Source organism: Pseudonocardia sp. GCM10023141, assembly GCF_042653605.1.
Window position 1 is genome coordinate 113,698 of record NZ_JBHSIR010000050.1, and the last position, 48,533, is coordinate 162,230.

Consider the following 48,533-nt stretch of genomic DNA (forward strand, 5'->3'; position numbering starts at 1 on the left):
CGTCCGGGCCGTCCGCCACGCGCCGTACCCACAACGCGCCGTCCCTGGTGAACAGCTCATAGCCCGGGTGGGCCACGGCGAAGCCGATGACGTCCTTCTCGGGAATCGGCCGCGAGCCGGCTTGCGCGGCGACGACGCTCACCGGCGCCTCGGTGAACGTCCCCGGAACCCAGCTGCCGTGCGACGCCGCCGGCTCACCGACGAACGGATCGGCGTTGGCCCAGTCGTTGGTGAAGAACTCGCCGAACGCATCGGCGAGCGCGCGCCCGCCCAGGTCGGATCGCGCGTTCCGGTAGGCCTGGTCCAACGCCGTGAAATCGGCGGGGAGCTTCGCACCCGCCACGAGGTCGGCGCCACCGCGCTGCGTCCAGCTCGACCGGTAGGCCGCATCCAGCGACTCGGGGGTGAGTGTCTGGACCGCTCCCCACGTCGGCTTCTCGAGCCCGAGGCTCCGGTAGGACCGCGCCGTGTTCAACGCACCCAGCCCGGATGTCCCGACCTCGCCGCTCAGCGACGCCAGGCCGCCCAGCTTCCCGGTGGTGAGGTCCAGCCCGCGGCTGACGGCGTTCCAGCGCTGCGCCGCCCCGCTCTGCTCGGACACCGCCGCGGTGGAGGCCCGGGACGCAGCATTGAGGGAGCCACGGTTGGTCCGCTCGGCCAGCGCGCCCAGCCCGTCACCGGCGACCGTCGCCGCACCCCGCCCGAGCAGGCCCGCGGCCTTGCCGGGGAGCGCCATCACCGTCATGGGGGCGCCGACGACCTTCGCCAGCGTCTTCTGGACGCGCACCCCGTCCAGGAGGCCGCGGCCCAGGCTGATCGCCCCCGACTGCGCCGCGGTCAGTCCTGCGGGCTTCACCATCTCGCCGGAGTGGATCCGCTCGATCGTGCCCAACTTGAGCCCGGAGGCGAGTTCCAGGTTCGAGACCTTCGCCAGGCCCTCCGCAGCCCCGGCCCGGAGCCCCCCGGCCAGCGGCCCCGTCACGAGTGCGAGGTTGCCGAGGTCCTCGATGGCGGTGGTGAACGGCTTGTCCTTGTAGGCGCTCCAGTCCCCGCTGGAGATGCGCCCGAACGTGTGGCCGAACGACTCGCCGATCCCGGTGGTGAACGGGAACATCGACGCCCAGGTCCGGCCGTTGTCCTCGCTGGGCAGCACGGCCTGCAGCGGCCGGGAGTCCCCGATGACGGCGGAGGCCGCTCCCGCCCCGGCGATGGTGGCCAGCGAGTAGACGTCCTTGCCCCCGTGCAGGACGAGGCCGGGCAGGAACGTCGCGACGTTGCCGACGGCGTCCGCGCCGTCGGCGCTGATCCGCGGCCCGTTCCCGTCATGGAAGTCCATGACCTTCCTGGCGCCGATCGAGGCCATGTTGTGGATGTTGTCCAGCGTGGCGGTCATCCAGTCCTGGCTGAACTTGCCGTAGTCCGACTCCAGGGAGCTCTTCGCGTCCGAGCTGAGATGACCGGTCCAGTAGTCCCAGTCGTCGGGGTGGTTCGCGCCGTGGGCGTACCAGTCCACGTAGCCGCTGAGCTCCGGCGCCTTCGGATCGGTCCGGCGCTGCGCGTCGACGGCGGCCCTGACGAAGTCGGGATCGCTGAGCAGCGCGTCGTGCGTGCCGGAGACGTCGCCTGCCATCGCGTTGCGCGGTGCCAGCGCGTAGGCGGCGATGTTGGCCTTCAGGTTGGGGTCCATCTTCGGCCAGGCCTCGGCCAGGCCACCGCCGCGGGCCTGCATGTCCCTGTCCAGCTTGGGACCGACGATGACGGCGGTCTGGGCGTACGTGACATCGGGCAGCCCCGAGGACGGCAGGTTCATCCCGGAGAGGTAGCTGGAGTAGTAGTTCAGCGGCCGGTCCCGTACCGCGTCGTAGTTCAGGTCGGCCAGCGTGTCGAGCGGGTGGTAGGTCGTTGCCATGGCGTGGGTGCGGGGGTCCGACGAGGCGGTGAGTCGCTGGTCGAGCGCCCGGGTCCGGTCCAGCTCGTCGCTGGCGGCGTGCAGGTCGGCAGCGAACGTGTCGTTGCCGGACGCATCGGCGAAGGCCAGGTCACTGATCCGCAGCTGACCCTTGACGGCGTTGATCCGGTCCTGCTGGGCCCGGGTGGCGTCGGCGATGTTCCCCGGCTCCGCCAGCAGTTTCTCGCGCTGGGCGTCGAGGTCCTTCTTCTCCGACGGCGTCGCCCCGCCGCGGGCCATGACCTCGTCGACCGCCTTGTCGTAGGCCGTGGCGTGCTCGTTGTAGGCCACCGTGAGCGGGGCCTGCGCCTTCTTCAGGTCGACGGTCGCGCGCCCCAGCTCGTCCTGCTGGTCGGCGATGATGGTGATGGCCTGCTGGCGCTGTGCCTCGGTCGGGTCGCCCTTGCTCGGGTCGTACCCGTTGTGCGGGTCGGCCCCGTTGAGCACCTTCGCCACGACCGTGTTGTCCTTCGCCGCCTGCACGGCGGCGGCGCTGATGTCCGGCGCGGTCCAGTGGTTGTACTTGAGGACGTCGAGCCGCTCCTGGGCCGCACTCCAGCGGTCCGCCAGGCCCGGCGCCTGCTGGTCGATCGCGGTGCGCAGCGGGTCGATCTGCGCGGCCTCGGCGGCGTCGATCCGGCCGTCGTCGGCCAGCGCGTCCTCGGTCAGCTGGTGGAGCTGCCGGACCTGCCCGTTGCCCGACCGCCGGCCGTTGGCGTCGGCGGGACCGAGGACCAGATCGGTGTACTCGGACCGGGACTCCCGCGCGGTGGCGGTGTCCTCCAGCGCGCCCATCATGACGTTGTCGCGGCTGATCTGCTCCGGAGCCTTGGCCGGCACGCCGGGTTCCGCCATCTTGCGGATCGGGGCCTCACCCATGAGGTCGGAGACGGTCATCCCCGTCAGCTGCAGACCCGGGTCATAGGTGATCACGTCCAGGCCGTCCGGTCGCGCCGGCGCCTTCATGATGATGTCGTCCCCGCCGGCCAGGCCCTTGCCGGGAAGCGGGGTGCAGGCGCCGCCCGTGGCCTCGCAGTACATCCCGGCGTGGTTGCCGTCCTTGTCGCGGTAGAGCAGGCCGGTCCGGCAGTCCCCGCCGTGGCCGTTGTCGCAGCTGACCTTGTCCCCTTCCCGGTTGCTGCCGATGCAGCTGGCCTGCGCCGTACCCGTCGAGCAGACCGCGCCGCCGCCGCTACCGTCCGCTGCCCGGTTGAACTGCGTGAAGGAGCAGTTCGCCCCGATGCACTGCTGCCTGTCGCCCTCCGGGGTGTAGCGGGTGACGCCGCCGACGTTGCTGCCGTCGAACAGCTCCACCTCGCCCCACCCGTTGGGACGCGGGCCGCTGCCCGTGGCCAGGTGCTCCGCGAGCCGGCAGTTCGTGCACGTCGTCACCGGGTTGTAGGTGGCGCTCGCCGTGCCGGGCCGGACCGAGGTGCAGTCGCCGACGCACTTCAGGTAGCCACCCTTGCCCTGCTCGTCGGGTGTCAGCGCGGCGAGGCCCTTCTTCGGGTCCTGCGCCTGGTTGGCCATCGAGTACCCGTCGGCGAACGCGATGGAGCCCGGCCCGGCCACCGAGTACACACCCTGCTGGCCCGGTGCCCGCGTGGCGATGTCGGCGACGCTGTGCGCTGCGCCGCCGGTGATCGTGTCGCCTTCGGCGGTGGTGAACTTGCCGACCCCGTGGAAGTTGAAGACAGCCTGGCCGGTCGCGTTGGCACCGAACGTCGTGAGGCCACCGCCCGTGCTCAGGTGATCAACACCGAAACCGGGACCCTGCGGGTTGATCGCCTTGATGTTCGCAGGCAGGTCGACCTTCGGACCGGCGTACTCGACCGCACCGTCGATCTGGCCCTCGAACGGTGCCCGGGGCCGGTCGACCAGCTGCACGGTGTTCGTGACACCGGCGCGGTCCGGGGTGATGTGGACCGTGGCACCGGTACGGCCGTCGGTGATGCTGCCCTGGCCGCCCACTGTCGTCCGCGTCCGGCCCTGCGCATCCTGACCGATCCCGGCCCGGGTCTCTCCCGTGACCACGTTGCGACCGACGCCACCGGCGGGTCCCGCGGTGGACGACACGAACCTGCGGTCCGTCGCCGCCTTCGGGTCGTAGTCGGCCTTCGGCCCGTTGCCGACGCCACCCGCGTGGCATGCGTCGGACACGGCACAGACGTTGCGGTCCTCCGTGCCGTTGTCGGCGGTGCGGACGACGACGCGCGTCACCTTCTTGCCGGCGCCGACCCGGAGGTTGCCGGAGCCGTCGTCGATCGGGACCGTCACCGTCTCGTAGCCGCCCTCGGCCACGACGACCTCGGGCCCCATCGGCCCGATCGGGTTCCCGTTCTTGTCGACCGCGACGCCTGCCGCCCGCCTGCGCGCGGCCTCCGCCGCCGCGGCCCGGCGGCGCTGCTCCTGGAACGACGGCGTGGTCGCGGTGAAGACGTTCGTCCCGCCCTGCGTGAAGTTGCCGCAGTCGCCCGTGCACTCGCTCCATCCACCGCGGGCCATCCCGGGGACGGCGTGCGCCGTCACGCCGCAGCCACCGTTGCTGCCGGAGCACTTGCCCCAGCGGTTCGCGTCGTTCCAGCCGCCCCAGCCCGTCTCGGTGGGGTTCTGGAACCCGCGGGCCTTGTCGTGGGCCTCCGCGGAGAACGACGACGTGCAGTTCGCCGCACCGACGCACGTCGCCGAGGCCTCGGCGTGGTTGCCGCGCGCGGCGGCCGACGCCGTGACCGCGACGCCGCCGGCACCGGTGGTCCCGCCCCCGGAGCCGTGCGCGTAGGCCGTCGCCTTCGAGCCGGTCCGGCCGTCCTTCGCCGAGGCCGACCTCGTCGCCTCGTAGTGGTAGCTGCACTGGGTGCCCTCGGTCGCCTGGCACGACGCCGATGCCTGGGCCCAGCCCGGGCCGCTCTCGGCGGTGGCCGACGTGACGGCCTGGCCGCCGCCGACCGTTCCGTCGAGGAAGCCGACAGCGTCGGCATGCGCGCCTGCTGCCGTGGCGTGGCTCTCCGCGCGATAGGAGAACGAACAGGTGGAGCCGTCGGTGCCGGCACAGGTCGCGCCCGCGAGCGCGTAGTCCCGGCTCGCCCCGACCCGGCTCGAGACGGCGCACTGCCCGTCCGTACCCGCCGTGCAGTCGGAGTGCGCGGCAGCGGTGTTCGTGCCGCCGAGCGCGTCGGAGTGGCCGGCCCCCTCCGTATGGGTCGTGCAGCCGGTGCCCGCGCACGTGGCGTTGACGTCGGCGAGATCCTTCCCGACCGATCCACCGGTACCGGCCTGGCACCCACCGGCGGTGGCACACGTGGCATTCGCCGTCGCGTTCACCGTGGCCGAACCGGCCGCGGAGGTGGTCGACGTCGCGCGGGTCGCGCAACCGGTCGCCGTGCCGTTGGCACACATCGCGGTGACGAAGGCGCCGGTGCTCCCGAAGCTCTCCTCCGGCTTCGCACCGGCAGCCGATGCCGACAGGGTCGTTCCGGCCGTCAGTTGCGCCTGGCAGGCGGTGGTGCCGTCGCAGCGGGTGTCGCCGCTCGCCGTGCTGCGCGACTGCCGCCCGTCCGATCCCGCAACGGCTTCGGCGGAGCCGGTGACCGCGCCGGTGCACCCGGCCTCGGGGCAGCTGATCTGCGAGCCGGTCTGGCCCGAGCCGGAGACGCCCGGGACCGGCGTCGCTGCCGCGCCGTCGCCCGTGGTCTGGCCCGAGTCGCGCCCGGTGATCGTCGAGGCGTTGCTGCTCGTCGCGCATCCCGATGCTGCCGCGGTACAGGTCGCGTCGGTGTGGGACGTGCCCGGCACGCCCGAGGTGTCACCGGTCGTCGTCGCCGTGCAGCCCGCGCTCGCGCACCGTGCGGTGACGAGCGACTGGCTCGACGTCGCAGGTGCGTTCGTCACCGGCTTCTTCGCCAGGTCCGCTGCCTGCGTGGCCGCGTCGCTCGCCGCCTTCGCAGCGGCAGCCGCGTCGGTGGCCTTCGTCTTCTCCTGCGCCGTCGCGCCCTGGCGGGCGGCGATCTGCGCAGCCTGGTCTGCGTCCTGCTTCGCCTGCGCGGCCTGCTGGGCCAGCTGCGTGGCGTTGGTGTTCTGCTGCTCCGCGATGATGTCGGCGACAACCTGGCCCGAACCCGCGGTGGAACCCGTCTCGACGTGGCAGGCGCCCGCACCCGAGCAGCTGCCGCTGGTGGTCGAGTTGCCCGCTGGGGGGCCGCGGGCCCCGTCGGCACCGGTCAGGGCGGTCGGGCCGGCGCTGCCCGCTGCCGAACTGGTGGCCGTGCCCTTGCACCCGGCGTCGCCACCGGCGCAGTCGAGCGTGGCGTTGGCCATCGTCCACGAGGAGGCACCCGCGACGGTCGGGCCGCCGTTGTTCGCGCTCGAACCCGGGGCCGTCGGTGCCGGCGGGGTGGCGGGCTGGTCCGGGCCGGGAGCCTTGCCGCCCTGGTCGGTCGGGGGAGCCTGCGGCTGGTCCCCGGTGGTGCCGGAGGTGACCGTGGCGTTCTGCGTCGACCGGGCCTGCACCAGCGGGGCGATGCTGTTGGCGTCGGGCCCCGACGAGGCACCGGAGTTCGTCACCGCCTGACACACACCACCCGAGACACCCTCACACGAGCCCTCGCTGTGGGAACCGCGCGGATCCGGCGACACCGACGGATCGGTCGCCGTCGCCGCGCTCGTCACCTTGCCCGAGCACGCGCTCTGACCCTCGCAGGTCAACGCCGCACCCGAGGCCGACGCCGCCGACGGGCCCGCACCCAACCGGGCAACGTTGGTCTTCTGGTCCGGGCCCGCCATCACCAGCGCCGAACCGGGACCGGTCGAGGCGTTCGACACCGACTGCACCTGGCAGCCACCCGTGCCACCCGCACAGCTCGCCGTGCCCTCCGACGTGCGCGGCCTGCCGCCGTCAACCGCGCCGTCGAACGCCGTGGTCGAGGTGTGGACCGTGCCCGAACAGGCCGCGCCCGCGGCGCAGTCGACGCTCGCACTCGAACTCGACATCGACGTCGGGCCGCTGGACGGCTGGCCCGCCGCCGGCTTCCCCGTGGTCGGGTCGATCACGATGTAGTCCGCGGCGCTGGAGGCCTTCGACGACGACGCACCCTGGCAACCGCCACCGGTCACCGTGCAGTCCGACGCCGACGAGGTGCCACGCGCCGCCGGCGACACCGCGGTGTCACGGGCACTGGTGGCGGTCGTCGTCGAACCACCGCACGCGGTGGTGCCCCCGGTGCACTGCACGTTGGCGGTCGCCGCGGAGACGCTGGCCGGGCCTGCCACAGCGGCAACACCCGTGATGGGGTCGACGGTGGCAGAGGCGGCGCGGTCGGCGACCTTCGTCGTCGTACCCGTCCGGCAGCCGGCGCCGGTGCCGTGGGCGGTGCAGCCGGCGGTGGCGCTGCTGTCACGGATCCCGACGATGTCGCCCGACGCTCCACCGGATGTGGTGGTCGCGCCGGAGCCGGTGCAGGTGTCCGTGGTGCAGTCGACCGTCGCGTTCGCGGTGCTCGACGCGGTCAGCTCGCGACCGGCCGCGGTCGCGGGCTCGACCGTGCCGTCGGCGTTGTGGTCGCCGACGTCGGAGGCCGACTCGCTCGAGCAACCACCCGCGGTCGCCTCGCAGTTGGATGCGGAATTCGTCTCGCGGACGGCCGGACCGGCCGGGGCCGCGGCAGGTGCAGCTGCCGCGACTGCGGTCGGAGCTGCCGCGGCCGGCGCGGTGATCCTGCCCGTGGTCGCGGTGCTCGCCTTGCCGGTGCAACCGACCGTGGCGCCGCAGTCGACGTGGGCCGAGGTCTGGCTGTGCGCGCCGCCGTCGCCGTCGGTCACGACCGCGGGTGCAGTGGAGGTCGATGTGGCCGTGGTGTCGAGGAGCGCGTTGCGGGTCGCGACCTTCGGCGCCGCGGTGTTCACCGGGTTGTCGGCGACCGTGCTGCTGGCCGCGTCGCACCCGCCGGAGGTGACCTCGCAGTGCGCCGTGCCCGAACCGTCGCGGGTGGTGTCGACGACCGCGCCGGTGGCGTTGGCCTTCGTCGACGTGTCGCCCTTGCCGGTGCAGCCGGTCTGCTCGCCGCACTCGACCTGGATCGTCGTGTCGCTCCTCCCGGCGGCGCCCCGATCGTCGGCGGTCGAACCGGAGTGGGCGCGGCAACCGCCCGCGGTCACGCTGCAGTCCGCTGCGCCGTCGGTGGTGCGAGCCGGTGCCGGAGCGGCCGGGGCCGCCGCCGCGGCGGTGGCCGGGACGGTCGTGCTCGACGCGCCCGACCTCGTGGTGGCGTTGCCGGAGCACCCGACCGCACCGTCGCCGCAGCGCGCCTGCGCGTCGGCCTGTACGGCACGACCCTCGTCGAACCGCACCGCCGTCGACAGGTCGCAGCCACCGCTGGTCGCCGCGCAGTGCCCGGTGCCGCTGCCGTTCCCGCGCTGATCGTCCCCGACCGGCGTTCCCGCGGACTTCGCGGACGCCGCTTGACGATCAGTGCCGGTGGTGCGGTCCGCGCTGCGGGAGGCGCCCGTGCTGGACGCGTCGCACAACCCGTCGGCGGTGCGGCAGGCAGCGTCCGCGCCTGCGAGGTCGGAGACTCCCGACACGCCGCACTTGCCGGTGCACGACACCGAGGTGGCGGTGCGGTCCGGGGCCGTCGTACCCGGCTCCGGGATGCGGTCGGCCGGGCCGTTCGTGGCGCCGGTGCACTTGCTGCCGTCGGTCTCGCAGAGGGTGCCGGCACCGCTGGCCGTCGCCTGGCTGCTCTGCCCGCAGTCCCCGACGCCCGACGCGCACCATGCCGTGCCGGTGATGTCGCCCTTGTTCGTGTTGCTGCCGCAGCCCTGCTCGGCTCCGGTCAGCACGCACGACGCCGAGCCCTTCGTATCGCCCGACGCGGTCGACACACCACAGCCGGTGGAGACGCCGGCGAGCGCGAGGCAGCGGTCCTGCTGCTGGCCGTCCTTCGACGTGCTCGTCGCGTCGCACTCGTAGAAGGCGCCGCTGGAGCCGCAGCCCGCGACGGAGCCGTCGCTCGGGGCCCGGGACGGGACGGTGTTCGGGGAGCTGAGCTCGGTGGCCCGGCGCAGCTCGTCGGTCGCGTCGTAGACCTTGTCCTTCTGCGTGTCGTACTGCGCGACGTTGGCCTCGTGCGCCGCGGCGGTGACCTTGCCGGCCGCGACCTGCTTCTGCTCGGCGTCCAGATCCGCCTGGGTCTTCGTCAGTGCGGCGTGGCCGTCCACGACCTCGTCCACGAGCTGCGAGCGCTCCGGGTCGATCTTCGCGCGGTCCGCTGCGAGCTGCTGCTCGCGTGCCTGCTGCGCCGCCGCGTGCTGGGCGTGGTCCGCGGCCGTGACCTTCCCGGCCGCAACGTCCTTGGCCTCCGCGTCGAGGGCCTTGGCACCCTGGTCGACCGCGATGCGCCCGTCGAGCACCTTCTCGGTGTTGCGCGCGTCCTGATCGCGGTACCGGTCGCCACTGTCTGCAGAGGAGGCGAACCGACCGATCAGGGAGCCGTCCCGCGGCGGGCCGCGGGAGCCCGTGGCACGGTCGGCGCCGAGGCGCGTTCCGCGGTCCGCGCAACCCGTTCCGGTCAGCGTCGGGCAGGGCCGCGTGCCGCCCTCGCGGCCACCGAGCGTCGCGGTGTCAACTGCCGAGCCGGCCGCCGATTTGCCACCCGCCTTGCCACCGTCGAGGAGCGAGAGCAGTGGCGCGACGAGCGTCGCGAGATCACCGTTGCGCATGCTGTCGGCGCCGCCGCGAGCCCCGGCCCCGGGGAGCCGGCCGGCCTCGGCGACGAGAGCCGAGACGGCCTTGCTGATGTCCTCGCCGCGACCGGCCGCATCGCGGATCGCGGAGCCGCGTTCGATCATGCGGGCGCCGAGGTCGTTGATGTCGGCCGCCTTCAGCGCGCCCTTCGTCATCCGCTCGACGGAGGTGCCCAGCGTTGTGGCACCCCTTTCGCCGGTGAGCCCACGAGCGATCTCCCGAGCGTTTGCCGGCAGATCCTTCAGCGCATCGAGACCGGCAATCGCGCGCTTCGCCGATTCGCCCCGATCATTTCCACGCTGCTCATTTCCACGCTGCTCATTTCCACGCTGCCCATTTCCGCGCCGCTCAGTTCCACGCTGCTCAATTACGCGGCGATTGTTCGATGCCTGCGCCTTCGTGCCGTGCTCGCTCGCGTCCTGCGCCCGATCGATCGCCTCGCCGGCGCGCTGCTCGACCAGCTCCTCGACGGAGGCCCCGATCTTCGCGGCACCGGTCTTCGCCGCGGCGGGCCTGGCTGCGGCGGGCTTGGCTGCGACTGGCTTGGCTGCGACTGGCTTGGCTGCGACTGGCTCGGCGGTGGCGGCCTTCGCAGCCCGGACCGCCTCGGCGGTGATCGCCTTCGCACCCTCGGCGCCGGCGCGGGCCGCCTCCCGGACGCGATCGGTCACGCGCTTCGCGGTGTCGTCGCCGACAGCCCTTCCAGTGTCCTTCGCGGCCGGGCGGGCCTTCGCAGCGGCGCCTGAGCGGTCCTCGCCATTGTCACTCTGCGTAGCGTTGCGGACAGCGGCGGCGGCCGCCCGCTCAGCGTCCTGGCGGACCTTCGTCACGAGCTGCTGGGCGGCGGCGGTCTGCTGCTCGACGATCGAGCGCGCCTGCTCGCGAGCGGCTGCCGCGATCTCCTTTCCGAGATCGGGCTGGTCCTTCTTCGGCTCCGCCTTCGCCGTTCCGGAGTTCGTGGGGGCCTTGTACTCGGGGGCCGGCTTCGGAGCATCAGCCTTCGGAGCATCAGCCTTCGGGGTCTCCTTCTTGGCGGAGTCCTTCTTGCTGTCATCGTTCTTCGGTGCGTCCTCCGACTTCCCGTCGGATCCAGCGGGCTTGTCCTTGCCTCCCTTCTGGGAGCCCGGCTGCGTCGTCATGGCGACCGGCGCGACGACGGCCGCGGAGGCCGGCGTCGCGAGGAAGGCCGCACCGATCCACAGCACCACGGTGGCGCCGGCAACGGCCAGCGTCAGCCGAAGGGCACCGAGGAGGAGGTCGAGCGCCGAGAGCCGCAGCCGCACCGCACGCGCGTCAGCACACCCGACGAGGCCGGTGGCCTCGCCGTTGTGAGCGGATCGCGAACGCATGATGAGGACTCCAGTGCGGTTGGCCGCAAGCGGCTTCAGAAAGGGAGCGGATCGCGCCGTCAGCGGCATCTGATCCGGATGTGGACATGCAGGAACACACCTGCGGAATCTCACACGTCGCGCTCGAGGCTGCGACCTGCGGCCGGACGGTCGTGTTCACGCCGGCAGTTCCACTGGTCCCGGGCCGACGGTTGCGAAGCGACAGCAACCGACCGATCCGAGACCACATCCGACCCCCTGAGGATTCGGACTCCGTGAAGGTAGGTCACCCCCGAGCCGACCGGCCAGCCACTTCACCGATCATCGAAGCGACGTGCCGCGCCGCAGGTATCGACCGCCCCCGGGAGATGCACCGGATCGGAGGTCCACCGCTTCCGGTGCGGCCACTCCCCGCCCGGGCCCCGCCGCCCCCGGCGTTGCAGGAAACCTGCGTCGCCGCGGTTCGTCAATCCGCCGGATCGTGACAACCACGGATGCGGCCGCGAAATCGCAGCGCTCACCCCGCCGCCTTCCGTGCGGCCACTCGGGGTGATCCACCGGAGAAGCCCGCCCGAGTAGCCCCCGTCGGGCCCCGTGGTGGCGATCCGACCGATCCGCCGGGACGACTCGCCCGAGTGGCACCAGGGCGGCCCACCGGAATCGCCCGCCGGGATGGCCCGCCGCGGCCGCACCGGATCCACCGGCCGCCCCGATCCGCGGCAACCTGCCGTCGCTCCTCGAGCGTGACGTTCGGTGATGCCGCCGGGCCCGTCAGGCGAGGCGGCCGCGCTCGTCGGGCTCCCAGCGGGAGAGCTTCTCGCGCAGCTGCCCGACCATCCCGGCGAGGAACATCTCGCCCTGTGCGGCGCTCGCACCGTACGGATCGCCGAGCACCCCGTTGGGGCTCGCGGCCGCGACCCCGCCCCGCACGAGCGTCGGCAGGAGCTCGCGCAGCGACGCGGTGTTGCCGGCCTCCGCGGCGTCCTCGCGCACCAGCGGCGCGTCCAGCGCGAGCATGATCGACGTCTCGGTGTGGCCGGCGTGGGCGTCACCGCCGGGCACCGTGCAGCCGAACCACGCGACGTCGCGACCCTCGACCCGCAATTGCGCGGCGGCCTCGGGAACGGTCGGCAGGTTGCCACCATGACCATTGACGAAAAGCAGTCGGGTGGCCCACCCGCCGGCGGACCGGCCCAGTTCCACCAGAACGGCGCGCAATGCGTCATGCCCGATCGAGAGCGTTCCCGGGAATCCCTCGTGCTCGCCGGAAGCACCATAGGCAACGGGCGGGGCGAGCAGGATCGAGGGATCGTCGACCGCGACCCGGCGGGCGACGGCGGCGGCGATCCGGGCGTCGGTGTCGAGCGGCAGATGGGGTCCGTGCTGCTCCATCGAGCCGACCGGAATGATCAAGGTGCGGCCCTCGGGCTCGGCGAGATCGGTCCACGTCCGCTCGCCCAGGCGCCTGCTCTGCGTCACAGCGACACCCCCACCCGATGCCCCTCGCGGACCGCCGCGTCGGCGCGTCGCGGGGCGACGCAGTCACCGATCCGGTGGACCGGGAGGGGCCCCTCGCGCAGCTGCTTCCACAGCTCGTCCTCCGGCTCTGCCGGCACGGCACACACCACCCAGTCGTAGATCATCTCGGTGCCGGTGCCGACCGTGTGGTGCAGCACCGAGACCGCGATCCCGGTGCCCTTCGCGGTCGCGCCGAGCACCACCCGATCCGTTGTCATCACGATCCCGGCAGCATGCGCCCTGCGGTGGAACAGCTCCATGTCGAGGGTCGTCCCGAGGTCCTGCACGGCCACCATCGCGGGCGTCATGATCTCCGTGGAACAGCCGCTCGCGGCCAGCGACTCCGCCACCGATGCCGCCTCCTGGAACCCCAACTCGTCGTAGACGAGCACCGCACCCGACGGCATGACGCGACCGTCGAGCACGTCGCGGACGTCGACGACGCGGTCCAACCCGGTGCCCCAGTCGGGCCGGGCGGGGCGCGCCCCGGTGGCGAGCACGACAGCGTCGGGTGCCACCGCCGCGATCGCCTCGGCATCGACGGCGACGCCCGTCCGGATCTCGACGCCCAGCCGCCGGCACTGCGCCTCGAGGTCGCGCACGAGGTTCCCGAACTCGGCGCGCCCGGCGCCCCTGGCCGCTACGGCGACCTGCCCGCCGGGCGACGGCGAGCGCTCGCAGAGGATCACCCGGTGCCGGCGCCCGGCCGCCGTGACCGCGGCCTGCAGCCCGGCGGGCCCACCGCCGACCACCAGTACCCGGCGGCGTGGGGACGGTGCCGGCAGCGGCAGCGCCTCCTGCCCGGCCCGCGGGTTGACGAGGCAGCCCAGCCGCCGGTTGAGGCCGACCCGTCCCACACACTCCTGGTTGCAGGCGATGCAGGTGCGGGCGGGGCGCCGCGCGAACGCCGGTTCGGCGATCTGCCCGCGGACCACCCCGACGAGGTCGCAGTCACCGGCGTCGAGCGTCGCCTCGGCCTGCTCCCGCGTGCTGAAGCGGCCGACGCCGATCACCGGCAGCGCGACGGCCGCCCGGATCGCCGCCGGGATGTGGCGCGCGTACCCCGGTCGCACCGGCATCGGCGCCTCGATGAGGTGCAGGCTCGCCGTGGCTACGCCGATCGAGGTGTTGATGTAGTCGACGTGCCCGTCCCCTTCGAGGAGCCGGGCGGTGGCCACCGCCTCGGCGAGCGGGATGCCGCCGGCGAGGCCCTCGTCACCGCAGATCCGGACGCCGAGCGCCCGCCCCGGACCGATCGTCGCCCGGACGGCCGCCGCCACCTCGCGCACGATCCGGACGCGGTTCTCCAGCGCGCCGCCGTACGCGTCGGCCCTCCGGTTGGTCAGCGGGGAGAGGAACTGCCGCAGGAGCGACGCGTGCGAGCACTGCAGCTCGACCCCGTCGAACCCGCCGTCGGCGCAGTGCCGCGCCACCAGCGCGTAGCCGGAAACCAGCTCCGCGATCTCCGCCACGGTGAGGGCCGCCGGTACCTCCCGGAACATCGGGTCCGCGATCGCCGAGGGCGCCCGGACCGGCTGCCGCGAGTACATCCCGCTCGACTGCCCGCCGTTGTGGTTGAGCTGCGCGAGCACCGCCGCGCCGTGGGCGCGCACCGCGGCGGTGAGCAGGCGGTAGCCAGGCACCACGGCCGGGTCGTGGCCGCGGAGGAGCTTCTCGTAGGGCCGGTCGTCCGGGTGGACGGAGTGCTCCTCGGTGATCACGAGACCGGCGCCACCCGCGGCCCGCTCGGCGTAGTACGCCACGTGCTGGGCCGTCGGCAGGCCGTCGACCGCGGTGTTGGTGAGGTGCGCGGAGAACACGATCCGGTTGCGCAGCGTCAGTGGACCCAGCCGCAGGGGCGTGTCGAGAAGGCTCATCCGGCCCCGATCGCCAGCGCCGCGCGCCGCCCCTCGAGCACGGCCTCGTGGACGGTCCGAGGTGCGACGCAGTCCCCCGCACTCGCGAGCGCGGGCCGGGCGAGCGCGAGCGCGTCCTCGGGGAGACGGTGGCCGCAGTCGATCACCAGGTCGCACTCGACGGTGCGCCGCTGCCCGGTCCAGACGTGTTCCAGAACGGCCCGCCCGGACGCCACTTCGACCAGCACCGACCGCAGCTCGCGCAGCACGCCGGCCCGGTCCAACCGGGCGTTGACGGGGGCCGGATCCGCGAGCTGGGTACCGGCAACGGAATCCGGACAGACGAGCGACACGGCACAACCGGCGGCAGCGACAGCGACGGCGATGCCGACGCCCACCCCGTCCCCCACCGGATCGTTGACGCACACCGTGCGGGGGTGACGCACACCGTCGACGGTGTGCGTCACCCCCTGACGGTGTGCGCGAGCCGTCCACGCCGCTGCGCTGAGCACCTCGCCGTCCGACCGGTAGGGGGGCTCTGCGTCGCGGGCGCCGGTCGCCAGCAGCACCGCGACGCCGCCGGCCACCGCCGCGTCCAGGTCCGGCAGCCCGACCGGCACCCCCGTCTCGACCTTCACCCCCAGCCGCGTCAGCTCCCGCTCCCACCACCGGATCAGCAGGCCCATCCGACCCGGTGCCCACCGAAGTGCCCCACCCAGCTCGACGTCGCGTTCGGCGAGCCGCACCCGGTGGCCCCGCAGCGCGAGCACGCGGGCCGCCTCCATCCCCGCCGGGCCGCCGCCGACGACGAGCACGTCGCGGGGCTCGGGGTCGGCACCCTCGACGGGAGGGTCGTCCGTCTCGTGCCCGGAGCGCGGCTCGGCGTCATCGGTGATGATCGGGTTGCGCGGGTCGCGCACGGCCGTGCGCCGGTTGGACAGCGTCGCGGGCCGGATCCGCTCGGGGTGACCGGCCCGGACGTGCGCCACCAGGTCGGGATCGGCGATCTGCGCGCGCGTCATCTCGACGAGGTCGGCGACGCCGCCGTCGAGCGCCTCTTGCGCCATCGCCGGGTCGACGACGCTGCCCTGCAGGACCACCGGCACCGCACCGGCGAAGCGCGCACACAGGTCCCGGTTGAAGCCCAGTGGGGTGTGCCGATCGGGGCGGGTGGCGCCCGTGGAGAGCGCGCAACCGCGCACCACCACGAGGTAGTCGACGAGGTCGGCGACGGCGGCGGCCGTCGCGAGCGCCTGCTCCGGTGTGATCCCGGCCCACGGTGCGAGCTCGTCGCCGCACAGCCGCAGCCCGACGATCCCGTCGCTGTCGCGGACGGCCGCCAACACCGCCCGCAGCAACCGGTCGCGCTCGCGCCCGTAGGCGTCGGCGCGGCGGTTGGTGAGACCGGACGCGAACTGGCGCAGAAGGGAGAACTGCCCCGCGTTGATCTCGACGCCGTCCAGGCCGGCCTCGACGGCCAGCGCGGCCGCGGTGGCGAATCCCGTCACCAGCGCGTCGATCTGGGGCTGCTCCATCTCCATCGGCACCTCACGGCTGACCACGTCGGCCACCCGCGACGCGCCCCAGAGCGCCTGCCTGCCGTACGCCGAGCTGCCCTGCGAGCCGGCGTGGCCGAGCCCGGCGAGCACGAGCGTCCCGTGTGGCCGGCAGGCGCGCGCCACCGCCGCCCAGCCCTCGACGCAGTCGGCCGCCAGCGGCGCGCGCTCGTAGGGCCAGTCCGAGTCATGCACCGACGCGATCTCGGTGACGATCACACCGGCACCACCGGCGGCCCGGCGCCCGTAGTAGGCGACGTGCCGGTCGGAGATCTCGCGGCGCCGCGCGAGGTTGGTCTCGTGCGGCCCGAAGAGCACGCGGCTCGGCGCGGTCCGCCCGCCCAGCTCGACCGGACCCTGCAGAGGTATCAGCCCGGCCCGCAGTCTCGTACTGCGAGCCGGGCCGATGTCAGTGCCCCGCGACGGGAACGCGCAGCCGCGAGTCCGACGCGTCACCGGCGATGCCGGCCAGCGGGCTCGTCTCGCAGGCCTTGTCCGGGCGCCCCATGCCGATCGAGACCGGCACCGGACCCCGGGAGTTCCGCGGCGCCGAGCGCGAGTGGTCGACCTCGGACTTCGGGATCGCGAACGAGCCGTCGCGTGCCGCCAGCGCCTGCTCGCCGAAGCCGCGCACGCACTCCGGGTCGGGCCCGTCGAGCGGGAGGCCGGTGAAGAACTTGGCCGCCATGCACCCGCCCTGGCACGAGTCGTAGTGCATGCAGCTCTGGCACGCGCCACCGGTCTGCGGCGTGCGCAGCTCGGCGAACAGCTCCGAGTTCTTCCAGACCTCCTCGAACCCGCCGGGCGAGCGGACGTTGCCTGCCAGGAAGTTCTCGTGGATCGCGAACGGGCACGCGTAGACGTCACCGACGGGGTCGATGAGGCACACGACGCGCCCGGCGCCGCACAGGTTGAGCCCCGGCAGTGCCTCCCCGAACGCGGAGAGGTGGAAGAAGGAGTCGCCGGTGAGGACCTGATCGCCCTTGGCCACGAGCCAGTCGTACATCTGGCGTTGCTGCGACGGGAGCGGGTGCAGCTCGTCCCACACGTCGGCGCCGCGGCCGGACGGGCGCAGCCGCGTGATCCGCAGCTGCGCGTTGAACTTGTCGGCGATGGCCTTGAACTCATCGAGCTGATCGACGTTCTGGCGGGTCATCACGACGCTGATCTTGGGCTGGCCGAAGCCCGCCTCGGCGAGGTTCTCCAGCGCGCGCATGGCGGTGGCGTAGGAACCCGGCCCGCGGACGTGGTCGTTGACCTCGGCGGTGGCGCCGTCGAGGGAGATCTGGACGTCGACGTAGTCGGTGCGCGCGAGCTGCGCAGAACGCTTCTTGTCGAGCTTGATGCCATTGGTGGAGAACTTGACGCCCACGTTGTGGTCGATCGAGTAGTCGAGCAGCTCCCAGAAGTCGGGACGCACCGTCGGCTCGCCACCGCCGATGTTGATGTAGAAGACCTGCATCTTCTGCAGCTCGTCGATCACACCCTTGGCCTCGGCCGTGGTGAGCTCGCGCGGGTCGCGGCGTCCCGAGGACGACAGGCAGTGCACGCACGCGAGGTTGCAGGCGTAGGTGAGCTCCCAGGTCAGGCAGATCGGGGAGTTCAGGCCGTACTGGAAGTGGTCCACGAGTTTCATGTGCGCTCCTCGATGGTGCCGTTGGCGGCCAGTCCGGCCAATGCACGCAGGTAGGCGGGCCGCTGCGCCTCCTCGACGCCGGCGGCCTCGATCGAGGCGTGCACGGACTCGTGGTTCTCCAGCCCGGACACGACGTCGACGAGCTGCGGGGTCTTGAGGAACGACAGCTTCCGCGTGCCGAAGTGGTAGACCAGCGCGCCGAAGGGCTCGGGCCGCAGCGCGACGCTCGGGCTGCACCGGAACGGCCGGTCGGGATCGAACGCCGGGCCCGTGGCGGGCCCGGCGCCGGCCGGTGCGTCGGTGTTAGTAGACACCGCACATGCCGTCGATCGAGACCTCTTCGACGAGGGTCTCCTCGACCACGGGCTCTTCTGTTCTTGTCTCGGTCTCGCTCGTGGGGGCCATGGGCTGCTCCGTTCGTAGCGGGTGAGGCGGTGCAGGCGACACTATTTGGCACCGGGTGCCAAAGCAAGGCTCCCTGGCTGATCGTCCGGGCGGACCCGTCCGATCGGAGGGGGTGGGCGAGACTGGTCCGGTGACCGACCCGTTGCTGCACATGATCACCACGGCCGACTGGAAGGTCGCGCTGGCGGCCGGGGTCGTCGCGCCGCCGTCACTGGCGGAGGTCGGGTTCGTCCACCTGTCGACGGCCCACCAGGTCGCGGTGCCGGCCAACGCGCTGTTCACCGGGCGCCGCGACATCCAGCTGCTGGTGCTCGATCCGGACCGGATCGGCGTCGAGGTGCGGTGGGAGGACGGGCACCCGCCGGCGCCGGACGGCATGCAGTTCCCGCACGCGTACGGCCCCGTCCCGACCTCGGCGGTGCTGGCAGTGCGGCCCTACCTACCCGACGAGAACGGCGCGTTCGGCGTGTCCGAGACGCCTGCGACCGACGCGGCATCGCGGGCGGCGGGGTTCGAGCAGGCGGTGCTGGTGCGGGCGGCGACCACCGTGGTCCCGGTGACCGGCGGCCTGGCCGTGCTCACCGCCGAGGTGCCCCGGTCGCGGATGCACAACCAGCTGCTCGTCGACGGCACGGTCGAGGCCGCACAGCTCGTCGCGGATGCCGACGCGGTGCTGGGCGGGGCCGGGCTGGCGCATCGCATGACCAACCTCGTCGGGTCGGGCCAGCAGCCGGTCGCCGAAGCGCTGATCGAGCGTGGCTGGCACGCCGACCACATGGCGATCATGGTGGCGCCCGCGGCCGGGAAGCACGACGCACGCGTGGAGCGGGTGGACCTCGACGACCTGCGCCCCCTGTGGGCCGAGGCGTGGCGCCACGACATCCCGGGGGTCACCGACGACGTCATCACGCAGCTCGCCGACCGCAACGGCGTGGAGGAGCGCGTCGTCGACCTGCGCTACCTCGCGGTGCGGGCGGCCGGGCGGCCGGTGGCGTCCTGCATGCTGAAGATCGACGGCGCCACGGCGTGGATCGACGCCGTCAGCACGGACCCCGAGCATCGCGGACTCGGCCACGGCGACGCGCTCGTCGACACGGCGCGGGCGCTCGCGGCCGACGCCGGCTGCGATCTCGTCGCACTCGCGGCCGACCTCGCGGACTGGCCGCTGCAGTGGTACGCCCGCCGCGGGTTCGTGCAGGTCGCCCAGGCCTGGAGCGTCGGCACCCCATGAGCACAGCATCGGCCGGCTCGGCAGGGCCGGGGCCGCACCTGCTGCGCACCCGCGTCGTCGCCATCCTGCGCGGCCACGACGGCACCCACCTGGCGGCCACGATCGACGCGCTGGTCGGCGCGGGCATCACCTGCCTGGAGATCACCACGAACACGCCGGACGCCTTTGCCACCGTCACGGCGACGCGCGAGCGGTACGGCGACGGCGTCGAGGTCGGGGTGGGCACCACCCGCACCCCCGAGCACGTACGGGCCGCCGCTGCCGCCGGCGCGCAGTTCGTCGTGTCCCCCGGCACCTCGCCCGCTGTCGCGACGGCGGCGCACGACGCCGGCCTGCGCTGGTACCCCGGGGCCTTCACCGCCACGGAGGCCGAGACGGCGTGGGGGCTGGGCGCCGCTGCCGTCAAGCTGTTCCCCGCGAGCCTCGGCGGGCCCCGGTACCTGCGCGAGCTGCGCGCACCGCTCGACGACGTGCCGTTCGTCCCCACCGGCGGTGTCGCACTCGACCAGATCGGCGAGTACCTCGCGGCCGGAGCGGTCGCGGTCGGGCTCGGGAGCCCGCTGCTCGGTGACGCGCTGCGCGGTGGCTCGCTCGACGATCTGGCCGGGCGCGCCGCTGCGGCACTGGCTGCCGGGCCGGGATCGTGACTCCGCAGCTGGTCACGCTGGGCGAGACCATGGCCGCGCTCACCACGCCTGGCATCGGCCCGCTGCGCCACGCCCGCAGCCTGGACCTGCGGGTGGCGGGAGCCGAGGCCAACGTGGCCATCGGGGCTGGCCGCCTCGGGGTGCGCACGGCGTGGTTCGGCCGGGTCGGTGACGACGAGTTCGGCGCGCTGGTCCGCCAGACGCTCGCCGGTGAAGGGGTCGACGTCTCCGGCGTCGTCGTCGACCCGGACGCCCCGACGGGCCTGCTGATCAAGGAGCATCGCACCGCGGCCGTCACCCGCGTGTCCTACCGGCGGGCTGGGAGCGCCGGTTCCCGGCTGGGGCCCGGCGACGTCGATCCCGCGGTGGTGGGCGCGGCGACGGTCCTGCACGTCACCGGCATCACGCCCGCGCTCAGCGGCAGTGCCCGGGATGCGGTGCGGTTCGCGGTCGAGGTGGCGCGCACCGCAGGCGTGCTGGTCTCGGTGGATCTCAATCATCGCGATGGCCTGTGGGCGGCAGCGGATGCGGTGACCGAGTACCGCTGGCTCGCGGCCCGGTGCGACCTGCTGTTCGTCACGGATGCGGAGGCGGCGCTGCTCGTCGACGGGCCCGATCCGCTGCGGGCGCTCGCCGCGCTCGGCCCGGCCGAGGTGATGGTCAAGCGCGGCGCCCGCGGCGCCACCGCCCTGATCGACGGGCAGGTGCTCGAGGCCCCCGTCTTCGCCGTCACCTCGCTCGACCCGGTCGGGGCGGGCGACGCCTTCGCCGCCGGCTACCTCGCGGAGCGGATCCACGGCGCACCGGCCGCGCAACGGTTGCGAACGGCCGCTGCCGCTGGCGCGTTCGCCGTCACGGTGCAGGGCGACTGGGAGGGCCTGCCGAACCGGGCCGAGCTGGAGCTGCTCACCGCGGCCGACGTGCACCGCTGACGGCTCACGCCTTCGCCGCGCGCTTGCGGAGCTTGGCGCCGCGCTCGGCGACCACGGCCCCGACGACGGCCAGCACGGCGCTCGCCGGCATCTCCCAACCGTCGAGGAAAGGCACGTAGTTCACCAGGAACCAGCTGGGACTGCCGCCGATCCAGTTGTTGATGAAACCCCCGACGCCCTGCACGATCATCAGGATCCCGAGTACTTCCAGCATGGTCGTTCCTCTCGTGTGTGGTCAGCGGTGGGTGGTGGCGGGACGCCGGGGCGGCGCGATGCTCACTCGCAGCGGCCACCCGACGAACCAGATGAGCGCGATCGCGGCGAGCCGCCCGCCCCAGTTCCACATCGGGTCGCCGAACCAGTCCAACGGTGCGGGCACGGCGGTGCCGGCAACCAGCGCCGTCACCGCGATCACGGCCAGCGCGATCACGGTCGCCAGCGCGGCCTTGCCCCATTCCCGCCACTCGTGGGCAACGCGCTCGGGGCCGTACTTCGGGGGCGCGGGTGGCGGCGGGCCGCCCGCGAAGCGGTGGGCGAAGCGCCGGTCGGCCCACCGGATCATCGAGTGCCCGAACGCCACGGTGAACCCGAGGTAGACCGCGGCGAGACCGTGGGTCAGCCCCGGAGCCGAGCCACCGGCGACGTCGATGATCGACGCCGAGACCAGCACGAGATCGAGCACCGGCACGAGCAGCAGCAGGACGGTGCTCAGCACCCGCGCCCGCAACAGGTAGCGGGCGGCGAGCCCCAGCACGAGCAGCACCCAGAAACCGAGCTCGCAGGCGGCGATGAGCAGCACGAGCGGGTTCGCGGACAGGAAGTTCCCCATGGCAGGAGAGCTTGGCGGCGCAGCGGCCACGGGTCGTCGGTCCTCGTGCTGATCTCTCACCGCCATGGGTACGACCTTCGAGTGACGCGGCACGACTTCGGTCGTGCTGGGATGTGCGCATGCCGACCGACGTCCGGGTGCGTGATCTCGGGTACGCGGCCGCCTACCTCCTCGGCAGCGTGTTCCTGCTGATGGTGGTGCCCGTCGCGCGCATCACCTGGTGGCAGGCGGAGCCCTCCCCCGCGCTGTGGGTCGAGCTCGCCCAGATCGGGGTGGCCTGCGTCGGGGCGACGCAGCGGCGCTCCCATCCGCTGGTAGGTCTCGGGCTGACGACGGCCGCGATGGCGTGGGGGATCGTGATCACCGGCGGCACCGGTACCGGCGTCCTGCTCATGTTCACCGACCTGCTCTACTGCGCCGTGCTGCACACGTCGCGGCGGGTGAGCTGGGCCGTCTCCGGCGCGGCCGGCGTCGTGATCGTCGCTCTCGGTGTCGTCGGGCTGATCGCCAAGGGCCCCAGCGACGCCGTGCAGATCCTGCTCAGCATCACGGCGCTGCTGGGCATCCCGGTCCTGTGGGGCCGGGAGGTGCGCCGGCACCAGGAACAGGCCGGCGTCGAACGCGACCGCGCCGACCAGACGCGCCGCGTGGCCGAGCTGGACCGGTTGGCCGCCGTCACGGCCGAGCGCGCGAGCATGGCCCGCGACCTGCACGACGTGATCGCGGGCCAGCTCTCGGCCATCGCGATCCAGTCCGAGGCCGTGCTGTCGCTGCCCGACCCGGATCCCGCGACGTTGCGCCGGGTCCTCACGTCGGTACGGACCACGAGCGTCGCGTCGCTCAACGAGATGCGGACCATGATCGGGCTGCTGCGCGAGGACGATGCCGCGGCCGATGAGCCGCGCACGGCCCCCGCCGGGCTCGACAGCCTCGGCACCTTGCTCGAGACGGCGCGCGCCACCGGGCTGACGATCACGCTCGACGACCGGCGCCCACCCGCCGCCGCGGTGCCGGCCGCCGTCGACCTCGCGGCCTACCGGATCGTGCAGGAGTCGCTCACCAACGCGGCCAAGCACGCACCGGGCAGCGCGGTCGGGCTGACGCTGCGCAACGATGCGGGGATGCTCGTGGTGGAGATCGACAACGACCTCGTCCCGGATGCGGCACCGGCCGGGGGCACCGGGACCGGACTGCTCGGGCTGCGCGAGCGCGCGAGCGCCGTCGGCGGCCGGGTGGTGGCGGAGCAGCACGGCACCCGGTGGTCGGTGCGCGCGTCCCTCCCGGTGCCGTCATGAGCGTGCGCGTTGTGGTGGCCGACGACCAGTCGGCCATCCGCACCGGCCTCGCGATGATCCTCGACTCGGCCCCGGACATCGACGTGGTCGGTGAGGCGGCCGACGGGCTCGCCGCCGTCGCGATGGCCCGCAGATTGGCACCGGACATCGTGTTGATGGACATCCGGATGCCCGGGATCGACGGCATCGAGGCCACCCGCAGGCTCGTCGCCGACGCCGTCTGCGACGTGCTGGTGCTCACCACGTTCGACCTCGACGACTACGTCGACTCGGCACTGGCGGCAGGCGCGGCGGGCTTCCTGCTCAAGTCGGTATCGGCACCGGCGCTGCTCGACGCGGTGCGCGCGGTTGCCCGCGGGGACGGGGTGCTGGCCCCGGAGATCACCCGCCGCGTGCTGTCGCGGCTGGCGGCACCGGTGCGGGCCGCGGCACCCCCTCCCGGCCTGGCCGACCTGACCCCGCGCGAGCGCGACGTCCTCACCTGCCTCGGTCGGGGGCTGTCCAACGCCGAGATCGCCGCCGAACTGGTGATCACCGAGGCCACCACGAAGACCCACGTCTCCCGGGTGCTGACCAAGCTGGGCCTGCGCTCGCGGGTGCAGGCGGCGATCGCGGCGCAGGAGGCGGGGTTGACGGGCTGAGCGGTTCGGGCGGGTGGGGATCGGACGGCCCGGCCCCGCCCGACCCGTTGCAGGAAAGCCACTTTGCCGCAACGACGTTGCGGGAACGTGGCTTTCCTGCAACGTCAGTCCGAGTGCGTCCCCCTTCCTGCGGTTGGGGGGCGCGGGGCGTGCCCGTCGCTGACGGCGCCAACCAGTTGGCCTCGACGCCGATGTCGGGACGTTGGCGCCGTGGCTACGAGGTTGGCGCGGCGGCGGCCCGCGACGACCGCGCCAACCAGATGGCCACCGCGCCGATGGCGAGACGTCGGCGCGGTGGCTACGAGGTTGGCGCGGTGGCGCGCACCCGGTCCCGTCGGGGAAGGGCGGGGGCCTCGGGCTTCGCCGCCAGCACCTCGTCGATCAGCTGCCTCGAGTGCTGCAACTGCTCGATCGACTCGCTGATCCGCCTCCGCTCGCGCTGCAGCATCGCCGCGAGCTCCGGGCAGTTCGGCACCATCCGCTCGCCGCCCGCGACGCACGGCAGCACCTGGCCGATCGTGGCCGTGGTGAGCCCCGCGGCCAGCAGCCCCCGGATGTGGGCGACGGTGGCGACGTCGGCTTCGGCGTACTCGCGGTGGCCGCTGGCGAGCCGGGCGGGGCGGAGCAGGCCCTGCTCCTCGTAGTAGCGCAGCAGCCGCTCGCTCACCCCGGTGGCCCGGGAGAAGGAACCCATGCGCATGTCGCCTCCGCCACGTTCGGCTGGACCTCACATCCATGTGAGAACTTAGCGTCGGCCGCATCGAGAACACCGCGATGTGTGAGGAGCAGACCATGCCAGGAGCAGTCGTCATCGGGGCCGGGCCGGGCATCGGCCGGTCGGTCGCGCTGCGGTTCGCGCGCGCAGGCCTTCCGGTGGCGGTCATCGCCCGCTCGGCCGCGACCGTGCGGGCCGTGGCCGCCGACCTCGCGCCGTCGGACGTCCCGGTCGTCGCGCTGACGGCCGACGTGTCCGACGAGCCCGGCCTGCGCGCGGCGCTCGACAAGGCGGCGGCCGAGGTGGGCCCGCCCGATGTCGTCGTCTACAACGCCGCGGTGATCCAGTGGGACGTGCTGGGCGAGCTGTCGGCCGCCGAGCAGCTGCAGAGCTGGGCCGTCAACGTCGTGGGAGCCATCACGACCGCCGCCCACGTGGCGCCCGGAATGGCCGAACGGGGCGCCGGGACGTTCCTGATCACGGGCGGCATGCCGGAACCGGTGCCGACCTACATCAGCCTCTCGCTCGGCAAGGTCGCGGTGCGCGCGCTCGTCACGATGCTCGACGCGCAGTACCGCGCCGACGGCGTGCACTTCGCGTCGGTGACGGTCGGTGGACCGGTCGCCACCGGCACCGCCTACGACCCGGACGAGATCGCCGAGCGCTACTGGCAACTGCACACGCAGCCGCGGGCCGAGTGGGTCACCGAGGTCCGGCACGGCTGACGCTGCGGCGCGCGTACCAGAGCGCCGCGTAGGCGACCAGGGCCGTTGCAGTGCCCTGAGCGGCACCGATGATGACGTTGCGGACGACGTCGTAGGACGTCTGGTCGGACTCGGACGCGAGCTCGGCGGCCGTCAGCCCGACGCCGATCGCCGCCGCGAGCACGCAGCACACCGCAACGGCGCCGCGGACCCCGCCCGGCACGGCCTGCCAGGCGACGGCTTCCACCGGCGCGCCGCGGTACCAGCGCCGGGCCCACCACAGCAGCACCGCGATCCCGACCGCCGCCGACAGGTAGGAGAGGACGTTGAACAGCGCGTTCGGCCCGAGCACCGGGGTCCGCAACCAGGCCCATGCCTGCACCGCGGCGCCGTCGGCGTGGGTGATCTGGTCCCAGAGCAGGTGGGTGACCGCGCCCACCAGCACCCCGGCGACGGAAGGGGCGAGCCACCAGAGCCCCACCGCGGGCCGCCCGGGTCGAGGCACCCGGACCCGCCAGCCGAGCGGCGCCAGCGCCATCACCGGCGCTGCCATTGCCCGGCCGGCGGCGAGCAGGGCGAACCCCATCAGGAGGTCGATCCCGACCAGGCCGATCGGGGTGTGGGCGAGCTCGGGGTGCAGGAACCGCGGGATCGCGTGGCGCAGGTAGTACGGGAGATCAGGGGCGAGCGACCCCGCCACCAGCGCCGGCAGCGGGAGCCAGCGCCGCAGCGGCAGCACCACGGCCGGGTGGGCGAGGGTGAACGGCACGGGCCGACCCTGCCAGCCCGCCCGCGCCTCGATTGCAGGAAGGCCACCTTGCCGCAAGGATCTTGCGGCAAGGTGGCCTTCCTGCAACGGGGCCGGCGCGGGGCGCCGATCAGCCTCCCGCGGCCGTGGTGAGCGCCCGGCGGGTCAGCACCCGGGCCAGGTGCCTGCGGTAGTCGGCCGTCGCCGTCAGGTCCGAGCTCGGCTCGGTGCCCTGGTCGGCCAGCGCGGCGGCCTCCGGGATCGACGCCCCGTCGGCCAGCGCGGCCTCGGTGGCCGACGCCCGCAGCGGCGTGCCGCCCATGTTGACGAGTCCGACCCGGCCGTCGACGACGGCCACCGCGACGATCGCCCAGTCGTTGGCCCGGCGCACGAACTTCTCGTACGCGAAGCCCGCCGTACCCGTGCGCGGCACCCGGATCTCGACGATCAGCTCGTCGGGTTCCATGACCGTGCTGAAGACGCCGGTGTAGAACTCCGTGATCGGGACGCTGCGGGTGCCGTTGCGCCCGCGCAGCACGATCGTGCCGCCCAGCGCGAGCACCGCGGCCGGGAGGTCGGACGCCGGGTCGGCGTGTGCGAGCGAGCCGCCCAGCGTGCCGCGGTGGCGCACCTGCGGGTCCCCGACCGTGCGCGCGACGGCCGGCAGCAGCGGCGACTCCTTGGCCAGCAACGTCGACGACGCGACCGTGCGGTGCCGGGTGCCGGCACCGATCGCGACCTCGTCGCCGTCGAGCCGGATGTAGTCGATCTCGGTGAGGCGGCCGATGTCGATGATCATCTCGGGGGTGGCCAGCCGCAGCTTCATCACCGGCAGCAGCGAGTGGCCGCCTGCCATGATCTTGGCGTCCTCACCGTGCTCGGCGAGCAGCGCGAGCGCGCCGTCCACCGAGTCCGGCCGGGCGTAGGAGAACTCGACGGGGATCATGCGCCGCTCCCGGCGGTCTGCCCGCTCGCGACCTGCACGGCGCGGACGATGTTGTGGTAACCCGTGCAGCGGCACAGGTTGCCCTCGAGCCCCTCGCGGATCTCCCGCTCGGACGGGGTCGGGTTCTCCTCGAGCAGGCTCACCGTTGCCATGATCATGCCCGGCGTGCAGAAGCCGCACTGCAGCCCGTGCTCGCTGTGGAAGGCGGCGGCCACCGGGTGCAGGTGCTCGGCGTCGGGCGACAGGCCCTCCATCGTCGTGACGGACCGGCCGTCGGCCTGCACGGCCAGCACGGTGCACGACTTCACCGACTCGCCGTCGAGCAGCACGGTGCATGCACCGCAGGATGTGGTGTCGCATCCGATGTTGGTGGCCTTGAACCCGAGCACGTCGCGCAGGTAGTGCGCGAGCAGCAGCCGGGGTTCGACGTCGGCGGCGGTGTCCGCCCCGTTGACGGCGATCTGGACCTTCTCGGTCATTCGGCACCTCCCGTGGCGCTGTTGATGGCGTTCCAGACCCGCAGCGGGCTGGTCGGCATGTCGATGTGGCGGACGCCGAGGTACGACACGGCATCGATCACCGCGCTCTGCACCGCAGGGGTGGCGCCGATGGTGCCGGCCTCGCCGATCCCCTTGGCCCCGATCGGGTTCAGCGGCGTGGGCGTGGCCATGTCCATCAGCGTGAAGCTGGGCAGCTCGGCCGCCGACGGGAACGCGTAGTCGGCGAACGTGGCCGTCAGCGGGTTGCCGTCCTCGTCGTAGACGACCTCCTCGAACAGCGCCTGCGCGATGCCCTGCGCGATGCCGCCGTGGCGTTGCCCCTCGGCGAGCAGCGGGTTGAGCACCGGCCCGGCGTCGTCGACGGTGATGATGCGGTCCACCACGGCCCGGCCGGTCTCGATGTCGAGCTCGACGACGGCGACGTGAGCGCCGAACGGGAAACTGGGCGCGCCGCTGTCGAACACCGTGTCGACGCGCAGCTGCTCGCGCTCGGCCAGCGCGGCGAGCTCGATGCCCGAGTCGGTGCCCTTGACCTTCACCGAGCCGTCGACGACCTCCAGGTCGTCGATGTTGGCCTCGAGGATGTCGGCCGCGCGCTGCTTGGCGAGCTCCACGAGCTCGCCCGCCGCCTGGTAGACCGCGACGCCGCCGGTCTGCAGGCTGCGCGAGCCCATCGTGCCGGCACCACGCGGGATCAGGTCGGTGTCACCGTGCTTGACCGTGATCCGGTCGACCGGGATGCCGAGGTGCTCGCTCGCGAGCATCGCCCACGCCGTGGCGTGGCCCTGACCGTGCGGTGACGTGCCGGTCAGCACCGTGACGGAGCCGTCGGGGTGCACCTCGACCGAGGCGTCCTCGGCGAAGGCCCCACCCCCGGTGATCTCGACGTAGGCCGAGACGCCGATGCCCAGCTGCTGGGCGGCGCCGCTCTCGCGCCGGGCGGCCTGCTCGGCCCGCAGCTCCGTGTACCCGGACGCGTTGAGCACCGAGTCGATGGCCTTGGCGTACTCGCCGGAGTCGTAGACCGCACCGCCCTTGGTGGTGAACGGGAACCTGTCCGGCGCCACGACGTTGCGCCTGCGCACCTCGGCCACGTCCATGCCGATCTCGACGGCGAACAGGTCCATGGCCCGCTCCATCGCCGCGGTGGCCTCCGGTCGCCCCGCGCCGCGGTAGGCGCCGGTGGACGTGGTGGTGGTGACGACGGCCCGGGCGCGCGACTCGACCTTGGGGATGTCGTAGACGGCGGGCGCCATCATGCGCGTGAACATCGGCAGGATCATGCCCAGCCGCGGGTACGCGCCTGCGTCGGCGATGACGTCGAGCCGGTAGGCCAGCACGTCGCCGTTGCGGTTGCCGCCGATCGTCACCGTCTGGAGCTGGGCGCGGCCCTGCACCATCCCGGTCATGTTCTCCGAGCGGCTCTCGGTCCACTTGACCGGACGGCCGGTGCGCTTGGCGAGCCACGCGACCAGCAGGAACTCCGGGTCCGCCCCGATCTTGGCGCCGAACCCGCCGCCGACGTCCGGCGTGATCAGGTGGATCAGGGAGGCGTCGATCCCGAGCCAGCCGGCGATCTCGTCACGTGCCGACTGCGCGTTCTGGGTGGAGCACCAGATCGTGAGCCTGCCGTCGTCGCCCCAGACCGCGGCCGCGGCGCGCGTCTCCAGCGACGCGGCGGCCACGCGCTGGTTCACCATCTCCTGGGTGATGACGACCTCGCAGTCGTCGAACAGGTGCGGGTCGAAGTCGTCCTCGCTGCCCATCGCGATCGTGAGGTTGGTGCCGGCCTTCTCGAACAGCAGCACCTCGTCCGACAGCGCGGCCTTGAGGTCGATGACCGCGGGCAGCGGGTCGTAGTCGATCTCGACGAGGTCGGCGGCGTCCTGGCCCTGGTAGGCCTCCTCGGTGAGCACGGCTGCCACCGGCTCGCCGACGAAGCGCACCTTGTCGGTGGCCAGCCAGCCGCGCTCCATGCCGTCCGGGGCGGCGGGGAACAGCTTCACCGCAGGCAGTTCGATGTCGGAGCCGACCACGACGTCGGCGACGCCGGGGGCCTCCTTGGCTCCGGTGACGTCCACCGCGGTGATCAGCCCGTGTGCGACGGGCGAGCGGACCAGCGTCAGGTGCAGCGCTCCGGTCAGCCGCTCGTCGACCAGGTCATCGGTGTAGGTGGCCCCGCGGGACAGGAACACCGGATCCTCGACGCGTTTGACTCGCGTCCCCATGATGCTCATGCAATAGCCTCGCTGCTGCTCGAACGATCGTTCATTGCACGCCACACTATGTCGCCGGCCGAGCGGCGCGCGATCCCCGCCTCATGACCCCGGCAGGAGCGCTCCGGGTCCGACGCGCTCGTCGACCCGATCGCCCGCGGTGAGCACGTGACCGTGGCTGCACACGGCCCGGGATGTGACGGTGCCGCCGCAGCCGGCGTGCTCGGCGTGCACGGGCGGGCCTGCGGCGCCGGCGAGGTGCTCGTCGCCGAAGGTCTTGGCGGCGAGCAGGATCTGGCCCAGTTGCCGTCCGGTGGTGGTGAGGACGTACTCGTGACGCGTCCGGTGGCCCACCTCGCGGTAGGCCACCCGATCCACGAGACCGGCGTCGACGAGCGTGCGCAACCGCCTGCTCAGCACGGCCGGAGCGATCCCGATGTGGGTGATCAGGTGGTCGAACCGGCTCACGCCGTGGGCGAGGTCGCGCAGCACCACCAGCATCCACGGCTGCCCGATGATCTCCGCGGTGCGCGCGATCGAGCAGGTGGTGGTGGCGACCGCCGTGAACGGCAGCGTGGAGCCGTCGTCGGCGCCGATCCGGGACTCGGCCATGGTCACCAGGGTAGCCCTGACTTCCGATGGCGTACTCAGCTCTCGATCTTGTTCCACCAGCCCGGCATCGCCCACTGCGTCGAGACCGGGCCGTGGCCGGCGCCGAGCGGGTAGGACCAGCGCACGGCCTGCACCAGGTAGGCCTTCGCGAAGGCGGTGGCCGCGCGCGCGTCGAGGCCCTTGGCCAGCCCCGACGCGATCGCCGACGCCATGTTGTCGCCGCTGCCGTGGGTGTTGCCCGTGGAGAACCGCGGGCCGGGGAACTCGGTGAACGTCTCGCCGTCGAAGAGCAGGTCGACGCAGACGTCGACGTCCTCCTTCAGGTGCCCGCCCTTGACCAGCACGTACTTCGGCCCCAGCGCGTGCAGCGCGCGGGCCGCCTCGTACTGGGCCTTGCGGTCGTGGACGTCCAGGCCGATCAGCAGCCGCACCTCGTCGAGGTTGGGGGTGATCACCGTGGCGCGGGGGAACAGTTGCGTGCGGTACGCGTCGAGCGCGTCGTCGGCGAGCAACGGGTCGCCACCCATCGAGGCAGCCACCGGGTCGACGACGAACGGGGTGCGCCCCCCGGACCCGATCCCCACCCGGTCGCAGGCCCCGACGATGGCCTCGATGATCGCGGTGGTGGCGAGCATCCCGGTCTTGACCGCGTCCAGGCCGATGTCGGTGGCCACCGTCTCGATCTGCGCCGCGACCGTCTCCGGCGGGATGGTGTGCACCGCGGAGACGCTCACCGAGTTCTGCACCGTGACCGCCGTCACCGCGACGCAGCCGTGCACCCCGCACGCGGCGAACGCCCGCAGGTCGGCCGTGACACCCGCGCCGCCACCCGAGTCGGTGCCCGCGATCGTCATCACCCGGGGTGGGGTCGTCCCGATCGTGCGCTCGACCATCATGTCCTCCCGACAACCGGCATTACCCGGCTGGTTCGACGGTCGGTGGCATCAGCCACCCTCTCAGCCCGATCCGCCCGAGCTCCCGTGTCAACCCGATGGTGTCGCACCGGGAAGATCCGCGGGCCGCCGGGTGTTGCTCGCAACATGGCTTTGGACGGTGAAATCGAGCTCAGCCCCACCGGCTGGGTGCGCGAGCAGACCGAGACGATTCTCAAGAACGGCACGACCGACGGTGTCCTGATCATGGACCGGCCGGTGATCCTGCTGACCACCCGCGGCGCCAAGACCGGCAAACTGCGCAAGGTGCCGCTGATGCGGGTGGAGCACGACGGCACCTACGCCATCGTCGCCTCGCTGGGTGGAGCACCGAAGCACCCGGTCTGGTACCACAACGTCACGGCCGACCCCCACGTCGAACTGCAGGACGGCAGCGTCACGCAGGACCTCGTCGCCCGCGAGGTCAGCGGCGACGAGAAGGCGGCGTGGTGGGAGCGCGCCGTCGCCGCCTATCCCGAGTACGCCAACTACCAGACCAAGACCGACCGGCAGATCCCCGTCTTCGTGCTGGAGCCGGCCTCCGCCTGAGTCCCACCGCCGAAACCGCCGCGCCCACGTCCGACGTGCGCGCGGCGGTTTGGTCTGCGCTGCGTGGCACGGTTCCGGCGTGCAGCCGATCCCGGACATGGACGTCGACCTGCAGTCGACTCCTGGTCTGACCGTCCGGCTGCCTCAGGCGTCCTGCAGCGCCCGGATCGGCGCCACCCGTCCCGCCCGCACGGCCGGGATCAGCGCCGCCAGCACCGCCACCGCCACGACACCCACCACCAGCCCGGCGAGCGACCACCCCGGAACGGCGACGGTGGTGCTGCCCAGCCCGAGCGTCCGGACGGCCAGCACCCCGTAGGCCGACCCGAGCACGGCGCCGAGCACGGCGGCACCGGCACCGCTCAGCGCCGCCTCCCAGGCCACCATCGCCCGCACCCCGCCACGGCCGAGCCCGATGGCGCGCAGCAGGCCGGTCTCCCGGGTCCGCTCGGTGATCGACAGCATCAGCGTCACACCGACACCCACGATCGCGACCAGCGCGGTCATGCCGACCAGGCCGAACCCGATCAGCCCGGCCACCCCGATCGTCGTCTCGAGCTCCGCGCGGGCGTCACCCGCGTACTGCACGAGTACGTTCGGCTCCCCGGCGACACCCGGGCCGACGGCGTCACGCGCGACGCCCTCCGGCACGCCCGGCGCCGGGTCCACCAGCACGGACGAGCCCGCCGCCCGCACCACCAGCCGGGGATCGCCTGCCAGCCGCGCGGCGATCGACGCGGCCGAGGCCGCGCCGTCCGTGCCGATCACGATGTCGGACGGGAAGTTCTCGGCGATGCTGGCCGCGCTCGACGCCCCGACCGAGGCCAGCGCCACCAGCAGGGCCGACGTCAGCCCGGCGCCCAGCGCCAGCACGGAGATCGTGGCCGCCGTGCGGCGCGGCACGTCGGTCGCGTTGGCCACGGCCAGCCGGCCGGGACCGCCACCGATGGCCGCGATGCCGCGACCGATCGTCGTGGCCAGCCCGCGCACCAGCAGCGGGCCGATCGCCACCAGTGCGGCGAACGCGACCAGCCCGGAGACCGCGACCACCATCGTCCCCACGATCGACGTGCCCAGCGCGCCGCCGACCCCCGCCCAGGCCAGCGCGGCCGCCGCGGCCGCGAGCACCCCGGCAACCCCGATCCGCCGCCCCCTTCGGGGCGCGCCGCTCTCCCCCGCCCCGGCCGAGCCGAGCGCCGCGACCGGCGGGATCCGGCCGGCGGCGAGCGCCGGAGCGACCGCGGCCACCACGGTCGCCAGCACCGCCAGCAGCAGGCAACCCACGACCCCCGGCCACCAGATCACCAGCGAGACCCCGGTGACCGGCAGCACCGCGACGACGCCGTACCCGCCGAGCACCGCGATGGCGATCCCGATGACGCCCGCGACGAACCCCGTCACGACGGCCTCGGCGAGCACGGCCCGCGTCACCTGCCCACGCGCCGCCCCGACGCAGCGCAGCAGCGCCAGCTGGGTGCGCCGCTGCGTCAGCACGATCCGGAACGTCGAGGCCACCACCACGATCGCGGCGACGACGGCGAGCCCGGCGAACACGCCGATCCCGGCCACCACCGCGCTCACCGACGCCGAGGCGTCGGCCGCTTCGGCGTCACGGCGCTGTGCGCCCGTCTGCACGGACGCGTCGGTCCCCAGCGTCGCGCGCACCGCTTCGAGCAGGGTGGCAGGCGCGACGCCCGGCCGCGCGGTCAGATCCACCTGTTCGAGGTGCCCGCCGAAACCGGCGACCGCCTCCGGGGTGGCGAGGAGCGTGTCGACCGGTGGTTCCTTCGACGGCGCGACGACCCCCGTGACCGTGACGATCCGGGCGCCCGCCGGAGTCGCCACGGTCAGCGTGGCACCGGGCGCGATCCGGATCCGGGCGGCGGTGGCCGCGCTGATAGCCACCTCGTCCGCCGCCGCCGGCAACCGGCCAGCGGTGGGAGGCGCGGGCAGCCGGGTCAGCGGCCCCCGCATCGGGTCCGAGACCACCATCCAGCTCGTGCCGGCACCGGCGCCCGTGACCGTCGCGAAGTCCTGCCAGACACCGACGGCCTGCGCGACGCCGTCGATGCCGGCCGCGCGGGCCACGAGCTCGCCCGCGGCGCCGCCATGGGGTACCACGGCCACCGCGGCGGCCACCGGCGTCACGCTGCTGCCGTCGGTCAGGTAGGCCCGCAGCGTCTCGCTCAGCAGCATGGTGCCGGCGGCGAACACGGTGGCCACGGTGATCGCCAGCCCGGTCAGCACCAGCCGGCCGGGGCGGCGGCGGGTCTCGGTCAGCAGTGCCCCGGCCGTCGGGCCGATCACGCCCTGGCCGCCGCGGGCGCGGTGAGCGAGGCCATCGCGGCGAGCACCGTGTCGGGGCGCGGGTCGACGATGCCGCCTGCCAGCCGCCCGTCGCGCAGCAGCACGACCTCGTGGGCCCACGAGGCGGCCACGGCGTCGTGGGTGACCATGACGACCGTCTGGCCGAGATCGCGGACGCTGCGGTGCAGCAGGCCGAGCACCTCCTGGCCGCTGGCGGTGTCCAGGTTGCCGGTGGGCTCGTCGGCGAATACCACGTCCGGGCGCCCGAGCAGGGCCCTGGCCAGCGCGACCCGCTGCTGCTGCCCACCGGACAGCTCGGCGGGACGGTGCCCCAACCGGTCGCCCAGCCCCAGCATGCCGATCAGGTTCGCGCGCCACTGCGCGTCCGGGGCGCGCCCGGCCAGCCGCGACGGCAGCTCGATGTTCTGCTCGGCGGTGAGCTGCGGCAGCAGGTTGAAGGACTGGAAGACGAAGCCGATGCGGTCGCGCCGCACGGCGGTGAGCTCGGCATCGCTGCTGGTGCTGAGGTCGGTGTCGCCGAGAAGCACCGTTCCGGACGTGGCCGTGTCGAGCCCGGCGAGCAGGTGCATGAGCGTGGACTTGCCGGATCCGGACGGCCCCATGATCGCGGTGAACCGGCCTGCCGGGATCGCGAGGCTCACCCCGTCGAGCGCGTGGACGGCGGCATCGCCGCGTCCGTAGACCTTGACGAGATCGAGAGCCTGGGCGGCAGCCCTGCGGGCATGCGTCATCGCGTTGTCTCCTTCGTGAGTGGGGAGCGGGGAACGGGCGGTCAGTCGTCGTCGGCTCGGGTGGTCACCGAACGCAGCAGCGGCCGGCTGGCCGCGGACGCCGCGATCACCAGCGCCACGCCGCCACCGAGCACGCCGGCGAGCACGAGCAGGCCCGAAGGCGCGAGCGCCGACGAGACCGCGGCGAACGGCGACGCGCACACCATGCCGAGCACCAGCGCGATGCCGCCGAGCACCAGCAGCGGGCGGATCGTCTCGGCCCGCCGGGCGGCGTCGAGCACGCGCAGCGGCACCCCGGCCAGCCGCAGCCTGCGCAGCGTGCGGCGCTGGTCGAGCACCCGCGCGGCCGAGGACGTGCCGGCCGAGGTCGCGGCGATCAGGAACGTTCCGATCAGGACGATGAACGCACCGCGCGCCAGATCGCCGGGCAGCACGCTCGCGGTCGCACCCTGCTCGGCCTCGGTGAGCACCGCCGACCCGGCCGCGATCCCGGCGAGCGCCGTGCGGACGCGGTCGCGCTCGACCCCGGCCACCGGCAAGATGTCGACGCCCGGGTCGGCAGGGGTCACCTGCGCGGCGATGCCCATCGCGTCGAGGCGCGCGGACACGTCCGCGGTGGTCACGGGCGGTTGGCCGCGGCGCGTCGAGAGGTGCAGTGTCGTGTCGTCGGAGCCGCCTGCGCCGGCCACCACGGCCATCAGCGGGGCCAGGAACCCCGCCACGAACACGGCCAGCGTCAGGCCGGCGAGCGGGCGGAACGCGGCGCGCGGGTCGTCGAGCAGCCTGCGGCCCGCCACCAGCCGGGCGGGCGAGCGCGCGGTGCGGGTCAGCGCCACCCCGATCAGCCGGACGATCAGCGGCCCGATCAGCGACACCGTGGCGAACATGGCCAGCACGCCGACGGCGAAGATCAGCCCGGCGAACGCGGCCGGCCCGGCGCTGCGCAGCGAGTTGGCCATCGTGAACACGACGAGCCCTGCCACGATCGCGAGCAGCCGCAACAGGCGTGCCGACCCCGGGCGCTGGCGCCGCATGACGCCGAGCGGCCCGACCACGACCTGCCGCATGCCGCCGATCGCGGCCAGCAGCGCGAGCAGGGTGACCCCGGCGACGATGCCGAGCGCGACCAGCGGTGGCGGGCGCAGGTCGTCGGCGTACCAGCCCGAACCGCCGAGCTGGATCAGGCTGAGCGCGGGGGCCAGCAGCCACTGGGCCGCGAGCCCGACGATCGCGGCCGCGGCGGCGACGGCCGTGACCTCGGTGACCGCGACGACCGTGACCTGACCGGTGGAGGCGCCGAGCAGCCGCAGCGTCGCCAGGCGTTCGGTGCGGCGGGCCGCCGTCAGCCGTGCCGAGGCCCCGAGCAGGCTGATCACCGGGAAGATGAGCAGCGCCGCGGCCACGTAGGTGAGCTGGCGGTAGATCTCGATCGTGCCGACGCCGTCCGGCACCCCGAAGCCGCTCACGGGCACCGCGCCGGGCACCGGCCCGGCGCGTCCGATGATCGCGACGAGCTCGTCGCTGTCGACGAGGCCCGCGTCGGTGATCGTTCCCGTCGGAGCGGCCGGGAAGCGCGCGGCGAGCCGATCGGCCGGCAGCTCCTTCAGCAGCGTGGCGAGCGCGGGTGACACCCACACCTCGCCCGGCGCGGGCATCCGGGCGAGCCCCGGCGGCGGTGGCGCGGTCGGGCTCGTCGCGGCGAGGTCGACGATCTGCAGGGCCCGGCCGGCGGCCCGGTCGGTCGTCACCCGGACCCTCGCCACCGCGGGTGCGTCCGACGCGGACAGCCCGGTCTCGGCGCGCCAGCCCGTCCGGACCTGCCGCTCGTCCCAGCCGTGCAACGCTCCGAGCGCCACGGCCAGCAGCATCGTGCCGACGGCGACGCCCGCGCCCACCAGCCCGGCGCTCAGCCACGCCCGCCGTCCCCCCAGTCGCAGCAGGCGCAGGCTCAGCGCGGCCGTGCGGACGATCCCCGTCATCGGGCGACCGGCGCGAACGGGTGCGGCGAGACCCCGACCTGGGCCGTGCGCCCGTCCCGCAGCTCGACGGTGCGGTGGCAGCGCGCCGCCACCTCCGCGTCGTGGGTGACGACGACGAGCCCGGCACCCGTGCGCGCGACCAGCCCGGTCAGCAGGTCCATCAGATGGTTGCCGGTGTCGGTGTCGAGCGCCCCGGTCGGCTCGTCGGCGAAGACGACCTCGGGCTCGGTCACCAGCGCGCGGGCAATCGCGACGCGCTGCTCCTGACCACCCGACAGCTGCCCCGGCCGGCGCTCCTCGAGCCCGCCGAGCCCGAGCACCGTGAACCACGGGGCCGCCTTCGCGACGGCCTCGGCGCGGCGCATCCCGCCGAGCATCAGCGGCAGTGCCACGTTCTCGACGGCAGGCAGCTCCGGCAGCAACTGGCCGAACTGGAAGACGAACCCGAGCCGGGCACCGCGCAGCGCGGTACGGCGCGACTCCGACCAGCCGTCGATGCGGTCGGGCCCGAGCCAGACCTCACCCTCCGACGGTGTGAGCACGCCCGCCAGGCAGTGCAGCAGCGTCGACTTGCCGGAGCCGGACGGCCCGGTCACGGCGACGACCTCGCCGCGGTGCACCACGATCTCCGCGCCGTGCAGCACCGTGGTGGCGCCGTAGCGGTGGGTGAGCCCGACGCCGCGCAGCACGGGCACGGGGCCGACCGCCGTCATCGCCCGGCTTCCGGGTGGCGGCGGCCTTGGGCGAAGAGCTCCATCAGCGGCAGTGCCGCCATCACGACCAGCACGAGCACCCCGGCGATCCAGGCCGAGGTGCTGAGCACCTGCGCGATCAGTTCCGTCATGGCAGCAACGCTCTCGTGCCGGCGGGTGCCCGTACCTCGGCCGGAGGACCGAACGCAGCAACCACCGGTCGTACTTCCGGCCGAGGGTGAGGTGCTTCCGCCGGCATCTACGCTGGTCACGTGATCGACATGCTCCGCTGGGTGCGGCGGCGCTACGGGCTGGTCATCGAGCTGCTCGGCTACGGCTTCTGGTACCTGATCGACGTGGTCGCCGCCGTCGGAGGCGGATCCGTGCTCGGGCTCGTCGCGGGTGCGGCCGTCGCCGCCATCGCGCTGCTGCGCTGGCGGCAGAACACCGACGTCGCACGGATCGCGCCGATCGCCATCGGCACGTCGCTGCTGTTCTCCGCGTTCGCGGCGGCCACCACGCTGGACCCGCGGCTGAACCTGCTGTTCGGCTACTCGACGTTCACCGAGATGTCGTTCACCGAGCAGCTCGCGCTGGCGCTGCTGGTGATCGCCGTGCTGCGCCGCTCCGAGATGCGCACCGCGCTGCTGCTGACGGGCGCGGCCGCCATCGCGATCGTCGGATCACCGATCGCCCGCGTCGGCGACTCCACCTACGAGGTCCTCGGCGTCCTGTCGGCGCTGGGCTGGGGCGGTGCCGTCGCCATCGGGCTCGCGCTGCGGGAGATCGAGACGCGCCGCCGGGCCACGCTCGACGACGTCCGGTCCGCGGAGCGCATGGAGCTGGCCCGCGAGCTGCACGACGTGGTCGCCCACCACGTCACCGGCATCGTCGTCGCCGCGCAGGCCGCGGCGGTGGTCGCCCGCAAGTCGCCCGACGACGTCGACCGGGCGCTGGCCGCCATCGAGGTGGCCGGCACCGACGCGCTCTCGGCGATGCGCCGGATGGTCGGCGTGCTGCGCGGCCAGGACTCCGACGGCGCCCGCACCCCCGGCGCCGAGCTGGGCGAGCTGCCCACGCTCGTGCAGCGCTTCGACCCGGACTCCCGCCTCGTCCGGCTGCTGATCGACCCGGGTCTGGAGCACGCGGTGCTCCCCGCCGGGGTCGCCGCCACCGGGTACCGCGTCGTGCAGGAAGCTCTCACCAACGTCCGCCGGCACGCGCCGGAGGTGGCGAACGTGGAGGTGGATGTGCGGCTGCGCGAGGCGACGCTGCTGGTCACGGTGCGCAACGACGGGGTGCCGGCGGTGCCGGGCCGACCGCGGGGCGGCACGGGCGGGTTCGGGCTCGCCGGCATGGCCGAGCGGGTGGCGGCGCTGGACGGCCAGCTGACGGCCGGGCCCACGCAGCCGGGCGTGTGGACCGTGGCCGCGCGCATCCCGCTGCAGGTGCGCCGGTGATCCGCGTGCTGCTGGCCGACGACCAGGAGATGGTCCGCACCGGCTTCCGGCTGATCCTCACCGCGGAGGACGGCGTCGAGGTGGTGGGCGAGGCCGGCACCGGCGTCGACGCCGTGACGCTGGCCCGCAGGCTGCGCCCGGACGTCGTGCTGATGGACATCCGGATGCCCGAGCTCGACGGACTGGAGGCCACCCGCGCGCTGATGGCCGACGCGGAACCGCCGCGGATCGTCGTGGTCACCACGTTCGACCTCGACGAGTACGTCTACGGCGCGCTGCGCGCAGGTGCGTGCGGGTTCCTGCTCAAGGACGCCGGGCCGCGGCTGCTCGTGGAGGCCGTGCGGGCCGCCGCCAACGGCGACGCGCTGGTGTCACCGTCGATCACCGTGCGGCTGCTGCAGCACCTCGCGGCGCGTCCCACCGGCCGTCCGGCCCTGCCCGACCCGCTGTCGCCCCGCGAGCTCGACGTGGTGCGCTCGGTGGCCAGGGGCCGCACCAACGCGGAGATCGCGGCGGAGCTGTTCGTGTCGCTGTCCACGGTGAAGACGCACCTCACCAACGTGCAGGGCAAGCTCGGGGCCCGCAACCGGGTGGAGATCGCGGCCTACGCGTGGGAGCACGGGCTGGTGCGGTAGCGCCCGGAACCCTCGCCCGTTGCAGGAAAGCCACTTTGCTGCAACGACGTTGCGGGAAAGTGGCTTTCCTGCAAGCCCCCGGCTACCCCAGCTCCGTCGGCATCGCGATCACGTCCACCATCGCCCCGTTGCGCAATACCGTCACCGGCAGCGGCACCCCGATGGCATCGCCGAACAGCTGCCGCTGGATGCCCTGGGCGTCGTGCACCGGGTTGCGCCCGACGTCGAGCACGAGGTCACCGGCCCGCAGCCCGGCCTCGGCGGCGGGGCTGCCCCCGATCACCTCGGCCAGCCGCAGCCCGTTGCGCCTGCCGTAGCGATCGGCCACGGACGCCGGGACCGGTGCCGGGGTGCCGACCACACCCAGGTAGGCGCGGCGCACCCGCCCGTCGGCGAGCAGCGCGGCCACGATCCGGCGGGTGGTGGCGTTGACGGGCACCGCGAGCCCGAGCCCGACCCCGGCGACGGCGGTGTTGATACCGACCACCCGGCCGGTCGCGTCGGCCAGCGCTCCGCCGGAGTTGCCGGGGTTGAGCGCGGCGTCGGTCTGGATGACGTCCTCGACGACCCGGCCGGCGCTGCCGCTGCGGGTGGGCAGGGCCCGGCCCAGCGCGCTCACGACGCCCGCGGTGACCGAGCCCGCGAGACCGAGGGGGTTGCCGACGGCCACCACGAGCTGCCCCACGACGAGCTCGTCGGCGTCGCCGAGGCGCACCGGTTCGGGCAGCTCGGACGGGTCGGCTGCGCGCAGGACGGCCAGGTCGGAGAGCGGGTCGGTGCCCACCACCTCGACCTGCACCTGCGTGCCGTCGACGAAGTCGGCGCGGCCGCGGCGGGCGTCGCCCACCACGTGCGCGTTGGTGACGAGCACGCCGTCGCCGTTGACGACGACAGCCGATCCGCTGCCGCGGCCCATGCGGACCGCGGCGACCTTGCGCGTCAGCTCGGCAGCAACGGCGCTGACCGTGCGGGAGTAGGAGTCGAGTTCGTCCACGACGGCCTCCTGCAGCCAATTACACACTTACAGGAGTACAACGGTACGCCGGTTTCAGACGTCCTCGGCCTGCTGCGTGGACGGGTCCCACTCCAGGCCGGGCACACCCCAGCCGTTGCGCCGGACGGCCTTGCGCGCCGCCCGCAGGTTGCGTCCGACCAGCCGGTCGACGTAGATGATGCCGTCGAGGTGGTCTGTCTCGTGCTGCAGGCAGCGGGCCAGGAACCCGTGGCCCTCGACGACCACCGGCGTGCCGTCGAGGTCGACGCCGGTGACGCGCGCCCAGTCCGCACGCCCGGTCGGAAAGACCTCGGCGGGCACCGACAGGCAGCCCTCGTCGTCGTCATCGGGGTCGGGCATGGTCTCCGGACGCTCGGAGGTCTCGAGCACGGGGTTGATGACGACGCCCCGGACGTTGGCCCGGATCTGCTCGTCGGGGCAGTCGTACACGAACAGGCGGAGGTCGACGCCCACCTGGTTCGCGGCGAGCCCGACGCCCTCGGCGGCCGCCATGGTGTCGAACATGTCGACGACCAGGGCTTTCAGCTCGCCGTCGAACGTCTCGACGGGGCGGGTCGGGGTGTGCAGGACGGGATCGCCGATAATGCGAATGGGACGGACGGCCACGTTTTCGAGCGTAGGCCGTGCCCTCGTCGGTGCAGAAACACACCCCTGTGGGTGGCGCGTCCCTGCCCGGTCCCGGCCGGTCGACCGTGGTTCAATATCGCCTCGAATGACAGGCGTGTTATTCGATGGACGTGCAAGGCCGCGAGGAGTGCGATGGAGTCCGCCACCGAGACCAGCGGGGTGTCAGCAACCGAGGCCGGTGGTCACGTGCTGGACCGTCGCGAGCGCGAGATCCTGGCGTTCGAGGGGCAGTGGTGGAAGTACGCGGGCGCCAAGGAACAGGCCATCCGCGAGCTGTTCGACATGTCCGCCACCCGGTACTACCAGGTGCTCAACGCGCTCGTCGACAAGCCGGAAGCCCTCGCGGCCGACCCGCTGCTCATCAAGCGGCTGCGGCGGCTGCGCACCAGCAGGCAGCGCACCCGTGCGGCGCGTCGGCTGGGCATCGAACCCTGGTGAGGGCACCATGATCGACACTTCGCCCGTTCACTGACCGGGTTCCGCCCAGGAGGCAACCGTGACCGCACCTGCTCCGTCCGGAGGGTCCTCACCGCTGAGGATCGGCGGTCTTGCCTTGATCGGCGTCGGCGTCATCGCCGGCCTCGTCGGGCTCGGCACGCTGGCCACCAGCGGCGGTGCTCCCGGCGTCGCCGCGCCGGCCGCTACCAGCACCGCCGCGGCCCCCGCCGACCAACCGCCCCCCGCCGCAGCGCCCGCGCCGACGGGTGACGCCGCCGTCCCCGTGCCGTCCTTCGGCCCGACGCCCACCAACGCGATCGCCGCGCCGCCCACCACCACATCGGCGCCGGCGCCTGCCGCGGGCGGCAACGACGGCTCGTTCACGCGCGCCCCGGTGCGGGTCTACAACAACAGCACCATCAGCGGGCTCGCCGCTCGTGCCGCCGACGACTTCCGCGCCGCGGGCTGGCCGGTGGAGCAGGTGGCCAACTACCCGCAGGGCATCATCCCCACCACCACCGTCTACTACCGGCCCGGCACCGACGAGCAGGCCGCTGCCACCGCTCTCGGCGGCCAGTTCGGCATGCGGGTCGAGCCGCGCTTCGAGGGGCTGACCGAGGCGAGCCCCGGCCTGATCGTGATCGTGACCAACAACTTCCAGGGCCGGTGACGTCGGGTCGGTGCGCACCACGCTGACCGATACCGCTCCTGCGCCCGAACTGCTCGCCGACGCCGTCGCGCTCTACGGGGCGGCGTTCGGCGGAGCGCCCTACTTCGAGACGGCCGAGCAGGCCGCGGGATTCGGCGAGCAGGTGCAACGGCATGCGCGCGAGCGCGCCGGGTTCCGGTTCGTCACCGTGCAGGACGGTGACACGCTGCTGGCGTTGGCGATGGCCGTGCTGGCGCGCCCCGGGCAGTGGTGGCGTGACCAGGTCGCCGGCAGGCTGAGCGTCGCGGACGCCGACCGCTGGCTGGGCCCAGAGTGCCTCGAGGTCATCGAGGTGGCCGTGGCACCCGCCGCGCACGGCCGCGGGCTGGGCAGGCTCGTGCACGACGTCCTCATCAGCGGCTCACCCGCCCCGACGGGAGCGCTGATCTGCCACCCGGAGGCACTCGCGGCCCAGCGGCTCTACACCAGCCGCGGCTGGACGCGGATCGGCAGCATGGACGACGGCCGCTGGCTGCTGGCCCGCGACCTCTGACCACCCTGCGCAGCGTTACGGGCGGCGGTCGGCGTAGGCCTGCAGCTGGGCGAGCTGCTCCGGGTCCAGTGAGGCCGGCACCGCGGCTCGCGCGGCGGCGATGTGCGCACCGGTGACGCACGCGGCGTCGAGGGACTCCCGCATCGCCGTGAGCGCCGCCTCCCGCAGCACGGCCGCGCAGTCGGCGGCCGAGTAGCCCTCCAGCTCCGCGCCCAGCGCGTCGAGGTCGACGTCGTCGGCCAGCGGCGTGTTGCGCCCGGCCGCCCGCAGGATCTCCGCCCGCGCGGCCGCGTCCGGCGGCGGCACGTAGACGAGGCGCTCCAGCCGTCCCGGGCGCAGCAGCGCCGGGTCGATCAGCTCAGGACGGTTGGTGGCACCGACCACGATGACGTCGCGCAGCGGCTGCGCACCGTCGAGCTCGGTGAGCAGCGCCGCGACGACACGGTCGGCCACCCCCGAGTCCGACGACTGGCCGCGCCGCGGCGCGAGCGCGTCGACCTCGTCGAGGAAGATCAGCGAGGGTGCCGCGTCGGACGCCTTGCGGAACAGCTCACGCACCGCCCGCTCCGACTCCCCCACGTACTTGTCGAGCAGCTCCGCGCCCTTCACGGAGATGACGTTGAGCTGCCCGCTGCCCGCGAGCGCGCGGAGCAGGAACGTCTTGCCGCAGCCGGGCGGCCCGTAGACCAGCACGCCGCGCGGTGCCGCGACACCGAGCCGCGCGAACGAGTCGGGGTACTGCAGCGGCCACAGCACCGCCTCGGTGAGCGCCTGCTTGACCTCGACCATGTCACCCACGTCGTCGAGGGTCAGCCCGCCGGTCTGCAGCGTGTCCGACGACGACATCGAGATCGGCCGGACGGACCCGACGGCGTCGAGCAGGTCCTGCTGGGCGATGCGCGGGTCGCCGTCGCCGTGGTGGCGCAGCGCGGCCTGCACCGCCGCCTCCCGGCGCACGGCGACGAGGTCGGCGACGACGAACCCGGGCGCGCGTTCCGCCACGGCCTTGAGGTCGACGCCGTCCGCGAGCGGCACGGTGGTGAGCAGCCTGCGCAGCAGCTCGGTGCGGATCCGCAGGTCGGGCAGCGCGAGCCCGAGCTCGCGGTCGATCAGGTCGGGGGCGCGCAGCCGCGGGTCGACGGACTCGGGTTCGGCCGTGGTGGCCACCAGCCCGAACGCCGGGGTGGCCAGCGCGGCCCGCAGCGCGTCCAGGACGAGGGTGCCCAGCGGCGTCGGGGTCGCGGCGGGCAGGAGCGCCTCGATGTCGGTGACGACGAGCAGTGTCCGGGTGCCACCCAGCGCCGCGGTGCGGGCCGCGCCGATGGCGTCGTGCACGCGCTGGGCTGCCGCGGCGGGCTCGATGGCAGCGATGCCCGGCGCCACGAGCTCCACGCAGTTCGCCTCGACGGCGGCGGCCGCGCTGCGCGCCAGCGTCAGCTTCCCGACACCCTCCGGCCCGGCCAGCAGCACCCCGAGATGAGCACTGCCACCCAACCGGGCGAGCAGCTCCGGGCGGCCGAACGCGAGGTCGAGCCACTCGACGAGCCTGCGCGCGGAGTCGGCGTTGCCCACCAGGTCGTCGATCGCGACGACGGGCTCGGCGGACACCACGGCAGCAGCGAACGGAACACGGGGAACCGCGGCCGCGGCCGGAGCGGCCACGGTCACCGTCGCCGCGTCGTTGCCGGTGGTGGCGCCGCCCTCCCACCCCACCACCGTGCTCGGACGCACCGCGACGGCGCCTGCCGGCTCCACCAGCGACACGGTGAGCAGCTCGGTGGTCCAGGCGCCGCCCAATGCGACGGACACCTGCTGCTTGGCGGCGGGCGCGTTGGACCCGGGCGCCGGCTCCACGTCCTGCGGGAGCAGCGAGACCGCATCACCGCCGGTCACGACCTTGCCGAGCAACGCGAGGCGCACCGTCTCCGGGGAGAGCATGGCGCGGGCGAGACGGGACCCGGTCACGCGCACGTGGCGCGCCGGGGCCACGTCGGCCGGGGTGATCACGACCGACGACCCGTCGGAGAGGCCGGCGTTCGACAGCGTGACGTCGTCGAGGGTGGCCTGGCCGGGCGGGTGCTCACCGGGCGCGACGAGCGCCGTGGTGACCCTGGCCCCGGTCAGCGTCACCGCGTCCCACGAGCGCAGGCCCAGCGCGTCGATCACCTCGGGGTGCAGGCGGACGACACCGCGCCGGGAGTCGGCGGCGGAGGCGGCGAGACGGGCGACGAGGGTGATCGTGGGATCCACGGCGGCCACGCTATCCGGCCCGGCAGCGATCAGCGGCGGTTGCCCCGGCGCAGCCCCAGCCGCAGCCTGTTGCCGCGCGGTTGCGGGGCCGGTCCGGGTGCCTGCGCGCCATTGCCGCCGCGGGTGCTGCCGTTGCCACCACGTGCCCGCTGCACGGCGCCACCGGCGTCGTCACCGAAGCGCCGCACGGCGCGCGCCACCGCGCTGGCCCGCCCGGCGACACCGCGACGCAGCGGCGGGCGCAGCCCGAGCCGGCGCGCCGAACGCGCGGCCCTCGCCACTTCCCGGCGCTGGCGGACGGGGACGTTCCACGCCTCCGGGTGCCTGCCGAGCCAGCGGTGTCGGTGGATCGTGTACGGCACGGTCAGGAGGTAGCCGACGGCCACCACCGCCAGCCCGAGGAACGGCGCGGTGATCAGCACGGCGGCCGCGATCCCGACGAGCACCAGCAGCGGCGCGATGAACCGCTGGGAGACCCGCACGGTCTTGAACGACAGCGTCGGCAGCCTGCTGACCATCAGCCCGGCGGTGACCAGCGCCCACAGCCCCACCAACACCTGGTCGGACCACCAGCCAGGGCCGAAGTGCAGGGTGACGTAGAGCGGGATGCCCGCCAGCAGCGCGGCCGCGGGCGCGGGCACCCCGACGAAGAACTCCTTGGCGTAGGGGACCTCGTCCTCGACGTCGAGCAGCGTGTTGAAGCGGGCCAGCCGCAGCGCCATGCACACGGCGAAGATCAGCGCCACGGCCCAGCCGAAGCGGCTGCCCTCCAGTGCCCAGATGTAGATGACGAGCGCGGGCGCGACCCCGAAGGAGACGAGGTCCGACAGCGAGTCGAGCTCGGCACCGATCCGGCTGCTGGCGTCCAGCAGGCGGGCGAGGCGGCCGTCGAGCGCATCGCACAGTGCGGCGACGCCGGTGGCGGCGACGCACCACGCGAAGTTGTGGCTCAGCGCGAAGTACACCGACGAGAGCCCGGCACACAGCGCGAGCACCGTGACGGCGTTGGGCAGCAGCCGGATGCCCGCGGCGTAGGTGGGAGGGACGGGCATCAGCTGCGCCTCGGTTCGCCGGCCTCGGGAAGGCGCGCGAGCACCGTCTCGCCGCCGATCGTCCGCTGGCCGACGGCCACGGTGACCTGCGAGCCCGGTGGCAGGTAGGTGTCGACGCGCGAGCCGAACCGGATGAGGCCGTAGGTCTCCCCCGCGGCCACCTCGTCACCCGCCGCCACGTCGCAGACGATCCGGCGGGCCAGCAGCCCGGCGATCTGGACGACGCCCAGCCGCACCCCGGAGGTGGTCTCCAGCAGCAGGGCGCTGCGCTCGTTGTCCTCGCTCGCCTTGTCCAGGTCCGCCGACAGGAACTTGCCGGGCCGGTACTCGACGGCGAGCACGTGGCCATCGGCCGGAATGCGCTGGACGTGCACGTCGAGAACGGAGAGGAAGACGCTGACCCGCGGGGACGGCACGCGCGGCAGGTCCAGCTCCGGTGGCGGTACCACGTCGGAGATGGTGGCCACGGTGCCGTCGGCGGCGGCGAGCGCGACCCCCGTGAGCGGCGGCGCCACCCGCACCGGGGAGCGGAAGAACGCTGCGGTGGCCGCGGTGGCGAGCACGCCTGCCATGGTGCCGCGCCCCGTGACGGCGCGGATCAGACCCGCTGCCAAGGCCACACCGGCGACGAGCGGCCTGCCGCCGGGGTGCATGGGTGGGATGGCGGCCCGCACGAGCCCTGCGACGTGGGAGAGCGAGAATCCCTCGTGGGAGATTCCGGAAGGGGTCTCCCGGGACTGGTCCGACATGGGGGCGGTTCCGCTCCTCCGACGCGGCGGCCCGGACGGGCCACGTGGCGGCGGCTACGGTACGCGAGAAACGGACAGTGATCACGGCGCCGTGCGCAACGGCGGCCGGATACGCAAAGGGCCGGGGCCGTCATCCCCCGAGACGACGACCCCGGCCGTGGAACCGCTCGTCCGCTCCCCAGCGACGGGCGGTAGGTCTTTGCGATGTGATGGGTGATACCCCCATCACTCGGAAAGTATTCCTGGTTGTGCGATCGATCGTCCAGATCGCGGGTAAAGAACCCCACTATCAGCACCGATCGGCCGAGCGCTCACCAGTGAAGACGCTCCGAGAGCGTCCAGTGTTGCATGTGAAGAGTGTGACGTACACCACGATAGCCCGGACGGATCACACTTCGATCAGCCAGACGTCCATCCGGGTGCCCACCGGCAGCTCCGTGACGTCCTCCGGCACGACGAACAAGCAGTCCGACCTGGCCATCGACCCGAGCCGGTGCGATGCCGGGGTGCCGATCTCCCCGACCGTGCCCGCCACGGCGTCGAGCACGCCGCGGCGGAACTGGCGGCGGCCGAGCGGTGACGTGAGAGCGTGACCGAGCGTAGCCGTCACGACCGGCCGATCCGGGTGCGGATGGCCCTGCATCCGCAGCAGCGCGGGCCGCACGAACACCTCGAACGAGACCTGCGAGCTCACCGGGTTGCCGGGCAGCGTGACCACGGCGACCCCGCCGAGCTCGGCGACCCTACCGGCGCCCTGCGGCCCACCCGGCTGCATCGCGACCTTGACGAACTCCACGCCGCGTCCGGTGAAGGCGTCCTTGACCACCTCATAGGCGCCGGCGCTCACCCCACCGGAGGTGAGGATCAGGTCGACGCCGCCGTGCTCGACCCGCTCGCGCAGCGTCGCGAGGAACTGCTCCTCGTCATCGGGGACGAACCGCAGCAGCTCCGCCAGCCCGCCCGCGTCCTCGACGGCGGCGGCGAGCATCGGCCCGTTCGACTCGTAGATCTGACCGGGCAGCAGGGGCGAGCCGGGGGCCACCAGCTCCGAACCGGTGGAGAGCACGAGCACGACGGGCCGCCGGAAGACCGGCACCTCGGCCGCTCCGACCGCGGCGGCCAGGCCGATCTGCGCGGCGCCCAGCACCACCCCGGCCGGGAGCACGATGTCGCCGGTGACGACGTCCTCTCCCGCTCGCCGGACGTGGGTGCCGGGCGCCGGGGCACCGCTGATGCGGACCTTCTCGGCGCCTCCGTCGGTGAGCTCCACCTGCACGATGGCGTCCGCGCCCGCCGGCATCAGCGCACCGGTCATGATCCGGTGGACGGTGCCGGGCTCGAGCGGTGGGACGTCGGTGCGCCCGGCGGGGATGTCGGCCGCCACCACGAACTCGAGCGGCGCGTCCGCGGAGGCGCCTGCCACCTCCGCAGCCCGGACCGCGTAACCGTCCATCGCGGAGTTGTCGAACGACGGGAGCGCCACGGCGGCGACGAGGTCGGCCGCCAGCACCCGGCCCCGGGCGCCGGCGAGCGGCACCTGCTCCGCAACGGGCCGCGGCAGCAGTGCCGCGACGACCGCACGATGGTCCTCGACCGTTCTCGGAGAGCTCGCCACAGGTGCATCGTGCCCGATCAGGAGGACGCCGACCCCGCCGGGCGCGCTTGCACTCGCATTCGGCGAGTGCTAGAACCGGACTAGCACTCGACACGGTAGAGTGCCAGTTGTCGAGCAGATGAGATCGGCGCAGGGTTGTCGGTCGTCCGTCGCGGGCGTCGCGCTCGACGAAAGACTCACGTGTCATCCCAATCGGAGGACAACACCCCCATGGCGAAGATGATCGCGTTCAACGAGGAGGCACGCCGCGGGCTCGAGCGCGGCATGAACACCCTCGC

Annotated in this window: 39 protein-coding genes (1 of these 39 running past the window's edge); 12 read left to right on the forward strand and 27 right to left on the reverse strand. The window is 73.6% G+C overall.

Features of this window, described 5'->3' with window-relative positions; all coding sequences use genetic code 11:
• The 7 genes from ACFPFQ_RS28655 to mftA all read right to left on the reverse strand — a co-directional run.
• On the reverse strand, positions 1 to 11,035 hold the start of the coding sequence (locus ACFPFQ_RS28655) for a sigma-70 family RNA polymerase sigma factor (RefSeq protein ID WP_379624295.1). The gene continues 41,027 nt to the left of window position 1, outside the view; 11,035 of the gene's 52,062 nt are visible here — the first part of the coding sequence; it begins with the start codon at positions 11,033 to 11,035; its stop codon lies beyond the left edge, outside the window.
• A 750-nt stretch (positions 11,036 to 11,785) separates the two neighbouring features.
• Complete coding sequence (gene mftE / locus ACFPFQ_RS28660) at positions 11,786 to 12,493, reverse strand: mycofactocin biosynthesis peptidyl-dipeptidase MftE (protein WP_379624297.1); 708 nt, start codon at positions 12,491 to 12,493, stop codon at positions 11,786 to 11,788.
• Positions 12,490 to 14,409, reverse strand: a complete 1,920-nt coding sequence (locus tag ACFPFQ_RS28665) for a mycofactocin system FadH/OYE family oxidoreductase 2 (protein ID WP_379624299.1) — start codon at positions 14,407 to 14,409, stop codon at positions 12,490 to 12,492. The genes mftE and ACFPFQ_RS28665 overlap by 4 nt, the downstream gene beginning before the upstream one ends.
• The gene (locus ACFPFQ_RS28670) at positions 14,406 to 16,352 is read right to left on the reverse strand and encodes a mycofactocin system FadH/OYE family oxidoreductase 1 (RefSeq protein ID WP_379624375.1); all 1,947 of its coding nucleotides are present in this window, start codon (positions 16,350 to 16,352) and stop codon (positions 14,406 to 14,408) included. The genes ACFPFQ_RS28665 and ACFPFQ_RS28670 overlap by 4 nt, the downstream gene beginning before the upstream one ends.
• 1 nt (position 16,353) lies before the next feature.
• A complete protein-coding gene (gene mftC, locus ACFPFQ_RS28675; protein WP_379624301.1) occupies positions 16,354 to 17,580 on the reverse strand; it encodes a mycofactocin radical SAM maturase in 1,227 nt (408 codons plus the stop codon).
• Complete coding sequence (gene mftB / locus ACFPFQ_RS28680) at positions 17,577 to 17,894, reverse strand: mycofactocin biosynthesis chaperone MftB (RefSeq protein WP_379624303.1); 318 nt, start codon at positions 17,892 to 17,894, stop codon at positions 17,577 to 17,579. The genes mftC and mftB overlap by 4 nt, the downstream gene beginning before the upstream one ends.
• On the reverse strand, positions 17,884 to 17,985 hold the full coding sequence (gene mftA / locus ACFPFQ_RS28685; protein WP_379624305.1) for a mycofactocin precursor MftA: 102 nt from the start codon (positions 17,983 to 17,985) through the stop codon (positions 17,884 to 17,886). The genes mftB and mftA overlap by 11 nt, the downstream gene beginning before the upstream one ends.
• Before the next feature lie 130 nt (positions 17,986 to 18,115).
• On the opposite strand from mftA, the gene ACFPFQ_RS28690 reads away from it, so the two are divergent.
• From ACFPFQ_RS28690 to ACFPFQ_RS28700, 3 genes are read left to right on the forward strand one after another with little or no spacing between them, the layout of a single operon-like run.
• On the forward strand, positions 18,116 to 19,216 hold the full coding sequence (locus tag ACFPFQ_RS28690; RefSeq protein ID WP_379624307.1) for a GNAT family N-acetyltransferase: 1,101 nt from the start codon (positions 18,116 to 18,118) through the stop codon (positions 19,214 to 19,216).
• Positions 19,213 to 19,863, forward strand: a complete 651-nt coding sequence (locus ACFPFQ_RS28695) for a bifunctional 4-hydroxy-2-oxoglutarate aldolase/2-dehydro-3-deoxy-phosphogluconate aldolase (protein WP_379624309.1) — start codon at positions 19,213 to 19,215, stop codon at positions 19,861 to 19,863. The genes ACFPFQ_RS28690 and ACFPFQ_RS28695 overlap by 4 nt, the downstream gene beginning before the upstream one ends.
• Positions 19,860 to 20,795 (forward strand): sugar kinase, encoded by a 936-nt coding sequence (locus ACFPFQ_RS28700; protein ID WP_379624311.1) that lies wholly within the window; start codon positions 19,860 to 19,862, stop codon positions 20,793 to 20,795. Before ACFPFQ_RS28695 ends, ACFPFQ_RS28700 begins: the two co-directional genes overlap by 4 nt.
• A gap of 4 nt (positions 20,796 to 20,799) precedes the next feature.
• Here ACFPFQ_RS28700 and ACFPFQ_RS28705 read toward each other — a convergent pair whose 3' ends face one another.
• Positions 20,800 to 21,009 carry a hypothetical protein gene (locus ACFPFQ_RS28705; RefSeq protein ID WP_379624313.1) on the reverse strand — a complete coding sequence of 70 codons (210 nt, stop codon included), beginning with the start codon at positions 21,007 to 21,009 and terminating at the stop codon, positions 20,800 to 20,802.
• A gap of 21 nt (positions 21,010 to 21,030) precedes the next feature.
• Positions 21,031 to 21,624, reverse strand: a complete 594-nt coding sequence (locus tag ACFPFQ_RS28710) for a hypothetical protein (protein ID WP_379624314.1) — start codon at positions 21,622 to 21,624, stop codon at positions 21,031 to 21,033.
• Positions 21,625 to 21,743: 119 nt separating this feature from the next.
• On the opposite strand from ACFPFQ_RS28710, the gene ACFPFQ_RS28715 reads away from it, so the two are divergent.
• Together ACFPFQ_RS28715 and ACFPFQ_RS28720 are read left to right on the forward strand one after the other, a co-directional pair.
• Positions 21,744 to 22,919 (forward strand): sensor histidine kinase, encoded by a 1,176-nt coding sequence (locus ACFPFQ_RS28715; protein ID WP_379624316.1) that lies wholly within the window; start codon positions 21,744 to 21,746, stop codon positions 22,917 to 22,919.
• A complete protein-coding gene (locus tag ACFPFQ_RS28720) occupies positions 22,916 to 23,560 on the forward strand; it encodes a response regulator (RefSeq protein ID WP_379624318.1) in 645 nt (214 codons plus the stop codon). The genes ACFPFQ_RS28715 and ACFPFQ_RS28720 overlap by 4 nt, the downstream gene beginning before the upstream one ends.
• Positions 23,561 to 23,858: 298 nt before the next feature.
• Here ACFPFQ_RS28720 and ACFPFQ_RS28725 read toward each other — a convergent pair whose 3' ends face one another.
• A complete protein-coding gene (locus tag ACFPFQ_RS28725; protein WP_379624320.1) occupies positions 23,859 to 24,260 on the reverse strand; it encodes a MerR family transcriptional regulator in 402 nt (133 codons plus the stop codon).
• A gap of 92 nt (positions 24,261 to 24,352) precedes the next feature.
• On the opposite strand from ACFPFQ_RS28725, the gene ACFPFQ_RS28730 reads away from it, so the two are divergent.
• Positions 24,353 to 25,000, forward strand: a complete 648-nt coding sequence (locus ACFPFQ_RS28730; protein WP_379624322.1) for an SDR family NAD(P)-dependent oxidoreductase — start codon at positions 24,353 to 24,355, stop codon at positions 24,998 to 25,000.
• Here ACFPFQ_RS28730 and ACFPFQ_RS28735 read toward each other — a convergent pair.
• The 6 genes from ACFPFQ_RS28735 to thiD all read right to left on the reverse strand — a co-directional run bounded on the left by ACFPFQ_RS28735 (position 24,978) and on the right by thiD (position 30,894).
• Positions 24,978 to 25,748 carry a DUF4184 family protein gene (locus ACFPFQ_RS28735; RefSeq protein WP_379624324.1) on the reverse strand — a complete coding sequence of 257 codons (771 nt, stop codon included), beginning with the start codon at positions 25,746 to 25,748 and terminating at the stop codon, positions 24,978 to 24,980. The two genes, ACFPFQ_RS28730 and ACFPFQ_RS28735, sit on opposite strands and share 23 nt — an antisense overlap.
• Before the next feature lie 109 nt (positions 25,749 to 25,857).
• Positions 25,858 to 26,673 carry an FAD binding domain-containing protein gene (locus tag ACFPFQ_RS28740; protein ID WP_379624326.1) on the reverse strand — a complete coding sequence of 272 codons (816 nt, stop codon included), beginning with the start codon at positions 26,671 to 26,673 and terminating at the stop codon, positions 25,858 to 25,860.
• Complete coding sequence (locus ACFPFQ_RS28745; protein ID WP_379624328.1) at positions 26,670 to 27,152, reverse strand: (2Fe-2S)-binding protein; 483 nt, start codon at positions 27,150 to 27,152, stop codon at positions 26,670 to 26,672. The genes ACFPFQ_RS28740 and ACFPFQ_RS28745 overlap by 4 nt, the downstream gene beginning before the upstream one ends.
• Positions 27,149 to 29,410, reverse strand: a complete 2,262-nt coding sequence (locus ACFPFQ_RS28750; RefSeq protein WP_379624330.1) for a xanthine dehydrogenase family protein molybdopterin-binding subunit — start codon at positions 29,408 to 29,410, stop codon at positions 27,149 to 27,151. The genes ACFPFQ_RS28745 and ACFPFQ_RS28750 overlap by 4 nt, the downstream gene beginning before the upstream one ends.
• Before the next feature lie 81 nt (positions 29,411 to 29,491).
• Positions 29,492 to 30,001, reverse strand: a complete 510-nt coding sequence (locus ACFPFQ_RS28755; protein ID WP_379624331.1) for a winged helix-turn-helix transcriptional regulator — start codon at positions 29,999 to 30,001, stop codon at positions 29,492 to 29,494.
• A 35-nt stretch (positions 30,002 to 30,036) separates the two neighbouring features.
• Positions 30,037 to 30,894 (reverse strand): bifunctional hydroxymethylpyrimidine kinase/phosphomethylpyrimidine kinase, encoded by an 858-nt coding sequence (thiD, locus tag ACFPFQ_RS28760; protein ID WP_379624333.1) that lies wholly within the window; start codon positions 30,892 to 30,894, stop codon positions 30,037 to 30,039.
• A 147-nt stretch (positions 30,895 to 31,041) separates the two neighbouring features.
• On the opposite strand from thiD, the gene ACFPFQ_RS28765 reads away from it, so the two are divergent.
• Positions 31,042 to 31,482, forward strand: coding sequence for a nitroreductase family deazaflavin-dependent oxidoreductase (locus ACFPFQ_RS28765; RefSeq protein ID WP_379624335.1), 441 nt, complete (start codon positions 31,042 to 31,044; stop codon positions 31,480 to 31,482).
• A 144-nt stretch (positions 31,483 to 31,626) separates the two neighbouring features.
• On the opposite strand, the gene ACFPFQ_RS28770 is transcribed toward ACFPFQ_RS28765, so the two are convergent.
• The 5 genes from ACFPFQ_RS28770 to ACFPFQ_RS28790 are packed head-to-tail and all read right to left on the reverse strand — an operon-like array spanning position 31,627 to position 37,364.
• Positions 31,627 to 33,789, reverse strand: a complete 2,163-nt coding sequence (locus ACFPFQ_RS28770) for an FtsX-like permease family protein (RefSeq protein WP_379624337.1) — start codon at positions 33,787 to 33,789, stop codon at positions 31,627 to 31,629.
• Positions 33,786 to 34,541: an ABC transporter ATP-binding protein gene (locus ACFPFQ_RS28775; protein WP_379624339.1), complete on the reverse strand. Its 756-nt coding sequence runs from the start codon at positions 34,539 to 34,541 to the stop codon at positions 33,786 to 33,788. The genes ACFPFQ_RS28770 and ACFPFQ_RS28775 overlap by 4 nt, the downstream gene beginning before the upstream one ends.
• A gap of 41 nt (positions 34,542 to 34,582) precedes the next feature.
• Positions 34,583 to 36,520, reverse strand: a complete 1,938-nt coding sequence (locus tag ACFPFQ_RS28780; protein WP_379624341.1) for an FtsX-like permease family protein — start codon at positions 36,518 to 36,520, stop codon at positions 34,583 to 34,585.
• Entirely contained in the window at positions 36,517 to 37,233 is a 717-nt protein-coding gene (locus ACFPFQ_RS28785) for an ABC transporter ATP-binding protein (RefSeq protein ID WP_379624343.1), read from the reverse strand. The genes ACFPFQ_RS28780 and ACFPFQ_RS28785 overlap by 4 nt, the downstream gene beginning before the upstream one ends.
• Positions 37,230 to 37,364, reverse strand: coding sequence for a hypothetical protein (locus ACFPFQ_RS28790; protein ID WP_379624344.1), 135 nt, complete (start codon positions 37,362 to 37,364; stop codon positions 37,230 to 37,232). Before ACFPFQ_RS28790 ends, ACFPFQ_RS28785 begins: the two co-directional genes overlap by 4 nt.
• A gap of 129 nt (positions 37,365 to 37,493) precedes the next feature.
• Here ACFPFQ_RS28790 and ACFPFQ_RS28795 point away from each other — a divergent pair, with 129 nt between their 5' ends.
• Both ACFPFQ_RS28795 and ACFPFQ_RS28800 read left to right on the forward strand, forming a co-directional pair.
• Positions 37,494 to 38,672, forward strand: a complete 1,179-nt coding sequence (locus tag ACFPFQ_RS28795) for a sensor histidine kinase (protein ID WP_379624377.1) — start codon at positions 37,494 to 37,496, stop codon at positions 38,670 to 38,672.
• Positions 38,669 to 39,307 carry a response regulator gene (locus ACFPFQ_RS28800; RefSeq protein WP_379624346.1) on the forward strand — a complete coding sequence of 213 codons (639 nt, stop codon included), beginning with the start codon at positions 38,669 to 38,671 and terminating at the stop codon, positions 39,305 to 39,307. Before ACFPFQ_RS28795 ends, ACFPFQ_RS28800 begins: the two co-directional genes overlap by 4 nt.
• An 82-nt stretch (positions 39,308 to 39,389) precedes the next feature.
• Here ACFPFQ_RS28800 and ACFPFQ_RS28805 read toward each other — a convergent pair whose 3' ends face one another.
• Positions 39,390 to 40,301, reverse strand: coding sequence for a S1C family serine protease (locus tag ACFPFQ_RS28805; RefSeq protein WP_379624348.1), 912 nt, complete (start codon positions 40,299 to 40,301; stop codon positions 39,390 to 39,392).
• A gap of 54 nt (positions 40,302 to 40,355) precedes the next feature.
• Entirely contained in the window at positions 40,356 to 40,928 is a 573-nt protein-coding gene (locus ACFPFQ_RS28810; protein WP_379624350.1) for a peptide deformylase, read from the reverse strand.
• 153 nt (positions 40,929 to 41,081) lie between these two features.
• Here ACFPFQ_RS28810 and ACFPFQ_RS28815 point away from each other — a divergent pair, with 153 nt between their 5' ends.
• From ACFPFQ_RS28815 to ACFPFQ_RS28825, 3 genes are read left to right on the forward strand one after another with little or no spacing between them, the layout of a single operon-like run.
• Complete coding sequence (locus tag ACFPFQ_RS28815) at positions 41,082 to 41,387, forward strand: DUF3263 domain-containing protein (protein ID WP_379624352.1); 306 nt, start codon at positions 41,082 to 41,084, stop codon at positions 41,385 to 41,387.
• 58 nt (positions 41,388 to 41,445) lie between these two features.
• Positions 41,446 to 42,057 carry a LytR C-terminal domain-containing protein gene (locus tag ACFPFQ_RS28820; protein ID WP_379624354.1) on the forward strand — a complete coding sequence of 204 codons (612 nt, stop codon included), beginning with the start codon at positions 41,446 to 41,448 and terminating at the stop codon, positions 42,055 to 42,057.
• Between the two features lie 10 nt (positions 42,058 to 42,067).
• Positions 42,068 to 42,589: a GNAT family N-acetyltransferase gene (locus ACFPFQ_RS28825; protein WP_379624356.1), complete on the forward strand. Its 522-nt coding sequence runs from the start codon at positions 42,068 to 42,070 to the stop codon at positions 42,587 to 42,589.
• A gap of 15 nt (positions 42,590 to 42,604) precedes the next feature.
• Here ACFPFQ_RS28825 and ACFPFQ_RS28830 read toward each other — a convergent pair whose 3' ends face one another.
• From ACFPFQ_RS28830 to glp, 4 genes are all read right to left on the reverse strand, one after another.
• Positions 42,605 to 44,839 (reverse strand): AAA family ATPase, encoded by a 2,235-nt coding sequence (locus ACFPFQ_RS28830; protein ID WP_379624358.1) that lies wholly within the window; start codon positions 44,837 to 44,839, stop codon positions 42,605 to 42,607.
• Between the two features lie 29 nt (positions 44,840 to 44,868).
• Complete coding sequence (pssA, locus tag ACFPFQ_RS28835; protein ID WP_379624360.1) at positions 44,869 to 45,891, reverse strand: CDP-diacylglycerol--serine O-phosphatidyltransferase; 1,023 nt, start codon at positions 45,889 to 45,891, stop codon at positions 44,869 to 44,871.
• Complete coding sequence (locus ACFPFQ_RS28840) at positions 45,891 to 46,640, reverse strand: phosphatidylserine decarboxylase (RefSeq protein WP_379624362.1); 750 nt, start codon at positions 46,638 to 46,640, stop codon at positions 45,891 to 45,893. Before ACFPFQ_RS28840 ends, pssA begins: the two co-directional genes overlap by 1 nt.
• A gap of 388 nt (positions 46,641 to 47,028) precedes the next feature.
• Positions 47,029 to 48,255 (reverse strand): gephyrin-like molybdotransferase Glp, encoded by a 1,227-nt coding sequence (glp, locus tag ACFPFQ_RS28845; RefSeq protein ID WP_379624363.1) that lies wholly within the window; start codon positions 48,253 to 48,255, stop codon positions 47,029 to 47,031.
• Between the last annotated feature and the right edge of the window lie 278 nt (positions 48,256 to 48,533).

Bases quoted from the DNA above. Each gene is read 5' to 3' on its own strand.
- ACFPFQ_RS28665 (WP_379624299.1), bottom strand. From the start codon at position 14,409: ATGAGCCTTCTCGACACGCCCCTGCGGCTGGGTCCACTGACGCTGCGC.
- mftC (WP_379624301.1), bottom strand. From the start codon at position 17,580: ATGAAACTCGTGGACCACTTCCAGTACGGCCTGAACTCCCCGATCTGC.
- mftA (WP_379624305.1), bottom strand. From the start codon at position 17,985: ATGGCCCCCACGAGCGAGACCGAGACAAGAACAGAAGAGCCCGTGGTC.
- ACFPFQ_RS28695 (WP_379624309.1), top strand. From the start codon at position 19,213: ATGAGCACAGCATCGGCCGGCTCGGCAGGGCCGGGGCCGCACCTGCTG.
- ACFPFQ_RS28705 (WP_379624313.1), bottom strand. From the start codon at position 21,009: ATGCTGGAAGTACTCGGGATCCTGATGATCGTGCAGGGCGTCGGGGGT.
- ACFPFQ_RS28710 (WP_379624314.1), bottom strand. From the start codon at position 21,624: ATGGGGAACTTCCTGTCCGCGAACCCGCTCGTGCTGCTCATCGCCGCC.
- ACFPFQ_RS28715 (WP_379624316.1), top strand. From the start codon at position 21,744: ATGCCGACCGACGTCCGGGTGCGTGATCTCGGGTACGCGGCCGCCTAC.
- ACFPFQ_RS28720 (WP_379624318.1), top strand. From the start codon at position 22,916: ATGAGCGTGCGCGTTGTGGTGGCCGACGACCAGTCGGCCATCCGCACC.
- ACFPFQ_RS28725 (WP_379624320.1), bottom strand. From the start codon at position 24,260: ATGCGCATGGGTTCCTTCTCCCGGGCCACCGGGGTGAGCGAGCGGCTG.
- ACFPFQ_RS28730 (WP_379624322.1), top strand. From the start codon at position 24,353: ATGCCAGGAGCAGTCGTCATCGGGGCCGGGCCGGGCATCGGCCGGTCG.
- ACFPFQ_RS28740 (WP_379624326.1), bottom strand. From the start codon at position 26,673: ATGATCCCCGTCGAGTTCTCCTACGCCCGGCCGGACTCGGTGGACGGC.
- ACFPFQ_RS28745 (WP_379624328.1), bottom strand. From the start codon at position 27,152: ATGACCGAGAAGGTCCAGATCGCCGTCAACGGGGCGGACACCGCCGCC.
- ACFPFQ_RS28750 (WP_379624330.1), bottom strand. From the start codon at position 29,410: ATGAGCATCATGGGGACGCGAGTCAAACGCGTCGAGGATCCGGTGTTC.
- ACFPFQ_RS28755 (WP_379624331.1), bottom strand. From the start codon at position 30,001: ATGGCCGAGTCCCGGATCGGCGCCGACGACGGCTCCACGCTGCCGTTC.
- thiD (WP_379624333.1), bottom strand. From the start codon at position 30,894: ATGGTCGAGCGCACGATCGGGACGACCCCACCCCGGGTGATGACGATC.
- ACFPFQ_RS28765 (WP_379624335.1), top strand. From the start codon at position 31,042: ATGGCTTTGGACGGTGAAATCGAGCTCAGCCCCACCGGCTGGGTGCGC.
- ACFPFQ_RS28775 (WP_379624339.1), bottom strand. From the start codon at position 34,541: ATGACGCATGCCCGCAGGGCTGCCGCCCAGGCTCTCGATCTCGTCAAG.
- ACFPFQ_RS28780 (WP_379624341.1), bottom strand. From the start codon at position 36,520: ATGACGGGGATCGTCCGCACGGCCGCGCTGAGCCTGCGCCTGCTGCGA.
- ACFPFQ_RS28785 (WP_379624343.1), bottom strand. From the start codon at position 37,233: ATGACGGCGGTCGGCCCCGTGCCCGTGCTGCGCGGCGTCGGGCTCACC.
- ACFPFQ_RS28790 (WP_379624344.1), bottom strand. From the start codon at position 37,364: ATGACGGAACTGATCGCGCAGGTGCTCAGCACCTCGGCCTGGATCGCC.
- ACFPFQ_RS28795 (WP_379624377.1), top strand. From the start codon at position 37,494: ATGCTCCGCTGGGTGCGGCGGCGCTACGGGCTGGTCATCGAGCTGCTC.
- ACFPFQ_RS28815 (WP_379624352.1), top strand. From the start codon at position 41,082: ATGGAGTCCGCCACCGAGACCAGCGGGGTGTCAGCAACCGAGGCCGGT.
- pssA (WP_379624360.1), bottom strand. From the start codon at position 45,891: ATGCCCGTCCCTCCCACCTACGCCGCGGGCATCCGGCTGCTGCCCAAC.
- ACFPFQ_RS28840 (WP_379624362.1), bottom strand. From the start codon at position 46,640: ATGTCGGACCAGTCCCGGGAGACCCCTTCCGGAATCTCCCACGAGGGA.